The sequence below is a fragment of the Paenibacillus provencensis genome (assembly GCF_042678545.1).
GTDB classification, from domain to species: domain Bacteria; phylum Bacillota; class Bacilli; order Paenibacillales; family Paenibacillaceae; genus Paenibacillus; species Paenibacillus provencensis.
Window position 1 is genome coordinate 1,268,372 of sequence record NZ_JBHTKX010000001.1, and the last position, 57,671, is coordinate 1,326,042.

57 protein-coding genes, 4 pseudogenes and 1 riboswitch (2 of these 62 running past the window's edge) are annotated in these 57,671 nt (G+C 42.9%); of the genes and pseudogenes, 49 read left to right on the forward strand and 12 right to left on the reverse strand.

The window, feature by feature from the left end:
- Positions 1–540: the 3' end of an RNA polymerase recycling motor HelD gene (gene helD, locus ACFQ3J_RS05985; RefSeq protein WP_251581506.1), read on the forward strand. It extends 1,887 nt beyond the left edge of the window; only the last 540 of its 2,427 coding nucleotides appear in the window; its start codon lies off the left edge, out of view; its stop codon occupies positions 538–540.
- 337 nt (positions 541–877) lie between these two features.
- On the opposite strand, the gene ACFQ3J_RS05990 is transcribed toward helD, so the two are convergent.
- Entirely contained in the window at positions 878–2,209 is a 1,332-nt protein-coding gene (locus tag ACFQ3J_RS05990; protein ID WP_251581508.1) for an APC family permease, read from the reverse strand.
- A gap of 252 nt (positions 2,210–2,461) precedes the next feature.
- Positions 2,462–2,571, forward strand: a riboswitch (guanidine-I (ykkC/yxkD leader).
- A gap of 71 nt (positions 2,572–2,642) precedes the next feature.
- On the opposite strand from ACFQ3J_RS05990, the gene ACFQ3J_RS05995 reads away from it, so the two are divergent.
- From ACFQ3J_RS05995 to ACFQ3J_RS06025, 7 genes and pseudogenes are all read left to right on the forward strand, one after another.
- Positions 2,643–3,365, forward strand: coding sequence for an urea amidolyase associated protein UAAP1 (locus tag ACFQ3J_RS05995; RefSeq protein ID WP_091156858.1), 723 nt, complete (start codon positions 2,643–2,645; stop codon positions 3,363–3,365).
- 2 nt (positions 3,366–3,367) lie between these two features.
- Entirely contained in the window at positions 3,368–4,036 is a 669-nt protein-coding gene (locus ACFQ3J_RS06000) for an urea amidolyase associated protein UAAP2 (protein WP_091156857.1), read from the forward strand.
- On the forward strand, positions 4,029–7,646 hold the full coding sequence (gene uca / locus ACFQ3J_RS06005) for an urea carboxylase (RefSeq protein WP_251581510.1): 3,618 nt from the start codon (positions 4,029–4,031) through the stop codon (positions 7,644–7,646). Before ACFQ3J_RS06000 ends, uca begins: the two co-directional genes overlap by 8 nt.
- Positions 7,643–9,376, forward strand: a complete 1,734-nt coding sequence (atzF, locus tag ACFQ3J_RS06010; RefSeq protein WP_251581512.1) for an allophanate hydrolase — start codon at positions 7,643–7,645, stop codon at positions 9,374–9,376. The genes uca and atzF overlap by 4 nt, the downstream gene beginning before the upstream one ends.
- A 21-nt stretch (positions 9,377–9,397) precedes the next feature.
- A pseudogene (locus tag ACFQ3J_RS06015) lies at positions 9,398–9,565 on the forward strand (DMT family transporter); the annotation flags it as partial.
- Between the two features lie 351 nt (positions 9,566–9,916).
- On the forward strand, positions 9,917–10,492 hold the full coding sequence (locus ACFQ3J_RS06020) for a LysE family translocator (protein WP_091156850.1): 576 nt from the start codon (positions 9,917–9,919) through the stop codon (positions 10,490–10,492).
- Between the two features lie 21 nt (positions 10,493–10,513).
- The gene (locus ACFQ3J_RS06025; protein ID WP_251581514.1) at positions 10,514–11,293 is read left to right on the forward strand and encodes an AraC family transcriptional regulator; all 780 of its coding nucleotides are present in this window, start codon (positions 10,514–10,516) and stop codon (positions 11,291–11,293) included.
- Between the two features lie 43 nt (positions 11,294–11,336).
- Here ACFQ3J_RS06025 and ACFQ3J_RS06030 read toward each other — a convergent pair whose 3' ends face one another.
- Positions 11,337–12,299 (reverse strand): helix-turn-helix transcriptional regulator, encoded by a 963-nt coding sequence (locus ACFQ3J_RS06030; RefSeq protein ID WP_251581516.1) that lies wholly within the window; start codon positions 12,297–12,299, stop codon positions 11,337–11,339.
- A gap of 113 nt (positions 12,300–12,412) precedes the next feature.
- On the opposite strand from ACFQ3J_RS06030, the gene ACFQ3J_RS06035 reads away from it, so the two are divergent.
- From ACFQ3J_RS06035 to ACFQ3J_RS06050, 4 genes are all read left to right on the forward strand, one after another.
- On the forward strand, positions 12,413–12,892 hold the full coding sequence (locus tag ACFQ3J_RS06035) for a GyrI-like domain-containing protein (protein WP_091156844.1): 480 nt from the start codon (positions 12,413–12,415) through the stop codon (positions 12,890–12,892).
- Positions 12,893–12,910: 18 nt separating this feature from the next.
- Complete coding sequence (locus tag ACFQ3J_RS06040; protein WP_091156842.1) at positions 12,911–13,375, forward strand: phage tail protein; 465 nt, start codon at positions 12,911–12,913, stop codon at positions 13,373–13,375.
- 538 nt (positions 13,376–13,913) lie between these two features.
- On the forward strand, positions 13,914–14,549 hold the full coding sequence (locus tag ACFQ3J_RS06045) for a glycoside hydrolase family 11 protein (protein ID WP_091156837.1): 636 nt from the start codon (positions 13,914–13,916) through the stop codon (positions 14,547–14,549).
- A gap of 193 nt (positions 14,550–14,742) precedes the next feature.
- Complete coding sequence (locus tag ACFQ3J_RS06050; RefSeq protein WP_251581518.1) at positions 14,743–15,582, forward strand: formylglycine-generating enzyme family protein; 840 nt, start codon at positions 14,743–14,745, stop codon at positions 15,580–15,582.
- 91 nt (positions 15,583–15,673) lie between these two features.
- On the opposite strand, the gene ACFQ3J_RS06055 is transcribed toward ACFQ3J_RS06050, so the two are convergent.
- Positions 15,674–16,444, reverse strand: a complete 771-nt coding sequence (locus ACFQ3J_RS06055; protein WP_251581520.1) for an EcsC family protein — start codon at positions 16,442–16,444, stop codon at positions 15,674–15,676.
- A 406-nt stretch (positions 16,445–16,850) separates the two neighbouring features.
- Between ACFQ3J_RS06055 and ACFQ3J_RS06060 the strand changes: the two genes are divergently transcribed.
- The 6 genes from ACFQ3J_RS06060 to ACFQ3J_RS06085 all read left to right on the forward strand — a co-directional run bounded on the left by ACFQ3J_RS06060 (position 16,851) and on the right by ACFQ3J_RS06085 (position 21,008).
- Entirely contained in the window at positions 16,851–17,495 is a 645-nt protein-coding gene (locus tag ACFQ3J_RS06060; RefSeq protein WP_251581522.1) for a FusB/FusC family EF-G-binding protein, read from the forward strand.
- 224 nt (positions 17,496–17,719) lie between these two features.
- Entirely contained in the window at positions 17,720–18,250 is a 531-nt protein-coding gene (locus tag ACFQ3J_RS06065) for a DUF3885 domain-containing protein (protein ID WP_251581523.1), read from the forward strand.
- Positions 18,251–18,262: 12 nt separating this feature from the next.
- Entirely contained in the window at positions 18,263–18,730 is a 468-nt protein-coding gene (locus ACFQ3J_RS06070; RefSeq protein ID WP_251581524.1) for an NUDIX hydrolase, read from the forward strand.
- 266 nt (positions 18,731–18,996) lie between these two features.
- Positions 18,997–19,980, forward strand: a complete 984-nt coding sequence (locus tag ACFQ3J_RS06075) for an aldo/keto reductase (protein WP_251581525.1) — start codon at positions 18,997–18,999, stop codon at positions 19,978–19,980.
- Positions 19,981–20,033: 53 nt separating this feature from the next.
- On the forward strand, positions 20,034–20,546 hold the full coding sequence (locus tag ACFQ3J_RS06080) for a hypothetical protein (RefSeq protein ID WP_251581526.1): 513 nt from the start codon (positions 20,034–20,036) through the stop codon (positions 20,544–20,546).
- 105 nt (positions 20,547–20,651) lie between these two features.
- Positions 20,652–21,008 (forward strand): DUF423 domain-containing protein, encoded by a 357-nt coding sequence (locus ACFQ3J_RS06085; protein WP_285850014.1) that lies wholly within the window; start codon positions 20,652–20,654, stop codon positions 21,006–21,008.
- Positions 21,009–21,141: 133 nt separating this feature from the next.
- On the opposite strand, the gene ACFQ3J_RS06090 is transcribed toward ACFQ3J_RS06085, so the two are convergent.
- Positions 21,142–21,759, reverse strand: coding sequence for a TetR/AcrR family transcriptional regulator (locus ACFQ3J_RS06090; protein WP_251581528.1), 618 nt, complete (start codon positions 21,757–21,759; stop codon positions 21,142–21,144).
- Between the two features lie 161 nt (positions 21,760–21,920).
- Here ACFQ3J_RS06090 and ACFQ3J_RS06095 point away from each other — a divergent pair, with 161 nt between their 5' ends.
- Positions 21,921–23,105, forward strand: coding sequence for a YhgE/Pip domain-containing protein (locus ACFQ3J_RS06095; RefSeq protein ID WP_251581529.1), 1,185 nt, complete (start codon positions 21,921–21,923; stop codon positions 23,103–23,105).
- A 440-nt stretch (positions 23,106–23,545) separates the two neighbouring features.
- Positions 23,546–23,725 carry a hypothetical protein gene (locus ACFQ3J_RS06100; RefSeq protein WP_139236970.1) on the forward strand — a complete coding sequence of 60 codons (180 nt, stop codon included), beginning with the start codon at positions 23,546–23,548 and terminating at the stop codon, positions 23,723–23,725.
- 42 nt (positions 23,726–23,767) lie between these two features.
- Here the strand turns inward: ACFQ3J_RS06100 and ACFQ3J_RS06105 are convergent, their stop codons facing one another.
- Positions 23,768–24,130 (reverse strand): MerR family transcriptional regulator, encoded by a 363-nt coding sequence (locus ACFQ3J_RS06105; protein WP_244533189.1) that lies wholly within the window; start codon positions 24,128–24,130, stop codon positions 23,768–23,770.
- 117 nt (positions 24,131–24,247) lie between these two features.
- On the opposite strand from ACFQ3J_RS06105, the gene ACFQ3J_RS06110 reads away from it, so the two are divergent.
- From ACFQ3J_RS06110 to ACFQ3J_RS06120, 3 genes are all read left to right on the forward strand, one after another.
- Positions 24,248–24,886, forward strand: a complete 639-nt coding sequence (locus ACFQ3J_RS06110) for a nitroreductase family protein (protein ID WP_091156806.1) — start codon at positions 24,248–24,250, stop codon at positions 24,884–24,886.
- Between the two features lie 157 nt (positions 24,887–25,043).
- Positions 25,044–25,559: a hypothetical protein gene (locus ACFQ3J_RS06115; protein ID WP_251581531.1), complete on the forward strand. Its 516-nt coding sequence runs from the start codon at positions 25,044–25,046 to the stop codon at positions 25,557–25,559.
- A 31-nt stretch (positions 25,560–25,590) separates the two neighbouring features.
- The gene (locus ACFQ3J_RS06120; RefSeq protein ID WP_379293256.1) at positions 25,591–25,968 is read left to right on the forward strand and encodes a disulfide oxidoreductase; all 378 of its coding nucleotides are present in this window, start codon (positions 25,591–25,593) and stop codon (positions 25,966–25,968) included.
- Positions 25,969–26,006: 38 nt separating this feature from the next.
- Here ACFQ3J_RS06120 and ACFQ3J_RS06125 read toward each other — a convergent pair whose 3' ends face one another.
- Positions 26,007–26,489 carry a hypothetical protein gene (locus ACFQ3J_RS06125; protein ID WP_251581533.1) on the reverse strand — a complete coding sequence of 161 codons (483 nt, stop codon included), beginning with the start codon at positions 26,487–26,489 and terminating at the stop codon, positions 26,007–26,009.
- 117 nt (positions 26,490–26,606) lie between these two features.
- Here ACFQ3J_RS06125 and ACFQ3J_RS06130 point away from each other — a divergent pair, with 117 nt between their 5' ends.
- From ACFQ3J_RS06130 to ACFQ3J_RS06160, 7 genes are all read left to right on the forward strand, one after another.
- Complete coding sequence (locus ACFQ3J_RS06130; RefSeq protein WP_251581535.1) at positions 26,607–26,963, forward strand: hypothetical protein; 357 nt, start codon at positions 26,607–26,609, stop codon at positions 26,961–26,963.
- Positions 26,964–27,267: 304 nt separating this feature from the next.
- On the forward strand, positions 27,268–27,714 hold the full coding sequence (locus ACFQ3J_RS06135) for a VOC family protein (RefSeq protein WP_091156795.1): 447 nt from the start codon (positions 27,268–27,270) through the stop codon (positions 27,712–27,714).
- A 111-nt stretch (positions 27,715–27,825) separates the two neighbouring features.
- Positions 27,826–28,458 (forward strand): LysE family translocator, encoded by a 633-nt coding sequence (locus tag ACFQ3J_RS06140; protein ID WP_251581538.1) that lies wholly within the window; start codon positions 27,826–27,828, stop codon positions 28,456–28,458.
- 87 nt (positions 28,459–28,545) lie between these two features.
- Complete coding sequence (locus ACFQ3J_RS06145) at positions 28,546–29,382, forward strand: manganese catalase family protein (protein WP_091156791.1); 837 nt, start codon at positions 28,546–28,548, stop codon at positions 29,380–29,382.
- Positions 29,383–29,564: 182 nt separating this feature from the next.
- Positions 29,565–29,804, forward strand: a complete 240-nt coding sequence (locus ACFQ3J_RS06150; RefSeq protein ID WP_379292388.1) for a DUF6609 family protein — start codon at positions 29,565–29,567, stop codon at positions 29,802–29,804.
- A gap of 113 nt (positions 29,805–29,917) precedes the next feature.
- Complete coding sequence (locus tag ACFQ3J_RS06155) at positions 29,918–32,389, forward strand: heavy metal translocating P-type ATPase (protein ID WP_091159140.1); 2,472 nt, start codon at positions 29,918–29,920, stop codon at positions 32,387–32,389.
- Between the two features lie 25 nt (positions 32,390–32,414).
- Entirely contained in the window at positions 32,415–32,549 is a 135-nt protein-coding gene (locus ACFQ3J_RS06160; RefSeq protein ID WP_280142850.1) for a hypothetical protein, read from the forward strand.
- A gap of 297 nt (positions 32,550–32,846) precedes the next feature.
- Here the strand turns inward: ACFQ3J_RS06160 and ACFQ3J_RS06165 are convergent.
- Positions 32,847–34,443, reverse strand: a pseudogene (locus tag ACFQ3J_RS06165) (glycosyl hydrolase); the annotation flags it as partial.
- A gap of 304 nt (positions 34,444–34,747) precedes the next feature.
- Here ACFQ3J_RS06165 and ACFQ3J_RS06170 point away from each other — a divergent pair.
- Positions 34,748–35,389: a hypothetical protein gene (locus tag ACFQ3J_RS06170; RefSeq protein ID WP_091156788.1), complete on the forward strand. Its 642-nt coding sequence runs from the start codon at positions 34,748–34,750 to the stop codon at positions 35,387–35,389.
- Between the two features lie 174 nt (positions 35,390–35,563).
- Here ACFQ3J_RS06170 and ACFQ3J_RS06175 read toward each other — a convergent pair whose 3' ends face one another.
- Positions 35,564–36,241 carry a helix-turn-helix domain-containing protein gene (locus ACFQ3J_RS06175; RefSeq protein ID WP_091156786.1) on the reverse strand — a complete coding sequence of 226 codons (678 nt, stop codon included), beginning with the start codon at positions 36,239–36,241 and terminating at the stop codon, positions 35,564–35,566.
- A 178-nt stretch (positions 36,242–36,419) separates the two neighbouring features.
- Between ACFQ3J_RS06175 and ACFQ3J_RS06180 the strand changes: the two genes are divergently transcribed.
- The 7 genes and pseudogenes from ACFQ3J_RS06180 (at position 36,420) to ACFQ3J_RS06210 (ending at position 44,138) form a co-directional block, all read left to right on the forward strand.
- Entirely contained in the window at positions 36,420–37,538 is a 1,119-nt protein-coding gene (locus tag ACFQ3J_RS06180; protein WP_091156783.1) for an NAD(P)-dependent alcohol dehydrogenase, read from the forward strand.
- Between the two features lie 619 nt (positions 37,539–38,157).
- A pseudogene (gene amyS / locus ACFQ3J_RS06185) lies at positions 38,158–39,723 on the forward strand (alpha-amylase); the annotation flags it as partial.
- Between the two features lie 24 nt (positions 39,724–39,747).
- Entirely contained in the window at positions 39,748–40,041 is a 294-nt protein-coding gene (locus ACFQ3J_RS06190) for a carbohydrate binding domain-containing protein (protein WP_244533272.1), read from the forward strand.
- A gap of 312 nt (positions 40,042–40,353) precedes the next feature.
- The gene (locus tag ACFQ3J_RS06195) at positions 40,354–40,866 is read left to right on the forward strand and encodes a GNAT family N-acetyltransferase (protein ID WP_091156779.1); all 513 of its coding nucleotides are present in this window, start codon (positions 40,354–40,356) and stop codon (positions 40,864–40,866) included.
- Between the two features lie 302 nt (positions 40,867–41,168).
- Entirely contained in the window at positions 41,169–41,498 is a 330-nt protein-coding gene (locus tag ACFQ3J_RS06200; protein ID WP_091156777.1) for a KGG domain-containing protein, read from the forward strand.
- A gap of 355 nt (positions 41,499–41,853) precedes the next feature.
- Positions 41,854–42,993, forward strand: a complete 1,140-nt coding sequence (locus ACFQ3J_RS06205) for a DUF2264 domain-containing protein (protein WP_091156775.1) — start codon at positions 41,854–41,856, stop codon at positions 42,991–42,993.
- Between the two features lie 29 nt (positions 42,994–43,022).
- Entirely contained in the window at positions 43,023–44,138 is a 1,116-nt protein-coding gene (locus tag ACFQ3J_RS06210; protein ID WP_251581540.1) for a glycoside hydrolase family 88 protein, read from the forward strand.
- A 117-nt stretch (positions 44,139–44,255) separates the two neighbouring features.
- Here the strand turns inward: ACFQ3J_RS06210 and ACFQ3J_RS06215 are convergent, their stop codons facing one another.
- A complete protein-coding gene (locus ACFQ3J_RS06215; RefSeq protein ID WP_091156772.1) occupies positions 44,256–45,047 on the reverse strand; it encodes an SDR family oxidoreductase in 792 nt (263 codons plus the stop codon).
- A gap of 184 nt (positions 45,048–45,231) precedes the next feature.
- Between ACFQ3J_RS06215 and ACFQ3J_RS06220 the strand changes: the two genes are divergently transcribed.
- The 3 genes from ACFQ3J_RS06220 (at position 45,232) to ppsA (ending at position 50,229) form a co-directional block, all read left to right on the forward strand.
- Positions 45,232–46,440, forward strand: coding sequence for a YhgE/Pip domain-containing protein (locus ACFQ3J_RS06220; RefSeq protein WP_091156769.1), 1,209 nt, complete (start codon positions 45,232–45,234; stop codon positions 46,438–46,440).
- Positions 46,441–46,482: 42 nt separating this feature from the next.
- Entirely contained in the window at positions 46,483–47,022 is a 540-nt protein-coding gene (locus ACFQ3J_RS06225; protein ID WP_091156768.1) for a PadR family transcriptional regulator, read from the forward strand.
- Positions 47,023–47,613: 591 nt separating this feature from the next.
- Positions 47,614–50,229, forward strand: coding sequence for a phosphoenolpyruvate synthase (gene ppsA, locus ACFQ3J_RS06230; RefSeq protein WP_251581542.1), 2,616 nt, complete (start codon positions 47,614–47,616; stop codon positions 50,227–50,229).
- An 80-nt stretch (positions 50,230–50,309) separates the two neighbouring features.
- Here ppsA and ACFQ3J_RS06235 read toward each other — a convergent pair.
- A pseudogene (locus tag ACFQ3J_RS06235) lies at positions 50,310–50,666 on the reverse strand (class I SAM-dependent methyltransferase); the annotation flags it as partial.
- A gap of 93 nt (positions 50,667–50,759) precedes the next feature.
- Between ACFQ3J_RS06235 and ACFQ3J_RS06240 the strand changes: the two are divergent.
- Positions 50,760–51,689 (forward strand): VanW family protein, encoded by a 930-nt coding sequence (locus ACFQ3J_RS06240; protein WP_379293259.1) that lies wholly within the window; start codon positions 50,760–50,762, stop codon positions 51,687–51,689.
- 79 nt (positions 51,690–51,768) lie between these two features.
- Here ACFQ3J_RS06240 and ACFQ3J_RS06245 read toward each other — a convergent pair whose 3' ends face one another.
- On the reverse strand, positions 51,769–52,680 hold the full coding sequence (locus ACFQ3J_RS06245; RefSeq protein WP_251581544.1) for an EamA family transporter: 912 nt from the start codon (positions 52,678–52,680) through the stop codon (positions 51,769–51,771).
- 123 nt (positions 52,681–52,803) lie between these two features.
- Between ACFQ3J_RS06245 and ACFQ3J_RS06250 the strand changes: the two genes are divergently transcribed.
- From ACFQ3J_RS06250 to ACFQ3J_RS06275, 6 genes are all read left to right on the forward strand, one after another.
- Positions 52,804–53,703 carry a helix-turn-helix domain-containing protein gene (locus tag ACFQ3J_RS06250; protein WP_251581545.1) on the forward strand — a complete coding sequence of 300 codons (900 nt, stop codon included), beginning with the start codon at positions 52,804–52,806 and terminating at the stop codon, positions 53,701–53,703.
- 71 nt (positions 53,704–53,774) lie between these two features.
- Positions 53,775–54,521 carry a type I methionyl aminopeptidase gene (gene map, locus ACFQ3J_RS06255; RefSeq protein WP_251581546.1) on the forward strand — a complete coding sequence of 249 codons (747 nt, stop codon included), beginning with the start codon at positions 53,775–53,777 and terminating at the stop codon, positions 54,519–54,521.
- A gap of 37 nt (positions 54,522–54,558) precedes the next feature.
- Positions 54,559–54,723, forward strand: coding sequence for a hypothetical protein (locus ACFQ3J_RS06260; RefSeq protein WP_379292395.1), 165 nt, complete (start codon positions 54,559–54,561; stop codon positions 54,721–54,723).
- 43 nt (positions 54,724–54,766) lie between these two features.
- Positions 54,767–54,874: a DUF1569 domain-containing protein gene (locus ACFQ3J_RS06265; protein ID WP_379293261.1), complete on the forward strand. Its 108-nt coding sequence runs from the start codon at positions 54,767–54,769 to the stop codon at positions 54,872–54,874.
- 156 nt (positions 54,875–55,030) lie between these two features.
- Positions 55,031–55,897, forward strand: a complete 867-nt coding sequence (locus ACFQ3J_RS06270; protein WP_285850015.1) for a methyl-accepting chemotaxis protein — start codon at positions 55,031–55,033, stop codon at positions 55,895–55,897.
- Positions 55,898–56,000: 103 nt separating this feature from the next.
- Positions 56,001–56,234: an XRE family transcriptional regulator gene (locus ACFQ3J_RS06275; protein WP_251581547.1), complete on the forward strand. Its 234-nt coding sequence runs from the start codon at positions 56,001–56,003 to the stop codon at positions 56,232–56,234.
- Positions 56,235–56,399: 165 nt separating this feature from the next.
- Here ACFQ3J_RS06275 and ACFQ3J_RS06280 read toward each other — a convergent pair whose 3' ends face one another.
- Complete coding sequence (locus ACFQ3J_RS06280) at positions 56,400–56,810, reverse strand: DUF2000 family protein (RefSeq protein ID WP_091156754.1); 411 nt, start codon at positions 56,808–56,810, stop codon at positions 56,400–56,402.
- 283 nt (positions 56,811–57,093) lie between these two features.
- Here ACFQ3J_RS06280 and ACFQ3J_RS06285 point away from each other — a divergent pair, with 283 nt between their 5' ends.
- Positions 57,094–57,671 carry the 5' portion of an ABC transporter ATP-binding protein gene (locus ACFQ3J_RS06285; protein WP_251581549.1) on the forward strand. It continues 199 nt past the right edge of the window, so only the first 578 of its 777 coding nucleotides appear in the window; its start codon is at positions 57,094–57,096; the stop codon falls past the right edge of the window.

The window sequence follows — 57,671 nt, forward strand, 5'->3', positions numbered from 1 at the left end:
ACGAGTTTATTTCATCTGGTTCGCAGTTATCGTTCCACGAGCGAAATTGTAGCATTCACCAAAGCATTGCTGCCAGAAGCGAAGGAGGTCATACCTTTTAACCGAAGTGGCAATAAGCCTGAACTATATAAGATAGAAAATAACGAGCGCCGGATGATCCGTATGGCCGAGCACCTCGCTGAGCTTAGGGAAGAAGGTCTAACTTCGATCGGTATCATTACCAAGACAGCAGCCGAGAGTAAAGAAGCATATGAGCTGCTTAATGCGAGTGGCTGTCAAGGTGTGAAGCTTGTAACGAAGAGCACCCTTACCTTTGAAGCAGGTGTGTCTGTCATCCCTGTCTATTTGGCGAAAGGTGTGGAATTTGATGCTGTCCTTATCTATGATGCATCTGCAGATCTGTATCATCAGGAGAGCGAGCGAAAGCTGTTTTATACGGCCTGTACACGTGCGATGCATCGGCTGCTTCTCTATTCAGGAGGAGAATGGACACCGTTCATCCCATCACTAAATGAGGATTTGTATGTAACGAAACAGTAATACCGGATGTTGTTCGGGGTTGCATCACTTGAGTTGGAGTTCATACGCAAGTTTATAGTCTTCAATAAAGATGATTTCACCTTAAAAAATGACCACTTAGAAAGTGCTAGACCTCTTCATAGGTGTCTGCGGATTCAAATTACATGGTTTTGAAAAAACATCTAAGTGAATCAATCTCATAATACCTTTAGCTGCTTACTCAAGGGTATATATAGATCAATAATGATTTATGAAATTGATTCAATTTATGTCGATATTCACGGCATGAACTTAGATGTTTTTTTGTGTTTTTTATATTTCAGGATTTATGTGTAATCTCTATCTTAATAATATTGAGCTATACTGCTTCTTCAATCTCGCCTAAGACTACGCCTTCTTTCGCCGATTTCACTCTGTTTATTGTATACATAATGAGTCCTAATACGATCCATCCCATTCCGAGAAGCAGAGAAGAAATCTCAAGCAGCGTAATCAGATAGAATACGAATCCAGCGCCAATAATTGGGGATACAAGTCGGAACAGGATATCTTTAGGTTCTCGCTGCTTATTACGAATAATGTAATGAAATATTACGGATAAGTTCACGAACAGGAAGGCGGTCAGTGCTCCGAAGCTGACAAACATAATAGCCGTCTCTAGACTGATAAATATGGCGAACAAGGAAATGAAGCTGACTAATACGATGTTAAAGACAGGGGTCCGGTATTTAGGGTGAATGGAGCTGAATTTGGCCGGAAGCAAGGAAGACCTGCCCATGACTAAGAGAAGACGAGAGACCGTAGTCATAGAGGCCATTCCTTGAGCAAGTATGGAGAAGATAATAACAAATGTGAAAATGGATGCGAGTAAACCCCCGCCAATCACCTGCATAAGTTCAAAACCGGCAGAATCGATATCACTAAATGTAAGGGATGGATATAGCTGCTGTATTAAGTATGCCGTTACAAAATACATGAGACCAGCGGCGATTACGATGATCATAATGGCACGAGGAATCGTCTTCTTAGGCTCTTTGGTTTCTTCCGCCATTGTCGTAATTGAATCGAATCCAAGGAAGGAAAAACAGACAAGAGAGGCACCGGCCAAAATAGAGGAAAAAGAAACACCCTTCGTGGTGTTCAGTGGATTCAATCCGGCAGTAAACCCTTCGCTTACCGCTTTGTAAACAAGAAGTGCGCAGAAGCTTGCGATAAATAGAATTTGCATTAATACAAAAATTTTGTTTATGTTAGCCGAGGTTTTTATACCGATAATATTGATCGTCATAACGACAAGCGTCAGCAGGATGATCCATGCATAGGAGGGTACATTCGTGAACTGGGCATTAAGATTAATGCCAAACATAAGTACGGCGACAATGCAAGAGAACAGGTAATCCAGTAAAATGACCCACCCGACAATAAAGCCTATGAAAGGATTCATTGCTTTGCTTACATAGGTATACGCGGAACCGGATACAGGGAATGCTCTTGCCATCTGACCATAGCTTGCTGCGGTAAATAGAATAGCTGCAAATGCAATTACATAGGCTGCCAGGAGCATTCCGCCTGAACCTTCATGAAGCACACCGAAGCTAGTAAAGAAAATCATAGGGGACATCCAGGCGAGTCCCATGGTCACAACATGAGTGAGTGACAGGTCTCTTTTTAATGTTATGGTTTGTGACATACAATCCCTCCTCTAATAACTCATTCATTCTGTGTTTCATCAATGTTATTTCTTCTCACATTGTTGCAGGGCTTTTTTTAAAAATCAAGCACTTTTTTTGTTTTATATAGGAACTAATGTTCTGTTTTGGTGGAAAATACACAGATTGAAGTCGTTTAATACAAATAAATTCGGGATGTTTTGAGTTTTTTGGTATTTTTTATTGCATTATCGGATAAATAGAGTTAGTATTTATGACATCAACAATTACATACCAAAGTTTTCTAGGGTTCCGGGTCGTATACACCGGCTGGCTGGTCCGAGAGAAAACGCATCAGTATATTCTGTTCTGATGTACACGGCGGGAAAAAAGCCCGGGAGAATCGATCAAAGTGTTCTTTGATGTTTCTCCCGGGCTTTTTTATTTTTATATGGACACAGGAGGAATGAAATCATGACAGCATTATTCTCAATCACAGTAGAGCCAGGCGGCAAATGGTCAGCTTATGTGGGCAGAGGTAAAGCCATTACATTTACGGCCCAAAGTGACAGGGCCAATCTGTCCACATTATTGTTTCATGCCCCTTATCCATCTGAAAAATACAATATGCCAGATACGCTGAAAGCTCAGCATACTGCATTATTGTCACAAGGACATGTGTTAATGAGTGACCAGGGCAGAGTACTTGCCTCCATTATTGAGGACTCGGTCGGTTGGCATGATCCACTATCTGGTTATACAACAAAGCAAATGACGGATGAAAAATATGGTGTAACAAGTTATCAGGAGGATCGTAACCAGCGACTGCGAAATGGGGAAGAGAATTTGATTGTGGAAATGTACAGACATAATTTATCCCCGCGAGACATGAGCTCTCCCATCAACTTCTTCTCGAAAGTCATCTGTGAGCTGGACGGAAGTATGAAATATGTCCCTCAACCCACGGCAGGTAAAGCGGTGACGATTCGAACGGAAATGGATGTGCTGCTGGTATTGTCGAATACGCCTAATCCATTAGATCCTTCGTCAGATTATCCTGAAGCAAGTGTTCAAATTGATGTTGCTGATACAGCACCTGCCAATGAAAACGATCTATGTGTTACACATTGTGATGAGAATAGACGAGCGTTTGAAAATACTTGGAATGCTTACGCATTGATGAAGGGAGCTAACTGATGATGAGTACAATGAATCCGGTACTGAGCAGTCTCAAGCCAGAAGATGCAGCATACGAACAGACCATTCCGGCAGGTGAGGGCTGGCTATACGACCTCAAGCAGGGGCAGGTACTGCGAATTGTTGATGTGGAAGGCAATCAGGCAGTGGACACTCTTTTTTATTCGAGCGAGGATCCAAGTGATCATTACAGTGCTGTACGCACCATATCGAATCAGAGCAATATTTACCTGACTACAGGGTCCACCTTATTAGCTGAATCCGGTAAGGAGCTGCTCCTTATTATTGCTGATACTTGTGGCAGACATGATACGATCGGCGGAGCATGCTCAGCTCAGAGTAATACGGTTCGTTACGCGCACGACAAGCTTCCCATGCATAACTGCCGAGACACCTTCATGCTGATGTTATCTGAGCGCAGTGAGTACACGAAGCAGGATTTAGCTCCTAACGTGAATTTCTTTATGAACGTACCTGTTACACCAGAAGGTGAGCTGACTTTTGCGGATGGAATCTCGGGTCCAGGGCGATATGTTGAGCTGGTTGCTCTTGCCCCAGTGACTGTGCTGATCAGCAACTGCCCGCAGCTGAACAATCCTTGTAACGGCTACAATCCTACCCCGGCAAAAGTGCTGATCTGGGAAGCGAAAGGGGAACAACGCGATGTTTAATAAAGTATTGGTGGCCAATCGTGGTGCAATTGCGGTAAGAATCATTCGCACATTGAAAAAGATGGGGATTTCGTCCGTCGCTGTTTATACAAAAGCAGATCGAGACAGTCTTCATGTAGAGCATGCGGATGAAGCGGTTCTGATCGGGGACGGACCGGCTAAGGAAAGCTATGTGAATGCCGAAATGATCTTAAATACAGCATTGGCTGCTGGGGCGGATGCCATTCATCCTGGATATGGCTTCTTAAGTGAGAATGCGTTTTTTGCACAAGCCTGCACTGATCATGGAATTACCTTTATCGGTCCAACTGCAGAGCATATCGAGCTGTTTGGATTAAAGCATACAGCCCGTGCCATGGCAGAGGAAGCCGGTGTTCCGCTTCTTCCGGGAACCGGTCTTATTGAAACAGTCGAAGCTGCCGCTCAGGAGGCAGCAGTGATCGGTTATCCTGTCATGCTGAAATCGACAGCAGGTGGTGGAGGCATAGGAATGCGAATCTGCGAGGACGAGTCTGTGCTCCGTTCAGCCTTTGATTCGGTAACTCGGCTGGCGATAAGTAATTTTAATGACGGCGGTGTTTTTCTCGAAAAATATATTGCCAGAGCGCGACACGTGGAGGTACAGATCTTCGGAAGTTCAAGCGGTGAAGCCGTTGCTCTTGGCGAAAGAGATTGCTCAGTACAGAGACGAAATCAAAAAATCATCGAAGAAACACCGGCACCACAGCTGCCTGATCATGTGAGAGCGGAGATGCTGGACAGTTCACGAAGGCTTGCTAAGACCGCAGGTTATCGGAATGCAGGTACGGTTGAGTTTTTATACGATCCGGAGAATGAACAATTTTATTTTCTCGAAGTGAACACACGTCTTCAAGTGGAGCACGGTGTTACAGAAGAAGTGCTTGGTATAGATCTGGTGGAATGGATGTTAAGAGAGGCTGCGAATGAGTTCAATTTATTGAATACTGATCTCCCGCAGTCCGAGGGTCACAGCCTTCAGGTGCGTCTATATGCCGAGGATTGCGTTCATGATTTTCGTCCAAGTGACGGTCGGATCGACGCTATATGCTGGCCGGAAGGTGTACGTGTAGAATCCTGGATTCAAAAAGGTGTGGAGATCACAACGCTATATGATCCGATGCTGGCCAAAATTATCGTGCATGCGAATACAAGATCCGAAGCTATTGCCAAGATGACAGAGGCTTTACATCGTCTTCGTATATATGGAATAACTACAAATCAATCTTATATTGAAGCGTTCCTCCAAACCGAGCTCTTCCAAAAAGGCGAAGTATACACTCGCATGCTCGGTGGATTTATGCCTGAAGAACATGCGATCGAAGTGCTGGACGGCGGCGTACAGACGACGGTACAGGATTATCCGGGGAGAACTGGATATTGGGATATCGGTGTACCGCCTTCAGGACCGATGGATCGTCTTGCATTTCGGATCGGCAACAAGCTCTTAGGTAACGGGGAAGAGGCCCCAGGTCTCGAATTGACTCTTCGAGGCGGAGAATATCTGTTCAGAGATAAGATTACCTTCTGTATCACTGGAGCAGATATGGAGGCTCAATTAAATGGTAAGCCTGTAGAAATGTATTCACCGACGGTAGCACCTGCAGGTGCCATCCTTAAATTTGGTGAAGCTAAAAAGGGAATGCGAACTTATCTGCTAGTAGCAGGTGGGCTTGATATGCCGCTCACACTAGGAAGTGCATCTACTTTTACACTCGGTGGATTCGGAGGACATACGGGGAGTGCTCTGAGATCCGGCGCCGTGGTTCGTGTAGTCAGACAGACAGATGGAATAACGCTGCCGGCGCTTGCTGAAGTCTCAAGACCGATTTATATGAAAGAATGGACCATTGGCGTTATTCCAGGACCGCATTGTACTGCAGAATATCTGCTGCCTGCTTATTTGGGCCAGCTTACAGGAACGGAGTGGGAGGTTCATTTTAACAGTTCAAGAACAGGCGTAAGGTTGATTGGCCCTGCTCCAATGTGGGCGAGAGAAGACGGAGGAGACGCAGGACTGCATCCATCGAATATCCATGATAATGCTTATGCGGTTGGTGCGCTTGATCTAACAGGTGATATGCCTATATTACTCGGACCGGATGGTCCAAGTCTCGGTGGATTCGTCTGCCCGGTTACAACGGCATCAGCTGAGCTGTGGAAGATCGGCCAATTAAGTCCAGGTGATAAGGTGCGGTTTCGGCTGATTACCGTAGAAGAAGCGGAGCAGTTAAGAAGTGAGCAGGAGATGTACCTCCATTCTCTATCGGCAGGTCCCGTATTGCCGTTGCTATCTGAGCAATCCACAGGAGAATACATGCCCATTTTGGCATTTGCTGAGGATCATAGACGCTTTCCGATTACGGTGCGTTGCTCCGGAGATGAGAATATCTTGATTGAATATGGTGAGCGTGAGCTAAATCTTCTCTACCGCTTCCAGGTATATGTGCTCATGCAAGCACTGCAAGAACGCGGCGATATTCCATATATTGAAATGACACCTGGCATTCGTTCTTTGCAGGTTCATCTGGATGCTTCAATAATGACGGTAAAAGAAGCAGCAGCTCTAATTATGGATATTGACCTGCAGCTCCCGGAATTAGAGTCGATTGAAGTACCTTCCCGGATCGTGAAGCTTCCGTTATCCTGGGATGATCCAGCAACAAGGCTGGCGATTGAACGTTATCAGCAAAATGTAAGACCGGATGCGCCATGGTGTCCGAGCAACCTGGAATTCATTCGCAGAATGAATGGGCTGGGTTCCATGGAGGAGGTTGCAGAGATTGTATTTAACGCTTCGTATCTGGTGATGGGACTTGGCGATGTTTACTTAGGAGCACCTGTTGCCGTACCGCTTGATCCAAGACACCGGCTTGTCACAACAAAATATAATCCGGCCAGAACCTGGACCCCGGAAAATGCGGTCGGAATTGGGGGAGCTTACCTCTGTGTATATGGTATGGAAGGCCCTGGAGGATATCAATTTGTCGGGCGAACCGTTCAAATGTGGAATAAATTCCGGGAAACAGTCAATTTCGAACAAGGCAAGCCATGGTTGCTTCGCTTCTTTGACCAGCTTCGCTTCTATCCTGTATCCGAAGAAGAGCTGCTACAAATGAGAGAGGATTTTCCGAGAGGCGAATTCAAAGTAGAAGTTGAGGAGACAACCTTTAAATTGGGGGAATATTTACACGGGCTGGAGAGCATTGAGAACGAGTCAAGTAAATTCCGTCATCAGCAGCAATCGGCCTTTCAGGCTGAAAGAGCTTATTGGAAAAAGCTTGGTATTGCTGAGTATGTAGCTGAGCCTGAGGTGAATGCCTCATTAGGAGAAGAGGATCTGCCAGAAGGAAGTCTCGGAGTTAACAGCTCGATGTCGGGCAGTGTATGGAAGGTATTAGTGGAAGAAGGGCAGCAGGTTAAGAAAGGCGATACTATTATAATAGAGGAAAGTATGAAAATGGAGTTTCCGCAGACGGCTCCATTGGACGGAATCATCGCATCTATTTATGTTACCTCCGGTGACCAGGTACGCTCCGGCGATTGTATTGCTGCGATTACACCGATCGAAGAGGAGGCGACAGCATCATGACGATCAATGCCGTACCGTATAATATGACATTGGATTCCTTGAGAACAGGGTATTTGAAACAGCAGTTTACACCTCTTGATGTTATCGAAGCCATTATTCAGAGAGCCGAAGAGGATAAAGACAAAAATATTTGGATAATGCCACCATCCATTGAGCGCATATCATCATATATACGGCATCTACAGGATATGGATATGGCGGACCACCCATTATGGGGAATCCCCTTTGCAATAAAGGACAATATAGAGGTTGCAGGCTGGCCGGTGACGGCCGGGTGTCCGGACTATTCCTATATTCCTGCTGAGCACAGTGAAGTGGTTACGAGATTGATTGCAGCAGGAGCTATTCCAGTCGGCAAGAGCAATCTGGATCAGTTTGCGACAGGCCTGGTCGGTACTAGAAGTCCCTATGGTGAAACACATAATGCGCTGCGGGATGAACTGATTAGTGGTGGCTCAAGCTCAGGATCGGCTGTTGCGCTTGCTCTTGGGCAATGTGCTTTTTCGCTCGGTACAGATACGGCCGGCTCGGGTAGAGTTCCAGCAGCATTGAATGGATTAGTAGGCTATAAGCCAGCTGTAGGTGCTTGGCCGTCAACAGGTTTGATTCCGGCATGCCGTAGTATTGATTGCATTACAGTGTTTGCGCACAGCGTGGAAGATGCCGAGATGATAGATCAATTGGTTCGCGGAAAAAAACAAGGTGACGCCTATTCAAGAGACATTCCACTTGGAAATTCCGTAATGCCTGAGAAATGGCTGCTCCCTCAAGGGGAGGTTAGCTTCTACGGTCCCTTTGCTGCAGAATATAAGAAAGCTTGGGAAGAAGTAAGACACAGCATAACTTCTTCTGGCCTCCTCGTAGAGGAAGTAGATATTTCCTTATTTCAGGAAGCTGCAGCACTGCTCTACGAAGGACCGTTGGTAGCAGAGAGATGGTCTGATCTTGAGTCATTTATTGAAGAAAAACCAGGCTCTGCCTTCCCTGTAACAGAGCAGATACTCAGATCTGGAGCCAGGGAAGATTATACTGCAGCCGCTTTGTTCCGTGCACAGCATAGGTTAGCCGAAATCAAAGAAACAACTAGAGGAATGATGACTAATGGGGTCTTGGTTCTTCCTACATGCGGAGGCACGTGGACACGTGAGCAGGTTCGCGTCGATCCTGTTCATACCAATAGTCAAATGGGCTTATATACAAATCACTGCAACTTACTCGACTTAAGTGCAGTGGCTATACCTGCAGGGAATGCGGCTGATAACTTACCGTTTGGGATCACATTGTTCTCACTGCCTGAAGAAGAATCGAGGATGGTAGAAGCGGCGAAATGGTATCAGAAGAATGATGAGCATGTAACTGTTGCAGTGTGTGGTCTTCATATGAAAGGCATGCCGTTTGAGAAGCAAATGACCGCACTGCGAGCCGTTTTTGTTGAAGAGATCCATACCGCTTCCCATTATCAGCTGTTTAAGCTTGATACAATGCCGCCTAAACCGGGGCTTGTTCGAGTAAATCATAACGGAGCGGCAATTCAGCTTGAGCTGTGGAAAATGCCCGTCGCTTCATTTGGAGCATTTACCGCTTCCATTCCATCCCCTCTTGGCATTAGTAAGATTGAGCTAGAGGATGGGAGATGGGTGTCCGGATTTGTCTGTGAAGCTGCTGCGGTTCAAGAAGCGCTGAATATAACGTCTTCCGGCGGCTGGAGGCATGCTGTCGTTCATTCCTAAAGCATTATCACGCTATTTGATATGAAAACTCTGCCGATGGGGACAGCCTATGCCGTGTGGACAGGAATAGGGGCATCGGGTGGTGCCATACTAGGTATGATCTTTTACGGTGAACCGAGAAATATATTAAGAATGGTGTTCATTGCCATGGTGCTGGGATCTGCAGTCGGTTTGAAGCTGGTCAGCTAACAATAAATCAAATGAATAGCTTGAAGCGGCCATAATGGCCGCTTTCTTTTTGTAATATAAGGGTTTGAAACGGAATCAATATATAATAATTTCAATATATGAAAAATTCATAATAATAAAACCTAATGTACTCAGCTCATTCTCCCTTAGCATCCTAACATCGAATCTACACCTTTTCATAGAAAAAAAGCATTACACGAAGACATCATAAAATGCAAATTTGTTTTAGCAAATGCGGAAAGTTTACATAATATTTACTATGTGTCAACATAAAATTCTGCAATAATGTACTATAGACTCTGTAACTCGAGATGTATGATTTGAGGACCACATATTAAAAGAGAGGTTCTTATGAATATGACATCTTTTCTGCTCTATTGCATCATCGCGACATTTACTCCGGGGCCAACGAATATTGTCATCTTATCGACGGTACATCATTTTGGTACTAAAAAAGCGATCCAATATACATACGGAGCGACATTTGGATTTGCCTTATTGCTGTTCATTTCTGCTATATTAAATTCAGTGCTGATTACGGTGCTTCCTAGAGTAATGATTATCATGCAAGTCATTGGAAGCCTGTATATGCTATATCTTACCTATCTGATCTGTATCAAGAAGTCATCGGAGTCCGACTCCAAGCATCTGGCAACCTTTTGGTCTGGATTTATAATGCAATTTCTTAATCCAAAGGTAGTTCTGTTTACACTAACGGTAATACCCACGTTTATTATGCCTTACTATAACTCGGGAACGGCGATGACATTAAGTATCATGGTGATTACGATCATTGGATTTGCGGCATTTATGACATGGCTTATTTTCGGCGCGATATTCAAAACATTTCTACAGAAACATCAAAAGATCGTTAACCTAGTCATGGGGATCGGTCTTATCTATGCAGCATTAATGATATGGATATAAGATAGTGAGGAGGTATAGGCGGTGGAACAATTTATTTATAAAAAATCGGCAGGTTTAACCGTACTATCCGCGAATATGACGGAGTTTAAATATAAAAAACATGCACATGAGGAGTATGCCATTGGCGTAACCTTACGAGGAATCCAGCATTATCACCTGGATGGAAGCTTGCAATTATCGCATCCAAATGGAGTAATGTTCTTTAATCCAGAACAAGCCCATGACGGAATGGCGCATGATCATTCAGGGCTGGAATATGTAATGCTGTATGTGGAGCCAAGTCTTTTCTTACAAGCTGCTCAAAGAAAAGACATTGTGCGGTTTTCAACACCGATCATGTATGATCGCATGCTGAAACAGCAAATATTGAACCTATCTTATAACGTGTTAAACGAGAAGGATGAAGCGCAGAGCAATGAGTTGTTCCTATCGCTTACCGACCGTCTATTTCAAGTGGATTCAATTGCAAATGCCAAAAAAGACACCAAGCTCATCACAACAGCAAAAGAAATGATTCGTGCGAATTTAGATCAAGTACTTATGCTTGATGATATTTGTAAAGAGCTGGGTTGTTCCAAATTTCAGTTTATTCGCATGTTCAAAGCGCATACGGGAATATCCCCGTATCAATATTTTCTGAACTGTAAAGTAGAGCGCGCCAAGCATATTATTGAAATCAATAAGGATATTTATCTCGCCGTAGCTGCATGCGGCTTCGTTGATCTTACGCATCTGAACAGACATTTCAAAAGTGTATACGGACTAACCGCATTTGAATACATGACTCATATGGATGGATAGTGGGTCTGGGTATAAATCTGGAGCAGTCAATTAATGACATGGCCTATGCATGGTATAGTCCTAATCTCTCTTTTATCTCGTTTGAAATTGCACTTGGTACTTCTCGCAGCTTAATATCCGTGCCTAAGAAGAGCAGCCAATTCGTTATTTCAGTGAGCTCTTCCCCACGATTTATATTTACGAACATCTTAAGCAAGGCCGTTGTTTGATAAGGATTCGTATAGGATAGAGAGACTTTGAACGGATGATATTTTTTATACTGAGCAATCGCCTTAGGACCCAGTTCGAGAACAAGGTTAAAGGCTTCTTCCTGCTTATTTAATCTCTGAAGGATTTTTTTCTTACTTTCTCTTTTCTTCACAGGGTAGGTGATCACGTCGAGCAGTTGGTCGACAGGGATGGTCTGCCTCTTTTCCTCCTCCATATTAAAGGCTTCAATATGCCACACGCTTTTTTCACGATACAAATGCAAGAGGTATATAGGATATGATCTTATTCCCCTCCCTTCCTTAACGGTGACCAGTAAATAACTATCCAATAGCAGGATTTGAATCAGCTGTTCTAACATAGGATGCGGCAGATCGGACAGATCAAGCAGGTCAGGATTGTGAGGATTCGTACCTTCAAATTGTAGTATTTGATTCAGCACAACAAGATCCTCCTGCAGGTTCTCGGAGAGGAGAGACAGTAATTTTTCAGTTAAAGAGTGGCGACTCTTTAGATAAGGGAGTTGTTGGTTCCTTGTTGCCATAAACGCAATAAATAGAGCTTTGATCTCATTATCGGTAAAACGGATCGTAGGAAGCACAGAGTTATTCATAACAAAATAACCCCCGTCTCTTCCAACTTCCGCCACAAGCGGCATACCCATGGCTTCAATCTCTCTAATGTCTCGAATTGCTGTTGAACGTGAGATATTAAATTCCCGCATGATTTCAGAAATTGTAAATTGGGCACGGTTGTTGATATATCGCATGATGAGATTAATTCGTTCCACTTTTTTCATCCGGCACCTCTAAACAGTATCATTTTTTGACATGATTTAAGGTTATTATAAACCCATCAAGTGAAAACTTAAATTATACTAAAAAATGAAATGAAGAGGGAAGGGTGTTTATCATGAGTAATTATGTAATCGAGGAAAAAGAAAGCTTCATCGTATTAGGGATAGGGACAGAGCTAACGAGCGACTACACGGACTACGCTGGTATTAATAAGGAGAAGTCAGATTTCTGGCGTACCATTGAGCAAGATGGCAGATTTGAACGTTTAAAGTCGGTGGCTGAAAATGACTATGTATTCGCTGTAAACGAAGCAGTAAATAACAAGATGATGTACTATGCAGGTGTCATGACAGAGGCAACGCTGCCAGAACAAACCAGAGTAATCCAATTTCCTGAAGGAGAATACTTGATTGTCAGAGGAGAAGCAAATACGCCGGGTGAACTCAGCAACATGCTCACGGGTATTGCCTTCGGTCAAGTACTGCCGGAAGCGAATCATATTGCTTATGTCGGTGGACCGAATGCCACTGTGGAGATGGGAGAGCGAGAGGGCGTCTATTATGGTGAGATGTGGATTCCTGTCGTTAGAAAATAGAATGGTGAGGTGGAATAGATGACCTATATTGTAGATTATATCAATGTGTCTGCAAATGGCTTGGAGTCTTCAGCTGCAGCTGAAGCGCTCGCCGGTTTACGAGCCAATGAAGCTCGTTATTTTATGAACAAATATAAGCATGTGTTTACGGTAATCCCTGCTAGCGAGAGTCAAGAGACTCTGGATTATGTGAACCGTATATTGAGAGAAGAACGCGATATTAAGTTTGCAGCGAAGCCTTTAGAAACTTCGCGTTTCCAAGTGGAGAATATTAAGTTTGCTTATGTTTTTTACGAAAACGGTCTTTCGGTCAACGTCATGTATACAGTAGATGATCCCAAGAAGCGTGCGGTTGGATTTAAGCTGTCTGAAGGGATCGAAGTGCCGGAGGAGCTGGAAGGGAAATTTAAGTTCGCGAGGCAAAAATCGAAACTGGCAGGGACCATTCGGGGATCTTTCTTTGTGATAAAAGGAGAATATTAGATATTACTGGGACAGCTCAGCTCAAAGTCTGCTTCAATGCAGAGGAACGGGTCTGAGCTGTTTCTCGTTTTACGTTAAATTAGGTAAGTGTTTTTTTTAACTATTACAATAGCCACAGAATGTATATACAGATGGTGATTAATAATGAATCCTATAGAAATCTGATGACGTAAGAACAGCTTACCTTAATTCTAACTCCAGAAGAAGTCGTAGAGGTCATTGCCAATCTTGACCTTCGTCAGAAATTCATGGAGGCTGTTTTTGCAAATATTAAGAATAAATACGGAACAATTGAGTTATTTCTGGAACAGGAATTGGATTTTAATGAGTTAAAATTGATTCTTGAACTAAACATATTACAGTTTAATCTATACTTTGACATGTTGTTATGTATGCGCTTCCATTTTATAATCTTCACGGAAAGGAGGAATGGAAAAAGTTTACAGATATTTATCATCCTAGGACCAGCATAATTCTACAACATTACTGCAAGACAACAGATCTTATGTAAAAAATGAAAATTATGAGGAGGAAGAGTATGTTTAAACTGAGAAAGAAATTGTTAACGGCCGTATTGGCCGCATCCATGAGTTTTGGTTTATTTGCAGCAACATCGAGCGCTGCTACAGACTACTGGCAAAATTGGACGGATGGCGGAGGAACGGTCAATGCTGTGAATGGCTCAGGAGGAAATTACAGTGTGACATGGCAGAACACAGGCAACTTTGTTGTAGGTAAAGGCTGGAATACGGGATCACCTAACCGAACAGTCAATTACAATGCTGGCGTATGGGCACCATCGGGCAACGGCTATTTAACACTGTATGGTTGGACGAGAAATTCCCTCATTGAATATTATGTGGTTGACAGTTGGGGTACTTATCGGCCTACAGGAACTCATAAAGGTACGGTGACCAGTGATGGGGGCACATATGACATTTATCAAACAATGCGCTACAATGCACCTTCAATTGACGGTACACAAACGTTTACCCAATATTGGAGTGTTAGACAGTCGAAGAGACCAACTGGCGTCAATTCCGCAATTACTTTCAGCAACCATGTGAATGCATGGGCGAGCAAAGGAATGAACCTGGGAAGCAGCTGGTCGTATCAAGTATTAGCAACAGAGGGATATCAGAGCAGCGGTAGTTCTAATGTAACGGTGTGGTAATCCATAGAGCTCCAGTCTTAAGCTTGTAATTCATACAAGTATGTCAATGAACATTCGAATAGGCCCGGCATATGTTAGGCCGTTAATTGCATTCGTTTTAACGGCCTAACATGCCTGGATACAGATGCTTGTTGTCAATCTTTTTCTCTATCGCAACCACATTCTCTCGATCGAATCAAAGGAGATCTGATCCATGACTAAGCTATTCATATTTCTCTTAAGCGCAGCGATGATCTTGATCAGTGGTTGTACGCCGGATCAGACCGCTAATAGCGCCGAGCAGAAGTCAGACAACGATAACCTTGTTTTTGTTGAAGGCGGGAGTCTGAAGAATAAAGATGAATCGGTTTCAAGCTTCTACATTGGCAAATATGAGGTAACTCAGCAGGAATGGGTGGAAGTGATGGGAAGCAATCCGTCTGCATTTACGGGAGATCAGTTACCTGTCCAGATGGTGAGCTGGTATGATGCCGTTGAATATTGTAATCAGAGGAGTATCAAAGAAGGCTTAACGCCGTATTACGACATTGATAAAGAACACAAAGATACAGCCAATATAAATGATCACGATAACGTAAAATGGACAGTAACGGTGAATGAAGGTGCTGATGGTTACCGGCTGCCAACTGAAGCCGAATGGGAGTATGCTGCAAGCGGAGGAGAGGCAAGTAAAGGGTACACATACAGTGGAAGCAGCAATGCGGACGAAGTCGCATGGTACTGGAGAAATGCCGGTGATAAATACTTATCCGGAGACTGGAACTGGCCTATTATAGAGAGCAATAAGAATACACCCAAACCAATTGGTAAACAAAAGCCAAATGAAATAGGGATCTATGATATGTCAGGAAATGTTAGAGAGTGGTGCTGGGACTGGTATGAAGGCCAGGATTTCAAGAGCGGAATGCTGCGAGTGGTCAAGGGCGGTGGCTGGATCGGCGACGTTAGTAATAATGAAATCACCTTTCGAGGAAAATTCGATGCGAATGGATTCGGACCTGATCAGGGCTTTCGTGTGGTTCGTAGTGAATAATCAGGAGTCTAAGATTTTACACAAAACAGCTCAATCCTGCTAACTACTGCTTGGAGTAGGTTAACAGATTCGAGCTGTTTTTCGTTTCTACTTATATTGGTTGACCATGGTCTGTAATGATCCCATCCTTAGCATCATCATGTAACCTGCGCAGTCGGTAAGCATTCATAGCGAATTCACGGAGCTCCTCAAGGATCGTATAGTTCGCCCAGGCCCCTGCGATAGCACCGATCCCAGGTACCATTTGCAGCATTTTTCGAAAATCAATCGCATCTCGGTACTCCTTCTGAAAGGAGTCCCAATCCATGTTCTTAGAATAGTCAGCATCAGAGATCCATTGCTCCTTCTCGATATGCCAATGCTTAATGGAATCGAGCAGTCTGGCACGGTTCTCAGCACCCGAATAGGTCATCTGAAATAGCTTGAGAATAAATATTCTTTCGGAGAACTGCTTGGTGTCATAACCGTACACATGGGCTGTTTCGAACAAGTACTTCATCTTGATGCCGATTAGTGCAGGGAAGTCCACCATACTAAACATAATACCACCAGCACCGGTTCCAGCGCCTTCAGCAACCGCGATTTTTTGGTAGAGGTTAAACAATTCCTTGGCCTCCTCATCCGCAGTCTCTAGATCCAAACCATGCTGAACCGAACGTCTCGGTGTATACTCTGCGCCAAATAATGCCGTACGAACAATGGATTTAATGGTGGTCGTTATGACGGTGTGCACCTTCGGGGGAATGATGTGATTAATTCGAGTGCCGATCGTTTTCGATGTTTTTTCGAGCCATCCCGGTGGTTTAAAGAGTTGTTGTTCCCAATCTTTCACTTCCTTCTTAAGTTTAAGCTCATAATTCATTCGTGATCGCTCCTCTAAAAGTCATGACTATATTCTAATGGATACTTCGCTTTAGTGGAATAGACCTTAGCTGGTTAATGAGCCTGGGCCGAGGTCCAGTACAACTATTTATTATTGTTTCTTAGTTCAATCTATACTTCTTGTCTTGACCAAATTCGTTGCTTCCATGCACCCTAGGAGTTATAATTTCCTTACACTATTTGAATTGGGGGTCATACCGTGGCAATGTTGGCAGCAGTGCTGGATTGCTCGTTCGCTAGAACGCCTTACGCAAAGCCTGAATGGGGCGAGCTTTGTGTAGGGCGCGATCAGAAACTTTGCTAGATCGCCCTTATTAACATATCGTTTGCCGGCGTTCAGCTTTGCACCTTATACATTTTCATTACTATATAAGGGGCTGAAAGCGATGCAAACACCATTTATTCAGAATCATCAATACAATGAAATTAAGAAACAAGCGAACTTCCTATTGAAAACGATGCGTACTATTGCGGATCGGAAGGTGCTGGATACGGTCAGAAGTACGACAGTGAACAACGCGATCGAGGCTTTTGACAAGTTAACGGTTGAAGAGCGTGATCTGTTGGAGCAGTTGTCCAAGTACGAGGCGGCACATGAGCTGCAAAATTATCTGGACAGCCTGGAAGCCTATGTCGTGCCCTTTCCGAACGTAACATTAAAGCAAATTCAGAAATTGTTTCCGAAAGTCAAGAAGCTCAAAGTGCCGGATCTGGAAACAATTGATTACAAGCATACAACCTACTTGAGATGGATTGACATTGCCACGAACCGCTTGTTTATCGTGTATCCGTATGAAGGACAGCTAGTCGGTCTCGAGGGTTCAATCACACCGATAAACAAGAAGGGATACTGTATGTTCTGTAACAGGCAGCATGAGCTTGGATTCTTCAATGTCAAGACAAGAAAAGGCGGATCACCAGACAATTTCTCATCGACAGGCCAGTACGTTTGTATGGATGGGGAAGCTTGCAACCATAATATTACAAATCGTTCTTCCTTAGAAAGATTTATTCATTCTACGGGGAAGTAGAGAAGAGAAGCTGGAACTAGAATTTAATAAAAAGGTGGAGCGGACTACCGATTTGGTATCTGATCCACCTTTTTTACAATAATGTATTCGTTTTACCTAAAAAACGATGTTATTCCTTTAATGAAGGTGAAGAAACAGAATGATGAATGTAGAAGAAATGATCGCCCAGGGTACAAGTATTCGATATGAACTTGGATTGCCGTATTTTAAGGATGAGGAATATCGTGCTGAATTTCGCCCGTAAACCGACTTCTGATGGTCAGATCTATCTCTTTAATAAGAGAAACGGCATTTTGTTTCATATGTATGATGATCGTGGATGTGATGTTTATAGTCTAGATCAAGATGTCTTGTTACAGCTCTATCACTTGCATCGCAAATGGATCTTGGATTATGACCGATACGACATCGATCAGCTTTTTAATGAAGGACTGGCAGGTATTATGGAAACAGAGGAAGAGAGAGAGCTTCGACAGAATGTGAATGACAAGAAAGTAGCAGATTCCAAAATAGATCTTAGTAAAGATAACACCTGCCGATTATCTCATTATTTTGAAATACCTTTTGATAATGGGAGTAGGTTTGCAGAAGAAATTTCGCTGACGGGGTTTACGGTTCGAGAAATTTCGGCTGGTAATGAGACGGTCACGTTTGAGGTTAGTAAAATAGAAGCGTTAGCCCATATTGATTATCAAACACATCTCATGAGCTTGTACGGCAAAAAAATTTGGGATCTATACCGGGTGGAGCTATGAAAGACATAGAAAATGAATCTAATCGAAGAGGTGAATGCCTTGTATCCGCGTGCCAATGCTCTTGGTATTGTAATTCGTAATAAGCAAATCCTTGTTGAGGAGCAATCGGGAAGTCATTCAAAAGGAACAGGCACTTACTACCGCCCTATCGGTGGAACAATTGAATTAGGGGAATATTCCCAAGACACACTGGTTAGAGAGTTTTATGAAGAAATCGGTGTTGAGATCGAAGTGAAGCAATATCTGAAATGTGTAGTAAATATATTCTCGATCGATGGGAATATCGGTCATGAAATTACACAAGTATACGCCGTTCAATTTGTTGATCCGAATCTTTATGAGGTGGAGCAGTTTCAAGTCACCGAGCAAGATAAGATTACCATAACAAAGTGGATACCTGTATCGGAATTTGAACATGGAAAAAGGGTATTGTATCCTAATGGTTTAACTGAATTGCTGACAGATGACATGTTTAACTAGTAACACAGAATAGTTGTGATCCGTTATGCAATTTAAATGTAGAGAGGAATGGCACAATTTCATAGAAATGGGATGAGTTCTCGGGAGTATCTTCCGCTGAAAAGGAGGTGCCTCATTGACAGACATCTTCTAAAACATTAAGGTGTTGTAAGGACATCTTTTGTGATGAATGTAAGCGCTATATCATTCTGCTTAGACTTCTTCTATGAAACGGTGCCGATTCGAATACACCAATTATAATTCTTTCTGAGAGGGGTTTGTCAGCTATGAAATATCGGGAATTAGGAAATACCGGGATGAAGATCAGTGAAGTGAGCTTTGGAACATGGGCCATTGGCGGTTCTTGGGGAAAGACCAGTGATGCAGAAGCCTTGAGATCTCTGGAATACGCAATGGAGCAAGGAGTGAATTTCTTTGATACTGCCGATGTATACGGAGATGGTCACAGTGAGCAACTATTAGCCAAGGCAACCAAAGGCAAAGAAGACCATATCTATATTGCAACCAAATTCGGCCGCCAAGGAGATATTGCGGATCCAGATAATTATACTTATGATCAAGTATCTGCTTATTGTGAGGATAGTCTTCGCAGACTGAATAGAGAAGTTATCGATCTATTTCAAATTCATTGCCCGGCAACGGACATTTTGCAGGATGGGGCAGTATTTGAAGTGCTCGATCGTCTCAAGGATCAAGGAAAAATCCGGCATTATGGCGTCAGCGTGGAATCGGTAGAAGAGGGACTCATCTGCCTGAAGCATCCGAATGTTAAGAGTCTGCAAATCATATTCAACATGTTCCGCCAGAAGCCGTTGGATCAACTCATTCCTAAAGCTTATGAGGAAGGTGTGGGACTTCTCGTAAGGCTGCCGCTGGCAAGTGGTCTGCTGACAGGTAAGTTTACTGCGGATTATACGTTTGAAGCAGATGATCACCGCCGTTTCAATGAGAACGGAGATGCATTTAATGTAGGGGAGACCTTCGCCGGACTGGGATTTAAGAAAGGAGTGGAGCTTGCAGATCAGTTACAATGGATTGCAGAGGATCGGCCATCGATGGCTAGTGCAGCACTGCGCTGGATTCTAGATCACAAGGAGATCACTTCCATTATCCCTGGATTTAAGAATGTCCAGCAGGTGAAGGATAATCTCACGGCACTGGATACCAAGTCTTTTACAGAAGAGGAGCAACACAAGATACAGCTCTTCTACCAGGAGAAAGTCGTTGATTTCATTCGAGGCCCATACTAATCAATGAAGTGTCTCATCAGCATGCTATTGATAGGATATATAGGGATGATTCTATGAACAGTAAGTATTCCATTCCCACCAAAGCCGAAATCGGCGGAAGTAAAATTCTTATCATCGGAATTGTCGCGAGTGGTAAGACTACTTTAGCCAATAACTTATCCCAGCAACTGAGTATACCTTGGTATGAGCTGGACTCTATTGTCCATCACCTGACTCCTGCAGGCAGATCTAAACGCACGCCAGAGGAACAAATGGAGGTGATCCGGGAAATTGACGCTAATGGAACATGGATATTTGAAGGAACGGACCGGGATTCCTATCAAAGTCTGTATGAGCTGGCGGACAAGATCATTTTCCTGGATCCCCCACTATGGAAGCGGAAAATTCGGATTATGACACGATTTGTTAAACAAAAGCTTGGATTGGAAAGCTGTCACTATAACCCCGATTTGTCCATGTTAAGAAAGATGTATCAATGGACGACGGATTTTGAACAGAACAGGAATCATTTTGAGGCAAAGCTGCAGCTGTACGATGAGAAGGTCGTCAGGTTGAAAAATAGCTAAGACATCCTTCCTTAACTCTGCGTTAGACTTCATACTCCTTATCCGGATATGATACAATCAGGTCATTGTCGTTGAAATCAATGGGGGAGATGAATCAAAGTGCAAATGTTGATTGTACTTGGAAGTATACTAATGGTCATTGCCGTGGCCTTGGGAGCATTTGGTGCGCATGCACTGAAGAGCAAATTCGAAGAGGGCAAACAGAAGGTATATGAAACCGCTGTCCAATATCATCTGATTCATGCGTTAGCGATCATCGTTGCAGGTATTCTCGCGGGTCAATATCCGGAAGCAGGGCTGCTAGTGACTGCAGGGTGGTTCATGGCAGTGGGAATTATATTGTTCTCCGGAAGCTTATACATACTGAGTCTGAAAAAGATCCGATTTCTCGGTCCGATTACACCGCTCGGCGGGCTCTCCTTTATCATCGCCTGGATTCTTGTTGCTATTGGTGTGATGTAGAGATTGAATAAGTTATATTTCAGTATCATATATTTCAATGAGGAAAGTACCTATATTCATAGCGTACCTTCCTTTTTTTATTCGAAGACTCGTCTGCAGACCTATCCAAACATTGATGTTTAAAACGACAGCTTTACTTTTTTAACCCCGCTGCATAAAATGGCCCATTGATGGTGATCGTGGATAAGATTCGAGCCATTTGGTCAGGCGATTCTTCTCCTTCACTATTTAGCCATTGCTGGATTACTCCGATGTGAGCAGAGGCTATATATGAAGCTAAATAGGGAGCTGGGACAAGTAAATTCTCCTTTTTGATCAGTGGATTTGAAGGGTTTCCAAATATTTTATTCCACATAAATTCCTTCAGTGTGGTTTGGAAAGTTAAATCTCCTTTTGGACTTAAAACAGCTTTCATAAACCGCTTGTTTCTATGCAAACATTCAAAAATGGAAACAGCGATTGTAAGCGGCAATTGAGGAGTGGTTGGCTTAGAAATTTCAGTGACGATATCCGGGAATTTCTCTTCCGCCAGTTGTGCCAGTTCGTGCATAATCTCTTCCTGACATTTTCTCATTAAGTCAAACTTGTCCTGATAATGAGCGTAGAAGGTCCCACGATTGATTCTTGCCTTGGTTGTTATATCTTTAACAGTAACGGCTTCAAAGCCTTTATCCTCCATTAACTCAACTAACGCCTCTCGAATGGATTCTTTAGTACGAATAACACGAAGATCCATGTTCTGATCTCTCAAGTTCCTTCCTCCTAACCGACACATTTTTATTTCGTGTACTTTAACCGACGCTTCTGCTAATTCTGATTATTGGATTAGAATCCATCTCCAACTATAATAAGGATCAGATAAACAACACGTTGTTTATTATATTATTCGGAAAGTGAGAGGATTTCAATCCTATGTTTAAAAACAAACTTTTTATAATGGCACCCGTCATTGCCTTGGTTGTTGTGTTTATTTTTTCATTAACGTTATTTCCAACTGTACAGCCACAAGCTACCCATTTACCTATTGCGATTGTTAATGAGGACGAAGGGGTGGAAGTTCCAGGTCAACCTCAAATGAATATGGGTCAAACAATCGTTGACAATGTTCAGAAATCGATAAGTACAGAAGAGGATTCACCAGTTGAATGGATTGAAGTATCCGATGCAGCAGCTGTTCAGCAGGGATTAGATGAGCAAGAATATTATGCAGCCTTAGTTATTCCGCGGGATTTTAGTGCTAAACAAGCATCTTTGCAGTCACCAGATCCTTCATCTCCTGAGGTGCAAATCTATATCAACCAAGGAATGCATATGGCAGCATCCTCTGCAGCGAGTCAAATATTGAGTGGAATCATTGACAACATGAACGTGAATATTCGCAATCAACTACTTGAAGGCTTTGAAGCACAAGGTCTGACCTTGACAACAGAACAGGCCGGACTATTAGCAGTGCCAATTGTCAAAAATGTGATTAATGTCAATGAAGTTGGTGAAAACAGCGCCAACGGTAATGCTCCGGTATCTCTGTTTCAGCCCGTATGGATCGGAAGCTTGGCAACGGCTGCAATTATTTTCATGGCCTCTAGCAAGATGCTGTTCCGTACCAAGAAAGAAAGTCTAATGCTAAAAATCGGACAGATCTTAATTGGAGCTGCTGCAGCGGTGGTGATTGGCTTCGGTCTAACTTGGATTGTCGATGGTATGGTTGGATTGAATATTCCGGACTTCTCAGATACCGCTCTATTCTTATCCATCACGGCATTTAGTTTCTTGTTAATGATATTGGCTGTCATTTCTGTAGTCGGCTTTAAGGGGATTGCCATATTTGCCTTATTACTTTTCTTCGGGGCACCTTTATTATCACTTGCTCCTGAAATGATGTCTCCGTTCTATCATGATTACATTTACTCCTGGCTGCCGATGCGCTTTATGGTAGAAGGACTTCGACCATTGTTGTTCTTTGGTGAAGGTCTCAGCTGGAACGCTGATCTCTCGGCCCTTGTGTGGATTGGAATTGTAAGTATGTTAGTCATCCTTGCTACTGCTCTGAGAGCCGTGAAAGTACAAAAAGAACAAATCACGGAATCTGCAAAATAATCATCAGGATGAACAGGTGAAACAGAATCCATTCTGGTTCACCTGTTCATATTTTTTAGGTGTATCTGTCTCGACTTCATTAAATTAAGAAATACCGACAGAAATTCGGATAATAAAGTTATTATGATCCTTTTCTGTAACATAATTGAGCAGTTCGTCCTCATACACATGCCCCGTGATCCTCTTATTTTGGTCCGCGATAAACTGGGAATCACATCTTCGATCACCGCATTGATTATTGTCTTTACGCTGGCGGCCTTTATTCAGCTATTCCTGCCTTCATCTCATCGTGTAGAGCGTGTGGATAGAACATCGCCTTTACGTGGCATCAGAGAAGGGTTTGCATATGTAATGAGTAATACAAATTTGAAGCTCATTGCTTCAGTGCGATGATGATCCAAGAGATCAAGGAGGAGTATATTGGAAGAAAAAATGGAATTATGATTCCGCTCCTAATGGGCGGCATGCTGCTCGGAAGTGCATCCTCAGGATTTATTGTGAATCAGTTGGATCTTATGGGTACCTACTTCCTGGCAGCCGCCATCACCTTATCTTGTGTCATTTTTACACTTCGTTTAAAGACAAATCCTATGAAGGATGATGTTATGAGTAATGTATAACCCAAAGAAGCGCGGGGATGCTCCTTGCGCTTTTTCGGCATTTCAGCACTCTTTATGAAACTTGGCGGTACCTTCCAGGATCGTATTCAAATACTGCTCAGACCTGTTTAATTGATTCTTGAGATCATCTATTTTTTTGACTTTTTGCTTAACGAGCTTAAGCTTGTCCTCATATGATAAGTTAATCTCCTCATTAACTAGCAGACTGAGCTCTTCTATTGAAAAATCCGCAGCTAATAGTGCCTTCACATCGTTCAGATACGCGACAACATCCTCAGAATATACACGATAATTATTCATATCCCTATACATATATCTGTCGGGGATCAGGTCTTTACGTTCATAGAATCGTAAGGTTGATATCGGCAGACCCGTTAATTTTGAAACATCATTTATTCGCATCATGCTCCCTCATTTACTTCTTGCTATGAACCTAGGTTCATAGCTCATAATGTGATCATGATAACGAACGACATGTAAATTGTCAAAAAAATCTAACGTTATCTAAAAGGAGAGAGTCATATGTTCAACCATGTTCAAAATAATGATTTCACGGATATCGTGAAGGGACGCCGTTCTGTTCGCAACTATGATGAGAGTTATAAAATTTCAAGAGAAGAAATTAAGGAAATGATATCCGAAGCTAGTCTTGCTCCTTCCTCTGCGAATATGCAGCCTTGGCGTATAGTGATCGTGGACACATCCGAAGGAAAAGATAAGCTTACACCATTAGTACAATTCAATACACTGCAAAATAATAGTTCCTCTGCAATGCTATTGATTTTTGGGGATACCCAAAGCTATTTGTATGCCGAAGAAATATATAACACAGCGGTAGAACAAGGGAAAATGCCACCTGACGTGCGAGATCGTCAGCTTGAAACCATATTGTCCATTTTTCCTACGCTTACAAAAGAAATGAAGGTGGAGATAGCGAAAATTGACAGTAGCCTTTTTGCCATGCAGCTTATGCTAGTCGCTCGCGCACATGGATACGATACGAATCCAATGGCAGGCTTTGAAGCAGATCAGTTAGCAAGGGCTTTTGATCTAGATGAGGAACGCTATATTCCGGTCATGATGATATCCATTGGAAAGGCCAAGGAGGAGGGCTATGAATCCGTTCGATTAGGCTCTGACAAGTTTACATTCTGGGCATAATCTTCTTAATAAGCGAATAAGGCTGCTGATGATTCAGCAGCCTTATTCGCTATGCAGGATTGTTCAATGACAACATAGAAATATATTATTTTACATTTATTGGCGAAAGGTAGGTACCATCATCACTACCAGAATGAACAAAAGACAGTTTATTGAGATGACTGTGAGAGAGGAACGGTCTGTCATTCTCAGGATTAAAGATCAGGATGAATTTATTCGTGGCGTTTCTAAAAGTATGCAGAATAGCACCTTGATCATAGAATCGGAAGAGGGCAGAAGTCTGCAATACAAGATTAGTGATATTATTGATGTGTTTGCAGTTAAGTTTGTGGCTCCCGCTCAGTTGTCCATCCAATCTCACTATGTCCAGTCGAATGATAGCGAAGATGATATCGAGAATTTGGTACACCAATTCCATCATTTGAGTGAAGATGATCAGAATCAATTAATTACAAGGTTATCACATATCTTTGAGAAGGATGTGGTTATTTCAACATTAGAGCTGAAGACTTACAGTCCAGCAGAAATTCTCCTGCTTACAGATATTATAAATGGATATATTCTAACTTTAAGAACACCTGATTTATATTCTATATCTAATTCAATCAATATGATGGATTTGCCCTCAAATACGGGAGGAAGAATAATACTTGAAAATACCGATAAAGAGTGAGCATCGCTTGTATGGTGCCTGGATCGTATCTATGGCAGCGACGTTTGGAAGCTTGTATTTCAGTGAAATCAAAGGATATACTCCATGTGATTTATGCTGGTATCAGCGTATTTTTATGTATCCATTGACTATCATACTCGCGATCGCCTGTTACAATAAGGACCGTTCCATTACACGTTATGTCCTCCCGCTGTCATGGATAGGAGGATGCATATCTCTATTTCATATCCTGTACCAACGTTTCCATACTTTCTTTGAGGATAATTCTATCGTAGCCTGCGGCCCAACGCCTTGTGCGAGTAATTATTTTGTATGGTTCGGTTTTATTACCATTCCGGTCTTGGCATTCACTGCATTTATACTTATTATTCTGTTGTTATGGAAGCTGCCACAGATTGAAGAGGAATAAGAATATAACGAAGAGAGATCATGGACCATGGTCTCTTTTCATCGCTCCATTATAATATTCAGAATATCCTCTATATTATAAACATCGTTATTAACTCTCCATTCATTTGCTTCCTTTAACAGATAAATTGTTCCTTCCAGATCCAGGGTATCTTCAGCCATTGAAAGTGTACCCGTATAATCAAGTTCAATTTGGGTCTCTGCTACGTTTCTCTCAGTAAATTCAAGATTAGTCAGATGAACTTCACTTTCTTTTTTACGTGCTAATTGAGATCCTGTGATAAATAATCGGGTCTTAGTCGATCTGTCATGGAAGGTTTCCGTTGTTAAAGGCTCCATTACTTCATATTTTTCAGTTATTAATTGATCTGTAACCTCACTGATCTGAGGACTTTCCAATTCAGCGAGCTTATATTTCTCTGCACTTTCAACCGCGTTCGATACATTCGAATTAGTGCATGCGGAGATTACAAATAGCAGTGTAAATAGCACAGTAAGCATTATGTAACGATGTTTTTTCATAAATTAGCTCCTCCCCTAATCGTTAGTAGATATTTTACCATAATCAGGTAATAGGAACACAATTGCTCTCGTGCTAAATCTGGCCGTTTGATATACTAAACAGAGCAAAAAGTGTACATGGAGATGAGAATACGGCGGGGGAATCTATCAACCTACAAGCTTGAGAATAGGAGCATCCATATCTATACACCGCCTACATATCATAAGGATAATTCAGTTGCGTTTCCTGCGGTAATTGTACAGGATGGCGACTATTTGTTTACAGGCTCGATGGAAGAATTAGAGGCGGATTTTGCTAGTGGTACAACACAAGAGGTACTATTTATTGGGATCGAACCGAACAGGCGCGATTGCGAATATACCCCATGGGAGGCAGGACTTGAAGTCTTCGGAGGAGAAGGGGAAACATACTTGGAATTATATCGCTGTATGCTGCTTTTCAAGAGCCAGACCACTTTGGACGATTCATCATGATGTTCAGCATCTCTATGGTATAATAAATTCGTTGTGTTTGTGGAGAGTAGTACCTTTACTCATAAGATGTACGTTTATACATGTATGTCGGCGAGACGGGGGGTGTAGGACGGGATAATCTGCAATTGTCCTGGAGACCGACCCAGAAGGTGTCCACATTCACCAATATTTTAACAAGTATTTCCCACGTGGAATGAGGTTTGCATACCCGGGTCCCAATGTGAATTAGCGAGCTTAGTATACTTCAAATTAGGATTAGGGAAAATAATAAGATGAAAAAATTTAGATTAGGAGCGTGTAGAAGATGGTTGGAGTAGAACTGGATATGGTCGTAACAGACAGCTTAAAAGCACTGGAATTGTACGGGAGTATATTCGATATCGAGCTTGTGGAAGCTTCAAAGCTTCCTCGAGGTGAAAATGAGGTGGTTTTTACTCTATATGGCGTCCGCTTTCATCTATTGGATGAGAACCCGAAATTTCATTTGATTGCACCAACTCCTGAGCATCCTAAAACGAGCTGGGTAAATGTCACCGTTCTCAATATTGAAGAGACATACACCAAGGCGATGGAATTAGGCTGTACAGAAATACAGCCGGTAACAGTGATGGCTGACTACGGCGTATCTAATGCGATATTTACAGATCCGTTCGGTTATGTATGGATGCTGCATCAAGTATATAAACAGGTTAGCCATGAAGAACGAATTAAGCTATGGGAGGAAAAAAAGGGAGAATTACCTTCTAATTAAGCTCGTCAATTTAATGTCGCTGCGATATATACTTTCAAATAAATAGTCTTACAAGCTTCCTCCTACGAATAGTATATAACGATGTAATGTTGCTATCTAAGGAGGAGGCATATGTTAACTAGTGCTTATATTGCCTATATGCTGCTTGGTTTGTCGCTCGCCGCTCCCATTGGCCCTTTGAATGCAGCTCAATTAAATATTGGGATTAAGCGTGGTTTCTTTCATTCTTGGGTATTTGGTCTTGGGGCTGTACTTGCAGACATAGCTTACATGCTGCTTGTGTATTTAGGTGTGGTTCATTTTCTGGACACTCCGTTTGTTCAGACGTTTCTATGGTTATTCGGCTTCTTTGTATTGGTCTATACCGGTGTGGAAAGTCTGCTGAGCAGCGTTCAAATTAAGGAGTCAGTTACTTCAGAAAGGGAGCCTCTTGGCAGATCGTTTCGTTCAGGATTTTGGATGTCCTTGTTTAATCCCATGTCGATTCTGTTCTGGCTCGGCATATTTGGTTCCGTTCTTGCACAGGAAGCAGCCGCCAAAAGTGCATCGCAGATCGTACTGCTCAGCCTGGCTATTATCATCGGTGTCCTTGTATGGGATTTTACGGTAGCTGCGACATCAAGTTTTTTTCGTAAATTTCTAAGTAATACGCTGCTGAGAGGAATATCCATCATATCTGGGCTGTTTTTAATAGGCTTTGGAATTCATTTTGGAGTACAAGCCGTCAAGGTTCTATTTTTCTAGCATTTTTAGAATTTTGTTTAATTTTGATCTAATGGTTTAATTACAAATTAGAAAATTGTAAAAAACCTTTAGATTAGGAGTGATAGGATGTTCCGTCATCAGAAAGAATTGCAGTTTGAAGTAAAGGTTGATCGTCCAGATCCGATGCTGGCACGTCAGGTACAAGAAGTACTTGGAGGCCAGTTCGGAGAAATGACCGTCATGATGCAGTATTTGTTCCAAGGCTTTAATTGCCGAGGTGAAGAGAAGTACAAGGATATGCTGATGGACATCGGTACCGAAGAAATTGGACATGTTGAAATGCTCTGTGCATTAATCAGTCAGTTGCTTGACGGTGCATCCCCAGAGGCTCAGGATGAAGCAGCAAAAGATCCAGTGACCGCAGCAATTATGGGTGGGGTTAATCCACAGCATTTGCTAGTGAGTGGTCTTGGTGGACTACCAAGTAATTCAAATGGTGTACCATGGAACGGTTCTTACATTGTAGCCAGCGGCAATTTGCTCGCAGATATGCGTTCTAACCTTCATGCCGAAAGCCAAGGCAGACTTCAAGTGGCGAGACTATACCACATGACAACGGATGAAGGTGTTCGTGCAACATTCCGTAAGATGCTTGCACGTGACCGCTACCATCAGTACCAATGGATGGCGGCTATCCAAGAGCTGGAGGAGAAAAATGGAGTTGTCGTTCCAGCAACCTTCCCTCCGGAGGCAGAGTTAGAGTCACAGCCCGAGGCTTATGAATTCTGGAATCTGTCTGAAGGCAATGAATCTTCCGAAGGACTGTGGGCTACGGGAAGCGCTCCTGACGGAACGGGTAATTTTGTCTATGTAGCAGAACCGGTCGCTAAAGGCCAAGTATATAAACCTGCTGTTCCGCCAGAAGCCATCCATCATGATCTGAATCCACAGAACAAACTATAATTTGAGTAAAAAGTAACATTGACTAACAAAAAACCTTGCATTTGCATCCCTTGCAAATGTAAGGTTTTTTTGGTGTCTAACCGGCGGATATAGGGGCAGGACAAAAGTTTAAGAAGCCTATTAAATTCCTTTCTTCATGGCAGGATAGGTTACAAAAACTTGGATACGATCCTCATGTTCATTTGCAATTCAACCACAAGAAGGTCTGTGGTTGGCAAATCATCGGTTCTGTCATTATTGCATCAACGATATTTGGTGGATCCATTTATTTAAATCCTTTTATCTTTATGATAGGTTATTCCATCGATTTCACTATGTGGGATACTGTGGTTGATATCATTATTCTTTTTCCCTATGAAGGCAACGAATGCTCTTTAATTGATCGAATATACATACATATAAGGAAGAATAAACACACATAGCCCTTTCGAGCCATCATCAAGATCGAGAGTACAACGTATGATATTTAGATGATTACGATTAGTGAAGGAGAGCTCAATATCATATGGACCAACTTTCGAATAAACGCCATTCTATGAACCCTAGACAAACAGACAACTATCAGCGAACGAATCTCAAAATAACGGGAATGACATGTGCCGCATGCTCTGCGCGTATTGAAAAAGCGTTATCCCGATTAAACGGGGTCCATCAAGCTCATGTCAATCTTGCCACGGAAGAGGCTAAGGTTGAGTACAATCCAGGAGAGGTTAATGTGGAGACTCTTCGGAGCAAGATTGAGAATCTGGGCTACGGTACGGCGACGACAGCCATTGACTTAGAGATTGCAGGCATGACATGCGCCGCATGCTCAGCCCGAATCGAAAAAGGACTCAGTAAGCTTCCGGGAGTGATGCGTGCAAATGTGAACCTGGCATTAGAGTCAGGGCATGTTGAGTTCATATCAGGAACACTCAAAGGTTCAGATCTTATCCATCTAATCAGGCAATTGGGTTATGAGGCATATGTCAAAGCAACAGAGGAAGAAGCACTTGCCCTGCGAGAATTGGATCTACAGCGAAAAAAATGGAAGTGGATCTTGTCAGCGCTGCTTACTTTCCCTCTATTGTGGTCAATGGCTTCCCATTTTTCGTTTACCTCCTGGATATGGGTACCTGACGTGTTTACGAATCCTTTAGTTCAATGGCTATTGGCGACGCCTGTACAGTTCTATTTAGGCGCCACATTCTATCAAAGTGCCTATAAAGCGTTGAAAAACCGAAGCGCTAATATGGATGTGCTTGTCGCACTTGGGACAAGCTCGGCTTATTTGTATAGTGTATATCTAATATCCGTGAGCAACTCCGGCGGTATATTTAATCATAATCACGAGGCAGTAAATACGACAAGCCTTGCTCCAGTCCATCTCTATTTCGAAACGAGCGCCGTATTGATCACACTAATTTTGTTCGGCAAATGGCTGGAGGCTTTGGCCAAAGGCAGAGCTGTAAAGTCGATCCGTAGATTGATGCAAATGACTCCGCGAACTGCACGAGTCGTTCGAAACGGTGAGATCATTGAAATCCCTTCCGAATATGTGCTCTCCAATGATCTTGTTCTTGTGAAGCCGGGTGAGAAGATTCCAGTGGATGGAATCGTGGAGGAGGGAGCCTCCTCCGTAGACGAATCCATGCTAACGGGCGAGAGCATTCCGGTGGACAAGAAGTTGGGTGATCCCGTAGCTGGAGCAACGCTAAACATAAATGGCCGTCTCATTATACGTGCGACCCAAGTAGGTGCTGAGAGCGCATTGGCACGGATTATCCATATCGTGGAGCAAGCTCAGGGCTCTAAGGCTCCAATCCAGCGTGTTGCTGATGCCATTTCTGGTATATTCGTGCCTGTTGTAATTAGCCTGGCTGCGATCACATTTATATTTTCCTTATTCTTCGAAAGCTCAGGCAATTTTAGCTTAGCTCTGGAAAAGGCAATTGCTGTATTGGTCATTGCCTGTCCATGCGCTCTCGGCCTAGCTACACCAACATCCATCATGGCTGGCTCGGGTCGCGCTGCTGAATACGGTATTCTGTTCAAAGGCGGGGAGTACCTTGAGAATGCAGGTTACATCCAGACCGTCATACTAGATAAAACAGGGACTCTCACTCATGGAAGACCTATCCTAACCGATGTGATAACTTCACTTGATTGGTCCTCGAACGAAATGTTGAAACGAGTGGGAATTGCGGAGTTAAGCTCTGAGCATCCAATCGCTCAAGCCATAATGGAAGGTGTTGAGGACAGAGGCATAAGAATCCTACTCAAGCCGGAACAATTCGAGAATATTCCAGGTTACGGTGTTCGCGCTCGGGGTTACAGCCAGAATATTCTCGTTGGAACACGCCGACTGCTTACTGATGCTAAAGTGCGGATTCCTTCCGAAGCATTGGTTCAAATGTCTGAGCTTGAAGGCCAAGGAAAAACGGTGCTTCTAGTGGCAATAGATCACAAATGGGCGGGAATGGTCGCTGTCGCAGATACCGTGAAAGAAACTTCCGCACAAGCCGTTAGCCGACTTCAAGCAATGGGGATTAAAGTGGTATTAATGACGGGGGACAACGAGCGCACTGCTCTGGCTGTTGCTAGTCAGGTTGGAATCTCCAAAGTCATTGCAAATGTTCTTCCTGAAGAGAAGGCGGCAGAGGTGAAGAGGCTGGAGCAATTGGGACATAAGGTAGCCATGGTAGGAGACGGAATCAACGATGCTCCCGCACTTGCCGTTTCTGATGTGGGTATGTCCGTAGGCACAGGTACAGAAGTAGCTGCAGAGGCAGCAGATGTTATACTCATGCGTGGAGATTTAAATAGTGTCGCTGACGCTATTCAATTAAGCAAAAGAACGATGCGTAATATTAAGCAAAATCTCTTTTGGGCTCTTGCCTATAATGTAGTAGGTATTCCCATCGCTGCTATTGGCTTGCTGGCTCCGTGGCTGGCGGGTGCAGCGATGGCGTTCAGTTCCGTTTCGGTCGTGCTTAATTCCCTGCGTCTTCAAAAAATGAAGCTATAACGGGATGCTCTTGAGTTAAAACAAATTGGCAGCCAATTTAAAGCACAGCGATTTCAGGATTTGGATGAATGGTTTGATTCTGTTCAGTGGTCTGTGGGAGGATCGGCTCGATCGATTCGAGGAGTATATGCTCGACCCGAAGAGAAAGGAGCAGACATAACAGGGATCAACACTTCGTACAACTGTGATACCTGTCCTCATTATCGCAGGTGGGATGACCAACCTATAAAGAAGTATATTCAGAGATGAATGCAATCTCAAATGACTGAATCGTTTTCATCTTCGAGTAAATACAAAACAAGGGCTGGAAGCAGGTATTAACCTGTTCCTGCCCTTATTACTTACTTTACAATTACGGCTCAAAGCCCCAACTATGCTCATTGCTCAAATAACCGGAACCTGTTCATTATTTACAAACCCGGTAACTTGACTTGCCATTGGGAGAGGGTAATATTCTGCTGAATATATCAAATGACACATTTACAGGTGAGAGGGAGGCGCTTGGTGATGGATTATTGGAATTGTAAATTTGGAAGCTCATCTAATGTGATGACATAATCACTTTGATATAGCGTTGTCAATGTGGCAGGATAGTTGAAAGCAGAACTCATCAGATGCTCGCCATACCATGGACAGAAGTAGAGCCATCCTGACTTCTCTTCAACTAGATTCTGTAAGCTTGGAACAGTGTCATTCTCGGTCATGGCCACCATCTTCGTACCGTTCGTCAGATCAACCAGCTTATAGAAAATCGAGGTGATGGCATCCTCATTCGGGACGCCGGACAAACCATCATCACGGTTGTAGATTGTATTGTATTTGTCATAACCGACTAGATCAACTTGATGATCACCTGGGTACCATGCCGGAGAAGTGCTGTATACGTAGCTGTTGTAAGTCCAGATCAAGTTGTGAAGCTCATATGTTTCCGTAAGCTCAGTATAGAGCAGATCCCACAGATCTTTGTACACTTCTGCACCTGCGGAAGCCCACCAGAACCATGCACCTTCTCCATTTAGTCCACCGTTGCCCTCCGCCTCATGATAAGGACGGAAAATAACAGGGACATTGTTATCTTGCAAAATTTGTAGTTGTTCTGCGAGATCCTCAATAGTCATCATCACATACTGGTACTCTTTCGTACCGGGAACAACGGCATTTGCTGTATTAAAATTGGTCTCAGTTGGCTTATAGGTGGCATCCTTCCAATCTACAGTCTGTCCGAGCTGATAGGTAGTGAAATTCTTGGGTACATTGATATGCCAAGCGGCTGTCGCGATCCCCCCTCGACTGTTTACCCAATCAATCATCCGATCGGTTGTGCCATCCTCCCAGCCGTACAGCGGATTATAATTCATGAAGTCAAAGCCGCGGATGGCTGGATACTTGCCCGTTAAATCATTGATCCATTCAAATTCCAGCTCATAATCGCCGTCATTACCACCTCCATATATCTCCTGCTGACCCGAGATAATATGGTTACCATACACTTCTGTTAAGTAATTCATAAGAAGCTGAGTCTCAGGTGTGGCTTGAGAATCTGTGAGGACAGGCTGTACATCCAGGGGATCAAGATCAGCATGATCTACAGTGAAGGAGTCGAAATATGCAAATCCCCAGCCTGCTTTCAATTGAATCGTATTGCTTCCTTCGTTTAGTTTAAAAAATCCAAAATTGTAATCGGACCATGTAGTCGCGTAGGGCAGCATAAAAGTTGCTTTCGTTACACCATTCACCGCCAGTGATTGTTGCCTGCCGTCAGGACTTACCTCCTGCATATACCGTGAAGAGATTTCATACATGCCTGTCTCTGGAACAGTCACATTGAAGGTAATCGTCCCGGAACCCTGCATCCAGACAAATCCATCACCCGTGTATCCAGGCTTAGGTTGGCCGTAGATTTCCGTGACCACTTGAAGATCGGAGCTAAGCTGAGCGTTTTCGCTTTCGATTGTGAAGAGCGGAGCATCTGCCTGAGTAGGGACTGCCATTAACCCAAGGAACAGAGTAAATGCCAGCAGTATTGCGCTTGACTTTTTGAACAATTGTACCATTACCATCTTTCCTCCATATATAATATGATGAAGAATTGATTCTCTGCTCGGTCATGGATGCGCTTTCAAAATAAACATATCATAACTGCCAAAAATTGTTAATATATGTAATTTGTGATTTTGAATATGTATCTCCATATTCAGAATACTGCAGTGATCTTTATATGAGGAATGAGTGAAAAGCGAGTATTGAACCTTAGTATGGTGTAATACATATTATGGAATCACAAAAGTGCTTAAGGCTAGGTTTCAGACACCATAGCTCTTTCCTGTGGGTCCATTAAGATCGAGATCGAAAGGAGAGATGAAGTTGAAAAAGAAGCATCCCTTCTGGATAGTTGTTCCACTCTTCGTCTTGGTGATTGTCATTACCGCTTGTTCAGGGGAAGCAGGACCAGTGACGAAACCGGTAACAGAAGATTCTGAAGATCTACCATCTTTGTCTCCTTCAACCGAGCAGGAGTCTCAGGTAGAGATGAATCGCGAAGAAACCAAGAGCTTTGAGATGATGACGGCCGAAGGTAATCAGTCACTTGATGGGCGCTTGAATCACGGTGAAGGATTTAGTGTGTATGTGTTTGAGAAGTTTACATTTGATGCAGCTACCGGCCGCTTGAGTTTAAGCAGCAATCCAGATTACAGCGTGGAAATTGAACCGTTACCAGCCGATTATGATTTGGATCAGCTTGAAGCTGCAGCGATTGAAGAGTTGAGTCAAATAGGAGAAGTATCTGATTATAGCGGTGAGTTGGTCGAACATCCTCTTCGTTCAGCTAAGCTTTACCTTCAAGCTTCCGGGGAGAATGGGATCAGCGATTATATGGTGTGGACATCAGAACAAGGGGATGCTTTTGAGTTCCGCCTTCATAATCCGAAAGGAGAAGAGGCTTCCGATTTCGCAGGACCCGTTATTGTTTCCCTATCGACCGTACAAAAGGATATGTAGCGTAGTTCATGTTATTCCAGAAGAGTTCGAAGCTAAAAAGATAGATTTAATAATGGATGTAATTAAATTATAGAATAAAATAACGAAATAGTTTAAAAAAGCAGTGATCTGAATGATCAACTGCTTTTTTAACAATAAACACAATTTAGTCCTTATATGGAACGTAAAACATACTTATTGGATTAGCTTCATACGAAACAATTTTGCCACGGCTTCCGTTCGATTTTTACTGTTGGTTTTGAGCATGACGTTCTTTAAAAAGTATTTAACCGTGGCTTCCACAATATGAAGGATGCTGCTGATTTCTTTTGTCGTATAACCATTGGAAATGTATTGCATAATGATAAGCTCTTTATCCGTAAAATGAGTTGTCTTCCCGTATTTTGTGATGTTAAGCATATGTACACAACTTTCACTGAAGCTGCGGATTTCTTCTAACATTTCCTTGGTCACTTCATACTGTACATTCACACCAGTCATAAATCCAACGACAATGCCATTTACCGAAAAAGGGATCATCAACATATCGTGGACAGGCTCGGACAGCACAAACTGATTACCAATGGACAACTGAAATTTACTGTCCGAGAAGAAGCACACTTTGTTCTCTAGAATACCTTCGTGAACATAAGAATTAATTGTGATGACTTGGTGTATGTGTGCAATCGATTGAACATTCGAGTTCTCATAAGTTAGGATCCCGCTGAACGTGCCGTTAAAGCTCGAATATTGAAACAACTGCATGATACGGCAAGGGAAATGCTCATAGAATATTTTCATCATCTCAAAAAGACGTTCATTCACTGAATAGGATTGTGGGATAGATATTAGCTGCTCTTTCCAACTTTTCATCTGTTTAATCTCCTCCTAATAATAGATTATATCCAACTGACTATCCTAAAGTATAGTGAATTTCCCAAAAGCTATACTTTTACATTTCAAGAAGTTGTACATAAAGATAAGTGTTTTTAAAAGAAAGTAAACGGTATCATTAATAGTGTTCAAAAAACGACATTACGGGGGAGATTGTATGAAGATTAAAGCAGCGGTATTGAATGGACTTCACCAGCCTTATGAAATAGAGGAGCTAGAGTTAAGCGAAATTCGTGACGACGAAGTACTCGTGAGAATCGTTGCATCGGGCATGTGCCACTCTGATGATGTGGTACGCAAAGGCTATACAGAATATCCGATGCCGATTGTGCTTGGTCATGAAGGGTCTGGGGTTGTTGAGCAGGTAGGCAAAAATGTTGTTGGCTATGAACCAGGAGATCAGGTCGTTATATCGTTTGGTTATTGCGGACATTGTGACAGCTGTCTTACGGGTCTGCCGGCATCATGCGATGACTGGAATCACATTAACTTCCATGGTAAACGGGATGACAACACGCCTTATCTGATCAAAGCTGATGGTACACCGGTAACCAGATTCTTTGGACAATCGTCTTTCTCAACGCATACTATCGTGAGTCCGTCCAGCTTAACTAAAGTGGATAAATCGGTTGATCTTCGTTTAGTTGGCCCGCTGGGCTGCGGGTTCCTGACAGGGAGTGGAACCGTGTTTAATGGATTGAAACCTGAACCTGGAACAACTATAGCTATCTTCGGTACGGGTGCAGTTGGCTTAGCTGCAATGATGGCAGCCAAAATTTCAGGTTGCACCAAAGTCATTGCGGTCGATATTCATGATCATCGCTTGGAGCGGGCTAAGGAGCTTGGCGCGACACATGCGATTAACAGCAAAAATGTGGATGTGAAGGAAGCCATCCTCGAACTGACAAATGGAAAAGGTGTGAACTACAGTGTGGACACTACCGGTGTCAATGCAGTCGTACGCAGCTCCATTGAAGTTCTGGCTGTCGGTGGATCTGTAGCCCCGGTTGCTGCTGGGCGAGATATGGAGATTAACACAACCAATGACTTTACAATGCAAAACCGTAATTTGGTTGGTGCCCGAATGGGCAAGGCAGTTCCTCAGCTCTCCATTCGTCAAATGGTGGAATTCTACAAAGCAGGTAATTTTGCTTTTGACAAGCTAGCAAAATTATATAAATTCGAGGATATTAACTTAGCAGCAGAGGAGTCACTTTCTGGACAGGTCATTAAACCGATCCTGATCATTGATGAGACTTATGTACCATTGGATTAACTTCTTCAAATAATCTTATAAATGCTGGAACTTTACTTCAATACAATTCGATCATTTATTTTGGAATATGACTGAAAATGTGATATTGAGAAATAAATAAAGGGATCGAGCTATGACTAACTCGATGTAGCAAGACTCACCTGGGTACAATTTTAGGTTCTGTATGTGCTGCCGCATGAATAAATGCGGCTTTTTTTTATATCGAATGATGCTTATATAATTCAGTTGTTAAACAACTCATTGTCCGATCGGAGGATCTATCTGAACAATTTGTATCTTGGCTCCAAGCATAAATAAACATTTACATGTATCAAAGGTTCTGTATGGATGATAATATTTGCGCAGCAATCAATGTATAAAGCGCTTCCAAAAACATCTTGTTAATTTCAATTGGAATATGGTAGAATCCACTCATCGGCTGGAGTGTATATACATTAAAGGATATAAAAGTTAATACATGCAAAGTCGAAGGGCCACGTGGAGAGGAGGGAAAATACAAAGACTGCTTTCTTAGTTCAAAGATTGTGTTGAATTTGAATTTTTATGGCCATTTGCGCAAACGTTTGCGCTCATTTCAATTTCAAAATGAAGGCAAAATAGTCGTAGAGGAGAGATGATTTTGTTCAAGAGCATCAAAACCTTAATTTCATTCCTTGTCTGTTTAGTTTTGCTATCTTCAATAAGTATTACACAATCGAACCTGGACACGGTTCAGGCTAGTGAACAACAGACACTTGCAAGCTCTCCAGTAAATGGAACAATGATGCAGTATTTTGAGTGGTATTTGCCTAATACGGGCGAACATTGGAACAACTTGAGATCGGATGCACAGTATCTTAGCAATCTAGGTATAACAGCTGTTTGGCTTCCTCCAGCATATAAGGGCCAGGCTGGAAACAATGATGTCGGCTATGGTGTCTATGATCTTTATGATTTGGGTGAATTTAATCAAAAAGGATCGACTCGAACAAAATACGGGACCAAAAATCAACTTGTAAGTGCAATTAATGAGCTTCATCAAAATAACATTCAGGTTTACGGCGATGTGGTCATTAATCACAAGATGGGTGCAGAGGGTACTGAATTCGGTAATGCCGTTGAAGTCTCGCGAACGAACCGTAACCAGGAGACGTCAGGTGCATATAACATACAGGCGTGGACGAAATATGACTTTCCGGCACGTAACAATGCATACTCTTCGTTTAAGTGGCGCTGGGAGCATTTTAATGGAACAAGCTGGAATGAAAGTAACCAGAAGGAATCTATTTATAAATTCTCAGGTAAGAATTGGGACTGGGAAGTGGATACAGAGAATGGCAACTATGATTATCTGATGGGAGAAGATGTGGATTTTGACCATCCGGATGTCGTGAACGAAACGAAGAATTGGGGCGAGTGGTATGTAAATACTTTGAATCTGGACGGGCTTCGCCTTGATGCGGTAAAGCATATCAAATTCAGCTTCATGAAGGATTTTGTACAGAGCGTTCGGGCAGACACAGGGAAGGAATTGTTTAGTGTCGGTGAGTATTGGAGCGGAGATGTGGCGAAGCTTCAGAATTACTTGAATAAAGTAGAGCGCACCGTGTCGCTATTTGATGTCCCGCTGCATTATAGATTTCAAGCTGCTTCAAACGGAAATGGTGGATATGATATGCGAACCATCGCACAAAATACGCTGGTGGCAAGCGATCCGGTAAAATCCGTTACATTCGTCGATAACCATGATACCCAGCCTGGACAATCACTTGCTTCCTGGGTTAACGAATGGTTCAAGCCTCAAGCATATGCTTATATTCTTACTCGAGAACAAGGATATCCATCTGTATTCTACGGTGATTATTATGGAATTCCAAGCCACAATATTCAGCCCATGCGAGAAGTGCTAGACCCACTCCTAGAAGCGCGAAAGAATTACGCCTATGGTGTTCAGCATGATTACGTTAATCACCAGGATGTAATCGGATGGACGCGGGAAGGGCTGAACACGAAAGCCGGATCGGGCCTTGCAACACTTATAACCGATGGTTCTGGCGGAAGTAAAAGCATGTATGTAGGTACACAAAATGCTGGAGAGACCTGGACTGATATGACTGGAAATATATCAAATAAAGTCACAATAAATGCTCAGGGGTACGGCAACTTTAGTGTGCTTGACAGATCTGTATCCGTCTGGGTCGAAGAAGGCGCGCCAAGCTCTAATAATGTTGTGACCATTTATTACAAGCATGGCTTCAGTACTCCTTATATACATTATCGGCCGGTAGGAGGGAACTGGACATCTGTTCCCGGTGTGAGAATGCAAGCTTCTGAGGTGCCCGGCTACAGTAAGCTTAGTATAAATATTGGAAGCGCTTCACAATTAGAGGCTTGCTTCACGGATGGGAACGGAGCATGGGACAGCAACAATCAAAGTAATTACTTTTTTGATACAGGAACCTGGACCTACGGCAGCTACGGGAATATTCAGAAAGGAGCACCTGCTGGAGCTGCATCGATCTAATAGTTAAATAGTACATTGGAGCAAACGTTTGCAAGTGAATTAATCCTTAATGATAGCTTGTTCATGTCCCGAAAAATGGAGCAGCTGTCAATTGACAGCCAGCTCCTCATTTTACATAACAATGGATAGATCGTGGTATAAGCGTATGTTACGATCAACAAGTCCAAAAAATTAAAATGTTTCTTTAATGATGCGTGCCGCAGAATTTGCACAATTGCATTACATCATTAGATGTCGTACTCTAACATAAAGTATGACATCTCACATTTTAGTATGTAAATGTATGGGGATGTTTTAAAGGAGGCCTATTCTTTGATTATTCGTGTATTAACTGAGAATGACGCAGAGGCTTATCAGGCTCTCCGGCTTAAGGCCTTGCAAACCAACCCGGAAGCATTCGGATCAACTTATGAGCTTGAACTAAATTATTCAGTAGAACAGGTTGCCCAGCGCATAACTTCAACGAGTAACAAGTTTACACTTGGTGCATTTATGGAAAATGAATTAATAGCTATTGTGACCTTCCTACGCGAAATCAACATGAAAACCGCACACAAAGGGAACATTTATGGAATGTATGTAGCATCCGAACATCGCCGAATGGGTCTTGGTAAAAAGTTACTCGAAGAGCTGATCATATTAGCAGGGAAGCAAGAGGGATTGGAGCAAATTAATTTGACTGTGATGTCAGATAATAATTCTGCGAAAAAGCTATACGAAGAGTTAGGTTTTAGAGTGTTCGGCAAGGAAAAAAGAGCTTTAAAATATGCGGGAAGTTATTTTGATGAAGATTTTATGTGTTTAGATATGATAACTATTGAATAAAGATTGAAGCGAGTAGCGGATTTATATCATTCCCGCGCTGCTTTATAGCCAACAGATTCCGCTCAAGAGCGGATGCTCAGGCTGTCGAGAAAACCTCGGCAGCCATTTTTATTTCTTAATAATTCAACACGACACCGCGTTAATGATGGTGAAGCACCAAGTAGAGCAAGTATAGCCATTTGTTCGAATGAATATGGATTTTATACTAAAAGGGAGTTTAATATTTTTGGAGGCGGGTAATTCAATAACGTACCGGAAGTAAGAAAGACTTCCTAAACTAATCTACTAAGGAGTGAATTCAAATGGCAAACAATCGAGACAACAAAATGAGTCGTGAAGAAGCAGGTCGTATGGGTGGAGAAGCAACATCTAACAATCACGATAAAGAATTCTACCAAGAGATTGGGAAAAAAGGTGGAGATGCTACTTCTCGGAATCATGATCAGGAATTTTATCAAGAAATTGGTGAAAAGGGAGGAGAAGCGACTTCCCGGAACCACGACAAGGAATTTTACCAAGAAATCGGCCGTAAGGGTGGAGAAGCTCGTGATGACTCCAATAATGATGGTAAAATGAGCAGAGAAGAGGCAGGGCGCAAGGGTGGAGAGGCGCGCTCCCGTCAAAGAGATTAATATCCCTCTATTTTCATTAAGTAGAGATTGATTAAAAATTAAAAGTCATTGAATTTTAGATTTCAGTATTTTTGGATGTTGTTTCATATAAAGAGAATGACTCTGGAATAAATCCGGAGTCATTTTCTTTTGTTCTAGCAGAAACAGCTAAATCCAATCCTTGCTTTGTGGGCAAATGAATTCCTTCTGTGTGATTCTTTGATTTCCTTACGGATCTTTTAACGATAGATAGGTAATGTAGACATCGAAATGAAGATTTTGACCAGCTCTGCTATTAAAAAAGTTTATTGAATGGTCGGAGGCAAGCGTCTATACTTTTTTTGGAAGCAAGGAGATGAAAAAGGAGGCAGCAACGATGTCGGTCGATCGTAAGTATTGGGTGGATACTCTGGTTCGCATTGTTCGTCCTGTACTGTATTCATTATCAGAACGTCGGCTTAAGATGGATATGCCTGTTGAAGCAAGGGTGGGGGATCGATCCGATTACACTTATCTAGAAGCGCTCGGGCGAACGCTTGCTGGAATTGCACCATGGCTTGAACACGGTCCTCGTACAGGAGAAGAAGGAGAAATTCGGGCACAGATGGCCGAGCTGGCAAGACGGGCAATGGATATGGCTACAGATCCGGCTTCTCCAGACTATATGAATTTTACGATTGGAGGACAGCCTGTAGTCGACGCGGCTTTTCTTGCGAACGCGGTGCTCCGCGCTCCGAGTGTGCTGTATGCACAGCTGGATGAGAAAGTAAAAAGGAATTTGATCTCAGCTCTGCGGGCAACCCGTATTATACGACCTGTATTCAGCAATTGGCTGTTATTTAGCGCAATGATTGAAACCGCTTTATTTCGAATGGGAGTAGAAGACTGGGATCGCATGCGAGTGGATTATGCGCTAAGGCAGCATGAGCAGTGGTATAAGGGCGATGGTGCTTATGGAGATGGGCCTGCATTTCATTGGGATTATTATAACAGCTATGTCATTCAGCCCATGCAGGTGGAAATATTGGATGCTGTTGGAGATCAGTATGGAGATTGGGCAGAACTTCGAGCCAAAGTGTTTACGAGAGCTGAACGCTATGCCGCTGTTTTGGAACGGTTCATATCACCAGAAGGCACATTCCCGCCCATTGGACGATCCTTGGCCTATCGCTTTGGCGCATTTCAGCATTTATCATTAATGGCCTTAAGGGAGGAGCTCCCGGAAGAGTTGGAACCGGCTCAAGTTCGCTGTGCGCTTACGGCGGTCATCAAGCGGCAGGTCCAGATGCCGGGTACTTTTGATGATTCCGGCTGGCTGCGAATCGGATTTGCCGGAAGTCAGCCTGATATCGGAGAAGCCTACATTTCGACAGGCAGCTTATATCTGTGTACGACGGTATTTCTACCATTAGGGCTGTCGCCTGACACTGCATTTTGGCAAGGACAGGCCGAGTGGACGGCACTTAAGGCATGGTCTGGTGGGACTGTCCATTTGGACAAAGCCATTTTGAGATAACCATTAGCGTTCTCGAGAGGAGCATTAATATGACAATTCAACCGGATTGGGTACAAGAAGCTTGGGATCAAACGGTAGCAAAAGTGAAGCGGGTTCATCATCGAATTGGAGACCGTTTTCCACATGCAAGTGTGAATGGTGAATATCAGCTGGAGCGAGCCTCTTGGTGGACCGCCGGCTTCTGGCCAGGTTTACTGTGGCTTGTTTACCGTGATACCAAAGACGATGCATTGAAGGAAACAGCAGAATCCTGCGAACGTCAGCTCGATTCATTGCTTGCTGATGCGAATCTGGTAGATCACGATATCGGATTCATGTGGACCTTAACAAGCGGGGCTAGATATAAGCTTCTAGGAGCAGAGGACTCGAAACGGAGAGCCGTGCTAGCCGCTAATCTTCTGGCTGCGCGATTCAACATTCAAGGCAGTTACATTCGAGCGTGGAATGGAGAGAATAATGCAGGCTGGGCAATCATTGACTGCTTAATGAATTTACCCCTGTTATACTGGGCTTCTCGTGTGACGGGAGATCCAAGGTATAAGCACATCGCCGTTAAGCACGCCGATACGGTGCTGAAGCATTTTTATCGGCCTGACGGTTCCGTTAGTCACATCGTTGTATTTGACCCGGAATCCGGAGAGAAGCTGGAGGTGATGGGAGGACAAGGGTACGCACCAGAATCAGCATGGTCTCGCGGAACGGCGTGGGCTATTTATGGAATGAGTCTAAGCTATCACTATACAGGTAAGCATGAATATCTGGATGCCGCCAAGCAAACGGCTCATTTCTTTATGGCTAATTTACCGGAGGATCATGTTCCTTATTGGGATTTCCGTTCACCGGAAGGAATTCCCTCGATTCGAGATTCCTCTGCCGGAGCTTGTGCCGCTTGCGGACTCCTGCTCATCGCAGATCAGGTTAACGGGCTGGAGGCGGATATATACCGCAAATGTGCAGAGCGAATCCTTTATTCCCTATATACGAATTATGGAGCATGGGAATCGAAAACAGAGGAAGGTCTCATTTTACATGGAACGAGTCATTACCCTGGGAATAGCAATGTTGATGTCCCATTAATTTATGGGGATTATTACTTTGCAGAAGGCATTTCGCTGTTAATGGGACACCAAGATAGGTTTTGGTAAGATCCATTTGTTGAATAAATACTTCGACCATTATGTATCCTTACGTTCAGCCGCCATATGGCGGCTTATATATTTTGGGGATGTAAATTATAGTCCACGAGATTTATTGCGCTGTGTTTATTTAAGAAGGGACTCAGCACCATCAATATATATTTCCGTTCCGGTGATATGTGATGATAAGTCGGAAGCGAGGAATGTCACTAAATCAGCGATCTGCTCAGGTTGACCCGGTCCATGTTCCAGAGGCTGATCACCTTCAGGAAATTTGACTGGGATCTCAATGTCCTTAATATCAGAGGAGTTGTGAATGGATTGTCCAATGTGAGTTTCAACAGCACCTGGACATATCGCGTTTACGCGAATTTTGTACTGCGCGAGTTCCAGAGCAGCCATTTTCATAAGTGCAATTTGTCCGGCTTTTGAGGCGCTGTAAGCAGTATATCCGGCTTGAGAGAAAATGCGGTTTCCACTAACAGAGCTTGTAATTATGATGCTGCCTCCATACTCTTTCATGAAGGGGATGGCATGTTTAACGGTCAAGAACGTACCTCTTAAATTGGTATGGATCGTGTGGTCCCAATCGTCTTCCTTCATCGTTTCTATAGGTGCCATTTCTCCGGCAATACCTGCGTTGGCAAATACAATGTCAAGACCTCCCCAATGATCGCTTGCTGTACGGATTCCCTGTTTGACGTCTTGAGATGAATTGATATCGCACTTCTCGGCTATGACCTCGCCACCGGATTCCTCAATTTGCGTCTTCACCCTATTCACATGTTCAAGGTCTAGATCTAACAGGCACACCTTCACGCCTTCTCTTGCGAATTGCAACGCTGCGGCACGTCCAATACCAGAGCCAGCTCCAGTGATTACAGCAATTTTACCTTTTAGGTTATGATGGCTTGACATAGATTTGCTCCTTTCGGATATATTGATTTTTCAAATATTTTACACCAGTCATCGATACGATAAACCCCGAGTCATTTGATTTTCTTGAAAAGTAAGAGTAATATATAATATACTTTGATTAAAGTGCTTTTATAAAACTACTCTCAAAAAAGTAAAATTTCGCTCGAAAGGAAGAAGATGAATAATGAAGTTTAAAACGTTTTTAAAAACAAGAGGAGCGATTGCAGCCATTTTTATGGGGATATTTTACGCGGTCGCGATGCTGGGGATTTTTCTCCCCGGATATACCGCAATCCCGAACAATATTGATAAACTCCCCGTTGCCATCGTAAATGAAGATAAAGGAGAGTATGGGGGAACGATTGCCGAGCAGTTACAGGAGAATTTGCCATTTGAAGAGATTTCAACGGATTTATCGAATTCAGAGGCGCTGGCTCAATTGGAAGATAATGATTTGGCGTTGGTGGTTCATATTCCAGAGACGTTCTCGCAGGATTTGCAGAGCGGGGATGTGTCATCCAGCATTGACTTTACAACGAATGGTGCAGGAGCAACGGTCGTCTCCTCGTCCATGTCCTCCATTGTTAGTGAAATCAACAATCAATTAAGCACTCAGTTCTCGACGCAAACCGCACAAAATATATTGATGACACTAAATGTCCCGGAGGATCAAGCGGCTGAGATGGCCGAGAAGATCGAAACGACTTATGTCGGCAACTCCGTAACCATTAATGAAATCCCAGCAGGAATGCATAACAATATGCTGCCGATGTTCCTGACTATGGCGGGTTATGTTGGTGCAATGATTGGGGCTATGCAGCTGGTCGGCTCCTATAAAGCTAATCGGGGTACAACCAGCAAGTGGCGATTGTTCTTATATGTTCAGATTACTGCTTTACTTATTGCGACACTATCCTCGGCCGCAGGAATTGGTATTTCATATGCCGTGACCAATCACGGATCAGAGATGTTCTTCACCTTGTGGGGTCATCAAATCCTGAACTATATGGTTTGCTTCAACTTCACTGCGATCTTGATCTTCCTGGTAGGTGAAGGGGGCATGATTCTGAACATGCCGATCTTATTGCTTCAAACGATAGCTAATGGAGCAACCATCCCGCGAGATATGATGTATTTGCCATATGAATGGATGAGTTATATTTCACCGATGTACTATGCCGTACAGGCAAACTTTGAATTATTATTTACGGATAACAGCTCCGCATATCATCACTGGATGATGGCGGCCGTAGGTGGAGGAGCTCTGCTCATCAACTTGCTGATTGTGGCATTCCTGCACAAGCCTCAGGCAGCAGAAGAATCGATACAAGATTCGCTGATCGAAGACACGACACAGCCAAATGTTAAAAAAACTGCTGAAATTACGGTTTAAGATCTGCTACAATAAGGAGAATGATGCTGAAGGAGCTAAAGCATGGAAGTCCAAATTTATATTCTGAGCAAGCTGATGGAAGGCAATAATTATCCTTACCTCTTAAAGAAGCATTTGTCGGAGCCGATTCCATTTGATGAGTTTACAGGCTTAACCGAGAGCAAGCTTTATTATCATTTTGAAGTGTTGACTAAGCAAGGCTTGATCGAAGTCGTAGAAGTGGTTCGTGAAGAGCACCGGCCGGATAAACAAGTATTTGCAATCACAACAAAAGGCCGAGAGGAGCTTCCCAAAAAAATCTATAAGTTGTTTGAAAATGCAGCTGATGTCAGTGGAATGACGATTGGCATGGCAAGCTTGCAGCACGTGGATCGGGACAAGGTTGTTACTATTCTGGAGAAGAAATTGCAGAAATATCAAGATCGTTGGGAGCATATTTCTCAATTTGAAAAGTATATAGAAGTGGATGAACAAAGAAGAAAATTTGTTGATTTCATGACCAGCTATACGTCCAGCAGGGCGAAGCATACCACCGATTGGCTCGAACACTTAATCGATCTTATTAAAGATGGAGCAATTTAACGGCCTAACAAATGAATAAGCTAATAAAAGCTTCTGATACCTAGATGGGTATCAGAAGCTTTTTTATTGCTCTTTGGCAATGACAACGATTATTCCTAGTTGTCATGCCTCTCAAATTGTTTGCGATGGCAGATACCTTTTCTGAGCGTTATGCCTTTGTCGGACCTTCGATTAAACCGTTGTCACCGCAGGAGAGCAATAAAAAGGATAGACAAGAAATTTATATTTCCCTTGAGACTGTTCTTAATAAGAATCATGAGCTTTACAAAAACTGTAGCAATGCATTTGCAGGATCAAAGTTACAGCACAGCCGATGTTTTTATTACGCATAGTGGCATGAATAGTGTAGGTAATTCTGATGTAACAGGAGAAAAAACGTTATAAAAGCGCATAACCAAATATGTAAAAAGAACCTCGGCAGCAATTACCGGGTTCTTCGTCTTGTATATAAACAGATACGCTGATATAATAATATAGATTTTCAGTTCGATATGTAGGCATAAATATTACATCTTATAATTTTATATTATCATGCCGGCATACGGACTGTCAAATGTTTTTTCTCAATCTAATCGTTAGGGGAGATATGAAATGGATCCTTTGGTTCTCGGTTTTCAGGAAATGGATGAACAGCAGTTAAGGCTTGTTGGCGGAAAAGGACTAAATCTAGGAGAACTGACCAAAGTTCAAGGGGTTAAAGTACCTGATGGATTTTGTATTACTACCGTAGGATATCAAACAGCTCTCTCACAGAATAAGGTTTATCATGCTCTCCTGAATCAGCTTGCCATGCTAACTGTAGAAGACCGGGATCAGATTGGTGAAATCTGTAAGGAGATCCGGAACACCATTATGGCTGCAGGAATTCCTTCCGATGTTGAGGAAGCAACAGCTCAATATCTCTCCAAGCTGGGTGAAGAATATGCCTATGCCGTGCGATCAAGTTCAACTGCAGAAGATTTGCCGCATGCTTCTTTTGCCGGTCAGCAAGACACTTATTTAAATGTAATTGGTACAGAAGCTATCTTGCAGCATATCAGACAATGCTGGGCTTCTCTATACACGGATCGTGCAGTAATGTATCGTATGCAAAATGGATTTGATCACAGCCAGGTTAAAATATCCGTCATCGTCCAAAGGATGGTGTTTCCAGAAGCCTCGGGGATCTTATTCACCGCGGATCCCGTTACTTCGAACCGAAAGCTGCTCACGATTGATGCCAGCTATGGACTCGGGGAGGCGCTCGTCTCTGGCATTGTATCTGCAGATGGCTATAAAGTGCGCGATGAAGAAATTGTTGATAAGAAGATTGCAACGAAGAAATTGGCGGTGTATGGACGGGCTGAAGGCGGTACAGAGACTCGGGACATTCATCCTGATCAGCAAAAAACACAGACGCTGACGGATAAGCAAATCATGGAGCTGGCTCGGATCGGCAGACAAATTGAAGCTCATTTTAGCTATCCGCAAGATATTGAATGGTGTTTAGCTAATGATGAATTTTATATTGTCCAGAGCAGACCAATCACGACATTATACCCGATTCCTTACGCAAATGATCAAGAGAATCACGTGTATGTATCCGTCGGCCATCAACAAATGATGACAGATCCCATCAAGCCGCTGGGTCTGTCCTTCTACTTATTGACGACGCCTGCACCCATGCGCCCAGCGGGGGGAAGATTGTTCGTCGATGTTACACCTGTGCTATCTACACATGCCGGGAGAGAGCACATCATAAACACGCTGGGACATTCCGATCTGCTCGTTAAGGACGCACTATTGACGCTTATTCAACGCGGAGATTTTGTTCCAACATTAGATACGGAGAATACAGAGAAGAGCAGGAGTGCGGACAGGGAAGGCAAGTCGACAACTGCTTCTGAGGTGTGGGTAGAATACGATAAGGCTATCGTATCTGAGTTGATTAAGAAAACTCAGGATTCCATTGCCGAGCTGAAGCATACGATAAAGGCGAAATCAGGCACAGCTTTGTTTGATTTTATTCTGGAGGATATTCAGCAGCTAAAGAAGATCTTGTTCGATCCTCAAAGTTCTAAAATAATTATGGAAACGATGAATGCTTCAGCCTGGATCAATGAGCATATGTACGAATGGCTCGGAGAAAAAAATGCAGCGGATACCCTCTCACAATCGGTACCGCACAATATTACTTCGGAAATGGGTCTTGCATTGCTCGATGTTGCAGATGTCATCCGTCCTTATCCGGATATCATTCATTTTCTACAAGAGGCTGAAGATAATCGCTTTTTGGATGAACTCGTTAAATTTGATGGTGGACAGAAGGCCCAAGATGCAATCTATGCTTACCTGGACAAATACGGGATGCGCTGTGTTGGAGAAATTGATATGACACGAACGCGTTGGAGTGAGAAGCCTATCACACTTGTTCCCTTAATTCTAGGTAACATTAGAAACTTCGAGCCTAACGCAAGCCAGGTTAAATTTGAGCAAGGACGGCAGGAGGCACTCAGCAAAGAGCAGGAGCTGTTGGATCAACTAAAGCGGCTGCCGGATGGTGAGCAAAAAGCGAAAGAAACCAAGCAGCGGATTGACCTCATCCGGGATTTTAGCGGATTTAGAGAGTATCCGAAATACGGCATGGTTAATCGCTACTTTATATATAAGCAGGCGCTGTTGGGAGAAGCAGAACAGCTTGTACAGGCAGGGGTTATACAGGATAAAGAAGATATTTATTATCTGACTTTTGATGAACTTCATGAGGTTGTGCGTAGCCATACACTGGATCAACAGCTTATTATGAACCGGAAAGATGAGTATCAGCGATATGAGAAGCTGACACCACCACGCGTGATGACATCTGATGGAGAAATGATTGCAGGCAGATACCACCGTGATAATCTTCCTCCAGGAGCGATTGCGGGCTTGGCTGTCTCTTCTGGAATTATAGAGGGGCGTGCGCGTGTCATTCTGAATATAGAGGATGCTAATCTGGAGGATGGTGATATATTAGTCACTTCCTTCACTGACCCAAGCTGGACACCCTTGTTTGTATCTGTTAAAGGTCTCGTCACCGAGGTTGGAGGATTAATGACTCACGGAGCCGTTATCGCAAGAGAATACGGCTTGCCAGCTGTGGTCGGTGTGGATGATGCCGTCAAATTGATAAAAGATGGGCAGCGAATTCGTGTGAATGGTACAGAAGGGCATATTGAATTGCTGTAAAAAAGTAGAGATTCGATCATATCATCTTTATGAATCCTCATCCGTACAATGGATGAGGATTCATAATAAGAAATTGGATACTATAGCTTTCTTGCTTTGACTACAAAAGTTACAGGGAGCATCTTTGCTCTGTGTACAAGCTCGCTGCTATCGTCCCTGATTGCATCAGTTCATCATCCGTTTCCTCAATCATTTGCTCAATGACAAAGCCTGCATTTGAGAGCGCATTCACATAGACCAGCTAAAAATGAACACACCGTCTTTTTTAAGATAAGAAGCGATCCGGTTAAAAGTACCCTCAAGGTCGGTGGTCCAGCCTATGGCATATATCGAATATACATAGTCAAAATAATCCACGGGTATGCCGCATTCCTCTTGCGTTCCCCCTGGTATTGCAGGGATTGACCGTTTCCACAGCCAATCTCCAGCAGCTTTTTCCTCCCAGCTGCTAATGCATGATTTTCTCAAAAGCTTACCATAATACCAGAAGGACTGATATGGAATCGATTGGAGTAGGAGGTAGAAGCAATTTGAAATGGTTATCCATTATGGTCCTGTTTGGACTGCTCATGACACAGGCGAACCCGGCGGATCTGTTAACTGTAACCCAAGATGGAAACTCGCTGAGTACAATAGATCGGAGCGAGCACAATCTTGGCGTGTTTCCCCTCATCAATATGGATACCTACAACCAGTGGGTGGATCAATTAGATCGAATAAGTATAAAGAAGCCAGAAAATGCACGAATTGCGGCGGATGGCCAGATTGAAGAGGGGCACAACGGATATCGCTTGGATCGACGTAAAATGCTGATATTATTCTGCAACTATTACTATGGGAAGGGACCGGCGATGGTCGAGCTGCCGACCTACATATTACATCCCAAAGTAGATGCCGAGATACTGACTTCCATCCGAACGAAGCCGATCGGGTATTATGTAACTTATTTTAATTCGAATAATAAAAATCGCTCGCATAACATTGCCTTGGCGGCCAAGGCTATTGACAGTACTGTTGTTTTTCCCGGAGAGACGTTTTCTTTCAATGAGGTTGTGGGCATGAGAACTATAGAGAAGGGCTACAAACGAGCGGGCATCATTGTTCGGGGCGAACTGTCCGAGGGTGTGGGCGGGGGCATATGTCAAGTATCCTCCACCTTGTTTAATGCAATTGACAGAGCTGGACTTCAAATCGTGAAGCGGTATTCTCATAGCCGGAACGTCCCTTATGTTCTGTCAGGAAGGGATGCAACCGTCAGCTGGGGAGGGCCGGACTTCGCGTTCCAGAACGCTTATAATGAGCCGATCCTGATTCGTGCTTACAGCAGCGGCGGCCAAATTGCGGTGTCAGTGTATTCCTCGGAATTTATCGAGTATCAGCCACGGCACGTACCAGGTATGTCCAAGCATCTTCCCGAAGAGATCGTGGATCGACGTGAGACTTCCGTTAACGGAAAATAGAGTTCTCTATTCGTCGATTCCATTCCAACCACAATTCGATACCATGTGGTTGGAACGAAATATCAGTATCCGTCAGAGTCTATAGGTCCGTATTATTTGATGAAGCATCTCTATGAACAGCTAAGAAAATGATCATTATAATGATGCAGCTGGTCCCAATCCATTGAAACCCTCCAAAGGGATCCTTTAACCAGAATACAGTCGTTAATACAGCGGCTACGGGCTCAAGGCTGCCCATAAGACTGGACTCCTTTGGAGACAAGCTGTTTAAGCTTTCAATATAGAACCAAAATGCCAACATGGTTCCAAAAATAATGACAAATATTAAATATAAATAGGCTTCAATCGGCAGGTTTGTGATCATCAAATCCCAAGGTGGATGGATAATGCTGATAGCTACTCCTCCTATAATCATTGCCCAGCCGACGATCACTAATGAATCGTATTTCTTGAGAAATCGGACAGCATATAGGGTATAGAAAGCAAGGGCAGCTCCGGATAACACTCCCCAAACAACCGCATCATATGGTACGGAGAGCTGGGTCAATGAACCATTTGTCAGCAAGAAGAAACATCCAATTAAAGACAGCGCTGCTGTAAATATATCCTTCTTCGTTGGGGCTGATTTACCCCGAATTAACAGAAACACAATAATCATGACAGGTGCTAGATACTGCAATAATGTTGCTACAGCAGCGTTCCCCCGATCGATCGAAGCCATATACGTATATTGAACTCCAAGCATACCAACGAGTCCAAACAGAATGAGTTGGAGAGATAGCTTTTTATCTGTCCAGATTTCAAAGATGTTTCTGCTGCCCTTCTTACAACATTGAACTGCAAGGAGTAATATTCCTGCAATGAGTAAACGGACTGTAACGAGCGAACCCATATCGATGCCGTATTGGAACAGCTTCTTTGCAACCGTACCGCCAATCCCCCAAAATATAGCTCCCAAAATAATGAAAATGAATCCTTTTCCTCTATTCATGTTCAACACTCCATTAAAGTATTAAAATTGTATCCTACTTTGACCATGATAAATAAAAAGTGTATAAATATATACAATTATCAGATATAAAAATATAAATATATTGAGGTCGGGGGTTCATGAATGCAATTTAGAGAATTCACAATTGGCCGGGATTTTAAAGAGCTTACGGAGCACCGAACCACTGTATTACCACTAGCATGTTATCACACAACGATCCTGCAAAATATAAATGGATATATCCCTATGCACTGGCACGAAGAGCTTCAATTTGTACTTATTATTAAAGGACAAGCCACCTTTCAGATCCAGGAAGAAAAAGTGCTATTGGATGAGGGAGAAGGCTTATTTATTAATAGTGGCTGCCTGCACCTTGCCAAAGATAATAACGCTTCTGGATGTGCCTATATTTGTTTGAATGTTTCTCCAAGATTTATGGTTTCCCATGAGTTATTTAGCACTTATGTATACCCTTATATAAAAGCAACAAACTTATCCTACATTCTCCTGAACACAAAAGAGCAGTGGGTGACAAACATTCTGGATGGCATCATGGAGATCGACCGATTGATCCAGCAAAGTCCAGCTATATATGAGATTGATATTTCTATCAAGCTGGCACAGATATGGAGAAACCTGATTGTGAATCGTTTTCAACTAGAATACAAAGAAGCTGAGATGTTAAAAAACGAGAAAATGAAAAATATGTTGAATTGGATACATCAACATTATGCTGAGAAGATTGCTTTGGAGGATATAGCCAGAGCGGGGCAGCTTAGCAGATCCGAGTGTTGCCGTTATTTCAAACGATTTCTAGAGGATACACCCTTAAGTTATGTGATGGAATACCGTATTCAAAAAAGCCTGATCTTACTGCAAGAGCCGGAATATAATGTTACGGATGTTGCTTATCAGGTCGGATTTAATAGTACCAGCTATTTTATTAATCAATTCAGGAAAACGATGAACACGACTCCGTTAGCGTATAAAAAGCAAAAAAATATTCAAATATCAAAACGATAGTTATCCTTAAATATATAATTGAGCGATATATGTGTTAAAGTAAATTCATCAGTTAATTTGGAGGGGCTTACATGACAATAGGGTCACAAAAGGACATTGATGGTCTGAAGGAAATTGGCAGAATTGTTGCTATGACGATCAAAGAAATGAAACGTCACGCACGTGTAGGAATGACGACGAAGGAACTGGACGATCTGGGTGGGCAGTTTCTAAGCAGGTATGGGGCAATGCCGGCACCGAAGACAACTTACGATTTCCCTGGAATTACCTGTATTAGTATCAACCACGAAATTGCTCACGGCATTCCAGGCAATCGAATCATTCAACCGGGCGATTTAATCAATATCGATGTTTCTGCAGAAGTGGGAGGATATTATGCCGATGCGGGACATTCTTTTCAGATCCCTCCATATGAGACATCTATAATGCGACTGTGCGAATACACACAGCAGACAATGATGAAAGTAATCTCTTCACTTAAGCATGGAGTAAAATTGAATGAAATCGGAAGAATTATTGAAATCGAGGCTAAAAAAGGCGGTTACAACATAATCAAAAATCTGTGCAGCCATGGTATCGGAAGATCTCTGCATGAGTCCCCGACAGAGATTTTACCCTTCTACAACAAACATGATAAACGGGTATTGAAGGATGGTATGGTCATTACAATCGAGCCCTTTTTATCTACAGGAGCAGGATATGCTGTTGAGCAGCCGGATGGCTGGAACTTAGGTGTACCCGACAATAGCTTTGTAGCACAACATGAACATACTATTATAGTTACTAAGAATAAGCCAATAATTGTGACTGCAGTATAGTTAATTATTCATAAAAGAATAAGGTGGACTTGTGATTATGGGAAGCATCTATAATGAAGCGGATGTAGAAGAAATATTAGCTCGTATCGACAAACTTAAATCGGATTCAAAACCACTCTGGGGTAAAATGAACGCTGCTCAAATGTTAGCTCACTGCTCTTCATTCCAAGACGTTGCAACAGGAAGCTCCCGTCCTCGGTGAAGCTGGATTGGAATATTGGTGGGTAGCCGTTCATAGTGAGAGGTTGGAAATTACGAATCCGCATCCCTTTTTTGGGAAGCTGACGTCTGAGGAATGGAGTATCGGACTATACAAGCACTTAGATCACCATTTAAAGGAGTTTGGCAAATAGTGGCTTGTTTCCTCGCGGATTGTCTTACATATCAAAATCAATAATTATCAAAGTTTTTGCTCAGTTTAGTGTTAAAAGATCTTATTTAACTTGAGTCTTTTGACGATATTATATTTATTAATATGAAGGGCTAGGAGTGAAGATATGAATACATCAATGGAAATCGATACCCAGCATGACCTTATCCAATCATTTATAAAGGTGGCTCCGTTCTTGAACAGTCTCTCAAACGATGACGTTACCATAGGGATCTATGATACGGAGAAGCTGATCATAAATATTCCAGGAAAGACATTTTCGCTTAATGTAAACCCGGGAGACCCTTTGCTGGAAGGGGATATTGTAACAAACGCAATTCGAAATAATACATCTTTATCCGCGATTGTGCCAAAAGAGCTGTTTGGATTTCCGCTAGCGGCTAGAGCGATTCCGCTGCATGACGAAGAGGGCAGAGTAATTGGTGGAATTGGTATGGGGACAAGTCTTGAGAAAGCGAGCAGGCTGTTTGAGATGGCAGAGAGCTTTTCTGCAATTGTCGAGGAGTCCACGGCCTCTATTGAGGATATTAGTCGTGCTGTGACTCACCTTAATGATCGTGTAACAGACATTACTACACAAATGAAAGACATTAGCTCGAGTGCTCAGCAGATCGGCAAGATATCAACGGTAGTAAATGAGATTTCGGATCAAAGTAACCTGCTCGGTCTCAATGCTGCCATTGAAGCTGCTCGAGCTGGTGAAGTAGGAAGAGGCTTCTCAGTTGTTGCCGGAGAGATCAGAAAGCTAGCTACGAGCTCCAAGAGCAACGTAGATCAAATTAATGGAATTACTCAAAATATCCAGGAACTTCTGTTGCGTTTAAATCAAGCTTTTTCAGATATTCACACATTAGCTGATACGCAATTAGGTACAATTCAAGAATTTACGGCTACCATTCAAGAGATCAGTGTCAAAGCAGAAGAGTTAGCTCAGGTTGCCGAACAATCATTATATTCAAACAATAACAGTGAATCAATTTTATAAATGAGCTGAGCTTCATCGAAATAGCCCTTTATACAGTATAATCATACTGGAAATCGACAACCCTTAAGATTAAATATTATCTTACGCGGGAGGTCAGCGCTTCTTGAAATATGAACTGGGACGTTGCTTGCTCAATGAACGATTGATAGAATCCGGGAAGTCGGCGGAATGGCTGGCAAAAGAATTGCTTATCAAACCGGAACGAATCTATGACTTTATTGAAAACAAAAGAGTGATGCCACTCAAAATTGCCATATCAATTGCCGATTCCATCGGTTGTGATGTTGGTGCCTTGTATGAATTAATTCCGAACGAATATGAATTAAAGGGAGAATAACGGATTAATTTGGTGAGTGGCATTCCACATTATCAAACAATGATTACTTAAATGACATTTCAGAACTTGTATTACTAAAGAGGGGGCTGCAAAAGCGGTACCTCTGTCTTTTTCGACCATATCTAACTGGAAAAGATACGAAAACTATGTCCATAACTCTAAATATTATTTGAATACACTATATTTTTTCGTAGCGCTGCGGACTAATTCGTCTTCCCCCCAAACAATGACCCCTAAAATTCTTGATTCTTCCGTAGTTAGTGATGAGATTTCCAGAGCATACTGTTCAAACGCGTTATTTAACGATTGCCCCGTCTTTGAAAAAACAACACTTTTAATTTTAGACTCGTCGGAGTTAAGAGATTGTACTAAATTTAAAATTTGACCTTCTCCAGCTTTCAAAATAACAGTGCTGAATTTAATCCCCGCATGCCGAATATTTCCTTTGTCAAGCACAGGATTGTCAGAATAGATATCAGAGTCAATTCGTGATGCTTGTCCCATCAGGATAGCAGAAACATTAGAAGCAGCGCCGATCTCGAGATTTTTTTCTAAGATGATTGCGATTCGATTCATTATGCAGTTTTCACTCCTAAGTATTTTTTGTGAAACAAATCCATGGCATTCGTTATATAGATGGTAATTATCCTATCGTTAGTAATTTTGTTATTCATGTAATTCTACTAGTTTCATCGGGTATTGACAATTCCCTACCAGCTCTGCTAAGATGAGCCACAATAACGAATAATAACTTGGATCATTATGAATCGACTGGTACCACCGGAGATTCGGCTAAGCACCTTTTTTCAAAGGTCAGCCGAGTCTCTTTTTATTTTTCAATAAGAATGGGGGAACCATCATGTCCGAAGCACGTACATCGATTCTCGAAGTGACCGCAGTGAATAAAACCTTTAGGGGAGAGCAGGGCACTAACCACGTTCTAGATGAAATAAATCTTACGGTCAAGGATGGAGACTTCACGACCATTATCGGACCGAGCGGCTGCGGAAAGAGTACGCTGCTCAAAATTGTTGCAGGACTGGATACCCATTATGAGGGAGATGTACTCCTCAAGGGGAAGCGGGTAGATCGTCCGTCTCAGGAAAAAGGCTTTATCTTTCAGGAGCACAGGCTGTTTCCTTGGCTTAGTGTGGAGCAGAACATCGCTGCTGATCTATCACTAAAAGATCCGGAGATTCGAAGCCGAGTCGACGCGCTGATTGAACTGGTTAAATTGGGAGGATTCGAAAAGGCATTTCCAAGAGAGCTGTCGGGTGGGATGTCACAGCGGGTTGCGATTGCACGTGCACTGCTCAGACAGCCGGAGGTAATGCTGCTCGACGAGCCGTTCGGTGCTTTGGATGCTTTTACGAGAGGGCATATGCAGGAGGCGCTGCTCGATATATGGCAGACCAACCAGACGGCGATGGTGCTTGT

What these genes read in the sequence shown, in the direction of transcription:
- ACFQ3J_RS06110 (WP_091156806.1), top strand. Translation starts at nt 24,248, where the DNA reads ATGTTCAACCATGTTCAAAATAATGATTTCACGGATATCGTGAAGGGA.
- ppsA (WP_251581542.1), top strand. Translation starts at nt 47,614, where the DNA reads ATGGATCCTTTGGTTCTCGGTTTTCAGGAAATGGATGAACAGCAGTTA.
- ACFQ3J_RS05995 (WP_091156858.1), top strand. Translation starts at nt 2,643, where the DNA reads ATGACAGCATTATTCTCAATCACAGTAGAGCCAGGCGGCAAATGGTCA.
- ACFQ3J_RS06035 (WP_091156844.1), top strand. Translation starts at nt 12,413, where the DNA reads ATGAGTAATTATGTAATCGAGGAAAAAGAAAGCTTCATCGTATTAGGG.
- ACFQ3J_RS06280 (WP_091156754.1), bottom strand. Translation starts at nt 56,810, where the DNA reads ATGAATCGAATCGCAATCATCTTAGAAAAAAATCTCGAGATCGGCGCT.
- ACFQ3J_RS06000 (WP_091156857.1), top strand. Translation starts at nt 3,368, where the DNA reads ATGAGTACAATGAATCCGGTACTGAGCAGTCTCAAGCCAGAAGATGCA.
- ACFQ3J_RS06070 (WP_251581524.1), top strand. Translation starts at nt 18,263, where the DNA reads ATGAATCTAATCGAAGAGGTGAATGCCTTGTATCCGCGTGCCAATGCT.
- ACFQ3J_RS06130 (WP_251581535.1), top strand. Translation starts at nt 26,607, where the DNA reads ATGGAGATGAGAATACGGCGGGGGAATCTATCAACCTACAAGCTTGAG.
- ACFQ3J_RS06095 (WP_251581529.1), top strand. Translation starts at nt 21,921, where the DNA reads ATGTTTAAAAACAAACTTTTTATAATGGCACCCGTCATTGCCTTGGTT.
- ACFQ3J_RS06040 (WP_091156842.1), top strand. Translation starts at nt 12,911, where the DNA reads ATGACCTATATTGTAGATTATATCAATGTGTCTGCAAATGGCTTGGAG.
- ACFQ3J_RS06020 (WP_091156850.1), top strand. Translation starts at nt 9,917, where the DNA reads ATGAATATGACATCTTTTCTGCTCTATTGCATCATCGCGACATTTACT.
- ACFQ3J_RS06055 (WP_251581520.1), bottom strand. Translation starts at nt 16,444, where the DNA reads ATGAATTATGAGCTTAAACTTAAGAAGGAAGTGAAAGATTGGGAACAA.
- ACFQ3J_RS06045 (WP_091156837.1), top strand. Translation starts at nt 13,914, where the DNA reads ATGTTTAAACTGAGAAAGAAATTGTTAACGGCCGTATTGGCCGCATCC.
- ACFQ3J_RS06120 (WP_379293256.1), top strand. Translation starts at nt 25,591, where the DNA reads ATGGCAGCGACGTTTGGAAGCTTGTATTTCAGTGAAATCAAAGGATAT.
- ACFQ3J_RS06250 (WP_251581545.1), top strand. Translation starts at nt 52,804, where the DNA reads ATGCAATTTAGAGAATTCACAATTGGCCGGGATTTTAAAGAGCTTACG.
- ACFQ3J_RS06050 (WP_251581518.1), top strand. Translation starts at nt 14,743, where the DNA reads ATGACTAAGCTATTCATATTTCTCTTAAGCGCAGCGATGATCTTGATC.
- ACFQ3J_RS06030 (WP_251581516.1), bottom strand. Translation starts at nt 12,299, where the DNA reads ATGAAAAAAGTGGAACGAATTAATCTCATCATGCGATATATCAACAAC.
- ACFQ3J_RS06225 (WP_091156768.1), top strand. Translation starts at nt 46,483, where the DNA reads ATGGAAGTCCAAATTTATATTCTGAGCAAGCTGATGGAAGGCAATAAT.
- ACFQ3J_RS06105 (WP_244533189.1), bottom strand. Translation starts at nt 24,130, where the DNA reads ATGATGCGAATAAATGATGTTTCAAAATTAACGGGTCTGCCGATATCA.
- ACFQ3J_RS06180 (WP_091156783.1), top strand. Translation starts at nt 36,420, where the DNA reads ATGAAGATTAAAGCAGCGGTATTGAATGGACTTCACCAGCCTTATGAA.
- ACFQ3J_RS06125 (WP_251581533.1), bottom strand. Translation starts at nt 26,489, where the DNA reads ATGAAAAAACATCGTTACATAATGCTTACTGTGCTATTTACACTGCTA.
- ACFQ3J_RS06100 (WP_139236970.1), top strand. Translation starts at nt 23,546, where the DNA reads ATGATTCCGCTCCTAATGGGCGGCATGCTGCTCGGAAGTGCATCCTCA.
- ACFQ3J_RS06155 (WP_091159140.1), top strand. Translation starts at nt 29,918, where the DNA reads ATGAACCCTAGACAAACAGACAACTATCAGCGAACGAATCTCAAAATA.
- ACFQ3J_RS06075 (WP_251581525.1), top strand. Translation starts at nt 18,997, where the DNA reads ATGAAATATCGGGAATTAGGAAATACCGGGATGAAGATCAGTGAAGTG.
- ACFQ3J_RS06205 (WP_091156775.1), top strand. Translation starts at nt 41,854, where the DNA reads ATGTCGGTCGATCGTAAGTATTGGGTGGATACTCTGGTTCGCATTGTT.
- ACFQ3J_RS05990 (WP_251581508.1), bottom strand. Translation starts at nt 2,209, where the DNA reads ATGTCACAAACCATAACATTAAAAAGAGACCTGTCACTCACTCATGTT.
- ACFQ3J_RS06115 (WP_251581531.1), top strand. Translation starts at nt 25,044, where the DNA reads ATGACTGTGAGAGAGGAACGGTCTGTCATTCTCAGGATTAAAGATCAG.
- ACFQ3J_RS06175 (WP_091156786.1), bottom strand. Translation starts at nt 36,241, where the DNA reads ATGAAAAGTTGGAAAGAGCAGCTAATATCTATCCCACAATCCTATTCA.
- map (WP_251581546.1), top strand. Translation starts at nt 53,775, where the DNA reads ATGACAATAGGGTCACAAAAGGACATTGATGGTCTGAAGGAAATTGGC.
- ACFQ3J_RS06270 (WP_285850015.1), top strand. Translation starts at nt 55,031, where the DNA reads ATGGAAATCGATACCCAGCATGACCTTATCCAATCATTTATAAAGGTG.
- ACFQ3J_RS06060 (WP_251581522.1), top strand. Translation starts at nt 16,851, where the DNA reads ATGCAAACACCATTTATTCAGAATCATCAATACAATGAAATTAAGAAA.
- ACFQ3J_RS06260 (WP_379292395.1), top strand. Translation starts at nt 54,559, where the DNA reads ATGGGAAGCATCTATAATGAAGCGGATGTAGAAGAAATATTAGCTCGT.
- ACFQ3J_RS06170 (WP_091156788.1), top strand. Translation starts at nt 34,748, where the DNA reads ATGAAGTTGAAAAAGAAGCATCCCTTCTGGATAGTTGTTCCACTCTTC.
- ACFQ3J_RS06200 (WP_091156777.1), top strand. Translation starts at nt 41,169, where the DNA reads ATGGCAAACAATCGAGACAACAAAATGAGTCGTGAAGAAGCAGGTCGT.
- ACFQ3J_RS06140 (WP_251581538.1), top strand. Translation starts at nt 27,826, where the DNA reads ATGTTAACTAGTGCTTATATTGCCTATATGCTGCTTGGTTTGTCGCTC.
- ACFQ3J_RS06135 (WP_091156795.1), top strand. Translation starts at nt 27,268, where the DNA reads ATGGTTGGAGTAGAACTGGATATGGTCGTAACAGACAGCTTAAAAGCA.
- ACFQ3J_RS06080 (WP_251581526.1), top strand. Translation starts at nt 20,034, where the DNA reads ATGAACAGTAAGTATTCCATTCCCACCAAAGCCGAAATCGGCGGAAGT.
- ACFQ3J_RS06210 (WP_251581540.1), top strand. Translation starts at nt 43,023, where the DNA reads ATGACAATTCAACCGGATTGGGTACAAGAAGCTTGGGATCAAACGGTA.
- uca (WP_251581510.1), top strand. Translation starts at nt 4,029, where the DNA reads ATGTTTAATAAAGTATTGGTGGCCAATCGTGGTGCAATTGCGGTAAGA.
- ACFQ3J_RS06145 (WP_091156791.1), top strand. Translation starts at nt 28,546, where the DNA reads ATGTTCCGTCATCAGAAAGAATTGCAGTTTGAAGTAAAGGTTGATCGT.
- ACFQ3J_RS06085 (WP_285850014.1), top strand. Translation starts at nt 20,652, where the DNA reads ATGTTGATTGTACTTGGAAGTATACTAATGGTCATTGCCGTGGCCTTG.
- ACFQ3J_RS06245 (WP_251581544.1), bottom strand. Translation starts at nt 52,680, where the DNA reads ATGAATAGAGGAAAAGGATTCATTTTCATTATTTTGGGAGCTATATTT.
- ACFQ3J_RS06215 (WP_091156772.1), bottom strand. Translation starts at nt 45,047, where the DNA reads ATGTCAAGCCATCATAACCTAAAAGGTAAAATTGCTGTAATCACTGGA.
- ACFQ3J_RS06220 (WP_091156769.1), top strand. Translation starts at nt 45,232, where the DNA reads ATGAAGTTTAAAACGTTTTTAAAAACAAGAGGAGCGATTGCAGCCATT.
- atzF (WP_251581512.1), top strand. Translation starts at nt 7,643, where the DNA reads ATGACGATCAATGCCGTACCGTATAATATGACATTGGATTCCTTGAGA.